42 protein-coding genes and 1 tRNA gene (2 of these 43 cut by a window edge) are annotated in these 57,671 nt (G+C 42.6%); 25 read left to right on the top strand and 18 right to left on the bottom strand.

From position 1 onward, the window contains the following. Both DW173_RS10990 and DW173_RS10995 read right to left on the bottom strand, forming a co-directional pair. On the bottom strand, nt 1-451 hold the 5' portion of the coding sequence (locus tag DW173_RS10990; protein ID WP_004312117.1) for an RNA polymerase sigma-70 factor. Its footprint begins 74 nt before the window's first position; the window shows 451 of its 525 coding nt (coding positions 1-451); its start codon is at nt 449-451; its stop codon lies beyond the left edge, outside the window. A gap of 192 nt (nt 452-643) precedes the next feature. After that, nucleotides 644-2,248 (bottom strand): DUF6377 domain-containing protein, encoded by a 1,605-nt coding sequence (locus tag DW173_RS10995; protein ID WP_032851024.1) that lies wholly within the window; start codon nt 2,246-2,248, stop codon nt 644-646. 260 nt (nt 2,249-2,508) lie between these two features. Between DW173_RS10995 and DW173_RS11000 the strand changes: the two genes are divergently transcribed. The 11 genes from DW173_RS11000 (at nt 2,509) to DW173_RS11050 (ending at nt 13,026) form a co-directional block, all read left to right on the top strand. Further along, the gene (locus DW173_RS11000; protein WP_004312115.1) at nt 2,509-2,886 is read left to right on the top strand and encodes a hypothetical protein; all 378 of its coding nucleotides are present in this window, start codon (nt 2,509-2,511) and stop codon (nt 2,884-2,886) included. Nucleotides 2,887-3,004: 118 nt separating this feature from the next. Next, nucleotides 3,005-3,355 (top strand): NADH-quinone oxidoreductase subunit A, encoded by a 351-nt coding sequence (locus tag DW173_RS11005; protein ID WP_004312114.1) that lies wholly within the window; start codon nt 3,005-3,007, stop codon nt 3,353-3,355. After that, entirely contained in the window at nt 3,346-3,948 is a 603-nt protein-coding gene (locus tag DW173_RS11010) for an NADH-quinone oxidoreductase subunit B (protein WP_004312113.1), read from the top strand. Before DW173_RS11005 ends, DW173_RS11010 begins: the two co-directional genes overlap by 10 nt. Nucleotides 3,949-4,030: 82 nt before the next feature. Continuing rightward, on the top strand, nt 4,031-5,623 hold the full coding sequence (locus DW173_RS11015; RefSeq protein WP_004312112.1) for an NADH-quinone oxidoreductase subunit D: 1,593 nt from the start codon (nt 4,031-4,033) through the stop codon (nt 5,621-5,623). A 20-nt stretch (nt 5,624-5,643) separates the two neighbouring features. Beyond that, complete coding sequence (gene nuoH / locus DW173_RS11020; protein WP_008020691.1) at nt 5,644-6,720, top strand: NADH-quinone oxidoreductase subunit NuoH; 1,077 nt, start codon at nt 5,644-5,646, stop codon at nt 6,718-6,720. 12 nt (nt 6,721-6,732) lie between these two features. Continuing rightward, nucleotides 6,733-7,221 carry a 4Fe-4S binding protein gene (locus DW173_RS11025; protein ID WP_120144448.1) on the top strand — a complete coding sequence of 163 codons (489 nt, stop codon included), beginning with the start codon at nt 6,733-6,735 and terminating at the stop codon, nt 7,219-7,221. Between the two features lie 2 nt (nt 7,222-7,223). After that, nucleotides 7,224-7,736, top strand: coding sequence for an NADH-quinone oxidoreductase subunit J (locus DW173_RS11030; protein ID WP_004312110.1), 513 nt, complete (start codon nt 7,224-7,226; stop codon nt 7,734-7,736). A gap of 37 nt (nt 7,737-7,773) precedes the next feature. Further along, complete coding sequence (gene nuoK / locus DW173_RS11035) at nt 7,774-8,082, top strand: NADH-quinone oxidoreductase subunit NuoK (RefSeq protein ID WP_004312109.1); 309 nt, start codon at nt 7,774-7,776, stop codon at nt 8,080-8,082. Between the two features lie 54 nt (nt 8,083-8,136). After that, a complete protein-coding gene (gene nuoL / locus DW173_RS11040) occupies nt 8,137-10,026 on the top strand; it encodes an NADH-quinone oxidoreductase subunit L (RefSeq protein ID WP_120144449.1) in 1,890 nt (629 codons plus the stop codon). Between the two features lie 38 nt (nt 10,027-10,064). After that, nucleotides 10,065-11,549, top strand: a complete 1,485-nt coding sequence (locus DW173_RS11045) for a NuoM family protein (RefSeq protein ID WP_004312107.1) — start codon at nt 10,065-10,067, stop codon at nt 11,547-11,549. A 37-nt stretch (nt 11,550-11,586) separates the two neighbouring features. Beyond that, the gene (locus DW173_RS11050; protein WP_008020687.1) at nt 11,587-13,026 is read left to right on the top strand and encodes an NADH-quinone oxidoreductase subunit N; all 1,440 of its coding nucleotides are present in this window, start codon (nt 11,587-11,589) and stop codon (nt 13,024-13,026) included. Nucleotides 13,027-13,128: 102 nt separating this feature from the next. On the opposite strand, the gene DW173_RS11055 is transcribed toward DW173_RS11050, so the two are convergent. The 3 genes from DW173_RS11055 to DW173_RS11065 all read right to left on the bottom strand — a co-directional run bounded on the left by DW173_RS11055 (nt 13,129) and on the right by DW173_RS11065 (nt 20,098). Further along, on the bottom strand, nt 13,129-15,939 hold the full coding sequence (locus DW173_RS11055; RefSeq protein ID WP_120144450.1) for an ATP-binding protein: 2,811 nt from the start codon (nt 15,937-15,939) through the stop codon (nt 13,129-13,131). A gap of 192 nt (nt 15,940-16,131) precedes the next feature. Beyond that, complete coding sequence (locus DW173_RS11060; protein WP_120144451.1) at nt 16,132-17,340, bottom strand: hypothetical protein; 1,209 nt, start codon at nt 17,338-17,340, stop codon at nt 16,132-16,134. 43 nt (nt 17,341-17,383) lie between these two features. Next, nucleotides 17,384-20,098 (bottom strand): TonB-dependent receptor, encoded by a 2,715-nt coding sequence (locus DW173_RS11065; RefSeq protein WP_087321447.1) that lies wholly within the window; start codon nt 20,096-20,098, stop codon nt 17,384-17,386. 456 nt (nt 20,099-20,554) lie between these two features. On the opposite strand from DW173_RS11065, the gene DW173_RS11070 reads away from it, so the two are divergent. Further along, on the top strand, nt 20,555-22,120 hold the full coding sequence (locus DW173_RS11070; protein ID WP_120144452.1) for an ATP-binding protein: 1,566 nt from the start codon (nt 20,555-20,557) through the stop codon (nt 22,118-22,120). Nucleotides 22,121-22,146: 26 nt separating this feature from the next. Here DW173_RS11070 and DW173_RS11075 read toward each other — a convergent pair whose 3' ends face one another. Genes DW173_RS11075 through DW173_RS11090 form a run of 4 tightly spaced genes read right to left on the bottom strand, consistent with a single transcriptional unit; the run spans nt 22,147 to nt 26,370 of the window. Then, entirely contained in the window at nt 22,147-23,043 is an 897-nt protein-coding gene (locus DW173_RS11075; protein WP_004315639.1) for an AraC family transcriptional regulator, read from the bottom strand. A 34-nt stretch (nt 23,044-23,077) separates the two neighbouring features. After that, entirely contained in the window at nt 23,078-24,418 is a 1,341-nt protein-coding gene (locus tag DW173_RS11080) for a mechanosensitive ion channel family protein (protein ID WP_004315638.1), read from the bottom strand. A gap of 37 nt (nt 24,419-24,455) precedes the next feature. Continuing rightward, nucleotides 24,456-25,484 (bottom strand): DUF4435 domain-containing protein, encoded by a 1,029-nt coding sequence (locus DW173_RS11085; protein ID WP_120144453.1) that lies wholly within the window; start codon nt 25,482-25,484, stop codon nt 24,456-24,458. A gap of 22 nt (nt 25,485-25,506) precedes the next feature. Next, nucleotides 25,507-26,370 (bottom strand): AAA family ATPase, encoded by an 864-nt coding sequence (locus DW173_RS11090; protein WP_004312099.1) that lies wholly within the window; start codon nt 26,368-26,370, stop codon nt 25,507-25,509. A 122-nt stretch (nt 26,371-26,492) separates the two neighbouring features. Between DW173_RS11090 and DW173_RS11095 the strand changes: the two genes are divergently transcribed. Then, nucleotides 26,493-27,425 (top strand): DMT family transporter, encoded by a 933-nt coding sequence (locus tag DW173_RS11095; RefSeq protein ID WP_120144454.1) that lies wholly within the window; start codon nt 26,493-26,495, stop codon nt 27,423-27,425. Here DW173_RS11095 and meaB read toward each other — a convergent pair. The 3 genes from meaB to DW173_RS11110 form a co-directional block, all read right to left on the bottom strand. Further along, on the bottom strand, nt 27,404-28,495 hold the full coding sequence (gene meaB / locus DW173_RS11100) for a methylmalonyl Co-A mutase-associated GTPase MeaB (protein WP_004320987.1): 1,092 nt from the start codon (nt 28,493-28,495) through the stop codon (nt 27,404-27,406). The genes DW173_RS11095 and meaB overlap by 22 nt on opposite strands. Before the next feature lie 11 nt (nt 28,496-28,506). After that, nucleotides 28,507-29,574 (bottom strand): DUF1573 domain-containing protein, encoded by a 1,068-nt coding sequence (locus DW173_RS11105; protein WP_004301426.1) that lies wholly within the window; start codon nt 29,572-29,574, stop codon nt 28,507-28,509. A 225-nt stretch (nt 29,575-29,799) separates the two neighbouring features. Next, on the bottom strand, nt 29,800-35,544 hold the full coding sequence (locus DW173_RS11110) for an alpha-2-macroglobulin family protein (protein ID WP_199722835.1): 5,745 nt from the start codon (nt 35,542-35,544) through the stop codon (nt 29,800-29,802). Nucleotides 35,545-36,004: 460 nt separating this feature from the next. Here DW173_RS11110 and DW173_RS11115 point away from each other — a divergent pair, with 460 nt between their 5' ends. Continuing rightward, nucleotides 36,005-37,672: an ISL3 family transposase gene (locus DW173_RS11115; RefSeq protein WP_087321590.1), complete on the top strand. Its 1,668-nt coding sequence runs from the start codon at nt 36,005-36,007 to the stop codon at nt 37,670-37,672. Between the two features lie 766 nt (nt 37,673-38,438). Here the strand turns inward: DW173_RS11115 and DW173_RS11120 are convergent. Continuing rightward, the gene (locus DW173_RS11120) at nt 38,439-39,896 is read right to left on the bottom strand and encodes an aminoacyl-histidine dipeptidase (RefSeq protein WP_120144455.1); all 1,458 of its coding nucleotides are present in this window, start codon (nt 39,894-39,896) and stop codon (nt 38,439-38,441) included. A gap of 121 nt (nt 39,897-40,017) precedes the next feature. Further along, complete coding sequence (locus DW173_RS11125) at nt 40,018-41,004, bottom strand: lysylphosphatidylglycerol synthase transmembrane domain-containing protein (protein WP_004315816.1); 987 nt, start codon at nt 41,002-41,004, stop codon at nt 40,018-40,020. Between the two features lie 116 nt (nt 41,005-41,120). On the opposite strand from DW173_RS11125, the gene rsmA reads away from it, so the two are divergent. The 3 genes from rsmA to DW173_RS11140 all read left to right on the top strand — a co-directional run bounded on the left by rsmA (nt 41,121) and on the right by DW173_RS11140 (nt 45,262). After that, a complete protein-coding gene (rsmA, locus tag DW173_RS11130; protein WP_004312093.1) occupies nt 41,121-41,921 on the top strand; it encodes a 16S rRNA (adenine(1518)-N(6)/adenine(1519)-N(6))-dimethyltransferase RsmA in 801 nt (266 codons plus the stop codon). A gap of 61 nt (nt 41,922-41,982) precedes the next feature. Continuing rightward, nucleotides 41,983-43,323 (top strand): magnesium transporter, encoded by a 1,341-nt coding sequence (mgtE, locus tag DW173_RS11135; RefSeq protein WP_004312092.1) that lies wholly within the window; start codon nt 41,983-41,985, stop codon nt 43,321-43,323. 85 nt (nt 43,324-43,408) lie between these two features. Further along, nucleotides 43,409-45,262, top strand: coding sequence for a DUF349 domain-containing protein (locus tag DW173_RS11140; protein WP_120144456.1), 1,854 nt, complete (start codon nt 43,409-43,411; stop codon nt 45,260-45,262). 339 nt (nt 45,263-45,601) lie between these two features. Here DW173_RS11140 and DW173_RS11145 read toward each other — a convergent pair. Continuing rightward, nucleotides 45,602-45,672, bottom strand: a tRNA-Gln gene (locus DW173_RS11145). A gap of 264 nt (nt 45,673-45,936) precedes the next feature. Here DW173_RS11145 and rsfS point away from each other — a divergent pair. Genes rsfS through DW173_RS11160 form a run of 3 tightly spaced genes read left to right on the top strand, consistent with a single transcriptional unit; the run spans nt 45,937 to nt 49,324 of the window. Next, nucleotides 45,937-46,296: a ribosome silencing factor gene (gene rsfS / locus DW173_RS11150; RefSeq protein ID WP_004310984.1), complete on the top strand. Its 360-nt coding sequence runs from the start codon at nt 45,937-45,939 to the stop codon at nt 46,294-46,296. A gap of 9 nt (nt 46,297-46,305) precedes the next feature. Then, nucleotides 46,306-48,459: an ATP-dependent zinc metalloprotease FtsH gene (gene ftsH, locus DW173_RS11155; protein WP_120144465.1), complete on the top strand. Its 2,154-nt coding sequence runs from the start codon at nt 46,306-46,308 to the stop codon at nt 48,457-48,459. A 16-nt stretch (nt 48,460-48,475) separates the two neighbouring features. Continuing rightward, entirely contained in the window at nt 48,476-49,324 is an 849-nt protein-coding gene (locus tag DW173_RS11160) for a phosphatidate cytidylyltransferase (protein WP_008020633.1), read from the top strand. Between the two features lie 106 nt (nt 49,325-49,430). Here the strand turns inward: DW173_RS11160 and DW173_RS11165 are convergent, their stop codons facing one another. The 3 genes from DW173_RS11165 to surE all read right to left on the bottom strand — a co-directional run bounded on the left by DW173_RS11165 (nt 49,431) and on the right by surE (nt 52,313). Then, nucleotides 49,431-50,222, bottom strand: a complete 792-nt coding sequence (locus DW173_RS11165; RefSeq protein ID WP_120144457.1) for a NigD-like protein — start codon at nt 50,220-50,222, stop codon at nt 49,431-49,433. Between the two features lie 94 nt (nt 50,223-50,316). Further along, a complete protein-coding gene (lpxB, locus tag DW173_RS11170) occupies nt 50,317-51,453 on the bottom strand; it encodes a lipid-A-disaccharide synthase (RefSeq protein WP_120144458.1) in 1,137 nt (378 codons plus the stop codon). A 92-nt stretch (nt 51,454-51,545) separates the two neighbouring features. Beyond that, on the bottom strand, nt 51,546-52,313 hold the full coding sequence (surE, locus tag DW173_RS11175) for a 5'/3'-nucleotidase SurE (protein ID WP_120144459.1): 768 nt from the start codon (nt 52,311-52,313) through the stop codon (nt 51,546-51,548). A 353-nt stretch (nt 52,314-52,666) separates the two neighbouring features. On the opposite strand from surE, the gene DW173_RS11180 reads away from it, so the two are divergent. From DW173_RS11180 to DW173_RS11200, 5 genes are all read left to right on the top strand, one after another. Next, complete coding sequence (locus DW173_RS11180) at nt 52,667-53,431, top strand: ParA family protein (protein WP_004301394.1); 765 nt, start codon at nt 52,667-52,669, stop codon at nt 53,429-53,431. 15 nt (nt 53,432-53,446) lie between these two features. Beyond that, on the top strand, nt 53,447-54,337 hold the full coding sequence (locus DW173_RS11185; RefSeq protein WP_120144460.1) for a ParB/RepB/Spo0J family partition protein: 891 nt from the start codon (nt 53,447-53,449) through the stop codon (nt 54,335-54,337). Further along, nucleotides 54,338-55,225, top strand: coding sequence for a DUF5683 domain-containing protein (locus tag DW173_RS11190; RefSeq protein WP_004315141.1), 888 nt, complete (start codon nt 54,338-54,340; stop codon nt 55,223-55,225). It abuts the gene before it with no gap. A 33-nt stretch (nt 55,226-55,258) separates the two neighbouring features. Next, nucleotides 55,259-56,554, top strand: a complete 1,296-nt coding sequence (locus DW173_RS11195) for a lytic transglycosylase domain-containing protein (protein ID WP_004315140.1) — start codon at nt 55,259-55,261, stop codon at nt 56,552-56,554. 72 nt (nt 56,555-56,626) lie between these two features. Then, nucleotides 56,627-57,671: the beginning of a RelA/SpoT family protein gene (locus DW173_RS11200; protein ID WP_015532345.1), read on the top strand. It continues 1,196 nt past the right edge of the window; 1,045 of the gene's 2,241 nt are visible here — the first part of the coding sequence; its start codon is at nt 56,627-56,629; its stop codon lies off the right edge, out of view.

Raw genomic sequence — 57,671 nt, forward strand, 5'->3', positions numbered from 1 at the left:
TTACCGAAATGCCCAAACGTTCGGATATTTCCCTATACTTCAATCCTTCCATGCGACTTAACAAAAATATGTCACGGCATCTTTTAGGCAAACTATTGATAGCATCCCGTATCAGGTTCTCCATCTGATTTCTTTCTGATATATCATATACATCAAAACGATCCAAAGATTGTAATTTCAGATTCAACTCAATCTCAAAAGAAGCCTTCACATTCTCGACATACTTTTGCTCGAATACTTTATGCTTTAAATAATCCAAACATTTGTTTCTCACAAGTCTGAAAAGATAAGCATTCATATTCTCAATATGATTCATTGACTCTCTCTTTTCCCATAAGTCTGTAAACACATCTTGCGTTATGTTCTCAGCATCCTCTTCCGACATCACAAATTCTTTTGCAAACCGAACTAGTTTGGGATAATAAATAAGATACAATTCTGAAAAACTCATAGTTGTGTGTTTCTTTAGATTAGTATTCAGTTATCAAAAATCTTGTGATGCAAATATAGAGATGAAAAAAGCCTACTTCTTAGTGGAAGTAGGCGGGAAAGTAAACGTTTTATAAGTCAATTATTGCATATACGTTTAATAATCAACAATTTACAATAAGACCATTTTTTAGTTTTGGTAAACCGGATAGAATCATTTTTGAGACAAAGAACCAAGCTTTTTTACCTCCTCCTCAAAGATATTACTATCAAGAGTGGACATTCTCTTCACTTTACTTTTATAATTATAGATTGTCTGCACAGAATAATGCAAAAATACAGCAATCTGTCCAACATCGGTAATTCCTAACCGTATCAATGCAAATATGCGTAATTCTGTATTCAGTTGGTCCTTTTCCAGTTTATAACGCTCCTCCGGTTTCAACAAAGAATTGAACTTTTCCACAAAGTTAGGATACAATTTAAGGAACGCTTTATCAAAGTTATGATATAGTTCTTCAAGTTCCTTTTCAAAAGGTCGGGAGGATGACTTATATAAATCATCAATCTGTCCGGTCTTGATTTTCCTGTTCACATTCTTCCTGTACTCATCGAGTTTATTAATATAAACGGCACATTGATTCATAAAATACCCCACATATTTTTCCTTAATCAGATTAGCTTCGTCGAGATTCTTATTCAGCCCGACCAGTTCCTCATTCATAGCTTTAAGATGCCGTTTAGCCCGGGATACAATTTTTGTTTGTTTATATGTAAAATACAGGGTGATAGCAAGAGCTACCACAAACAAGCTAGTCAGAAATATATAGAAACGAAGGTTCTGCTTTTGTTTTTCCAACCGGATCAAGTATGTATTTTCAATAATCGGATGGATACGGGCAATTACCGTATTCTTAAAACGGGAATTATAAAAGATGGCATCATCCAACGCTACTTTAATATAATTATAAGCCCTGTCTATATCTCCTTTATGATACAAATTAACTGCCAATGTCAATAATGCCTCATTCTCTTTGACAGCCAGTTTTGTATCTGTCATAGCAGCCAGCATTAGAAACTTTTCTTCCAGTGCATAATTCCCAATCAACCGATAAGCTCTGGCAAGCCCCATAGCCATCATAGCATATCCATGAGATGCCGGCTCTTGTTTATCATATATCTCTGTCAAAATCAGAAGAGCCTCTTTGGTACTTCCCTTATCTTGAAGCTTCACAGCTTTTTCTTTTCTATATTCATCCGACTGGTCAAATAAGATGCTCATCACAGTATCCCGATAAGCTTCTTTTTCCGATATATACTCGTTTGAAAACCGTACATCGTCCGTGTATTTAATGAGATTTTCATAATAACGTATACGATTCCAGCAATACAAAGCTTTCAAATGATCGGGTAAATCCGCACATTTTATCGACTTAAAAATATCATTTGCTTGAATAAACAAACCGGATAAAGAATAGACAAAAGCCAACCGGAGCTGCTCTTCCAAAAGATATTCTTTATTACCGATCGTTTTTGCTATATCAATATTTTCATGAATGTATTGTTCTGCCGAGTCACAGACAAAAGTCTCATATTGATGGATAATCTCTTTATTTAAATTATATATATCCTCCAACGAATTAAGGCCAACCTTCTTTTTCTTTAATTCTTTTATGGTAGCTTCTTTTTTCTGGGTATATATCAAACGTTCAGAAATCACTTTGTCTAACACCTTCAACAAAGAATCATTCTCACTATCTGCATAGAGGTAAAACAAGGAGTTTAGAAGGAAAAATATAAACCAAAGTGTGCGTTTCATAATCATGTATTCTTTCTTAATCTGCAAAAAAATGTATTTTCTTTGTGTAATTCGCAAAAAAGAGCGTAAATCATTCTTTTTATTGCATCTTTTAACAAATGAAGATGGAGAAATTACCCCATTCTAAATGATATTTGTGAAACCATACTGATTAAAAAATGAATCTAAAAGATATGGAGTTAAAAAAAGCTTTTTTGCCATACGGACTTTGCAAAAAGTATAAATATTAGTTCTATATTTGCAGCCGTTAAAGGAGAAAGATGAAACAAAGCTTAAAATTCGGACTACTTTTAGTGTTGGCTTTGCTCATCCATTGCGCAACTAACGGAGCAATGGAAGATATGTGCAAAGTTTCCTCCCCGACTTATCGGCAGGAGAAATGCTATGTATCACAAGATCGTCCGATTCAGGATGCTTTGGAACGTCTTTATAATCTTTATACGACTCAAACCTGTGATATGAGTCATACAGACGTCGCACATGTTCCGACAGATAAAAGCATGTTTTTGTTAATCGCTTATTTCTGTGACCATTACAAACATCAAAGTCCACCTTACCCTGTCTCATCCCATTCTCCTACATACTATTACGATCCTATCTCCTATTATATATATGGGTTGAGAAAGATTGTCATTTAGCCTACAGTACAGTAGACTCTTTTGCTCGTCATTTATTACAGTTGGTTTTATTCTCCATAGGGCGAATAGACTAATTGCTTATTTCTATATAATATTCAATCTAAACAGCTATTGAATTATGAATTTTACATTTTTAGTTGTTGTTTTACTGACAGCGCTTGCTTTTGTCGGTGTAGTAATAGCCCTCTCGCGTGCTATCTCTCCCCGTTCATACAACCTGCAAAAGTTTGAGGCTTATGAATGTGGTATACCGACACGTGGTAAATCATGGATGCAGTTCCGTGTAGGCTACTACTTGTTTGCCATCCTATTCCTTATGTTCGATGTCGAAACAGCTTTTCTGTTTCCGTGGGCGGTAGTTATGCGTGACATGGGACCACAGGGACTTATTAGTGTTCTCTTCTTCTTTATCATTTTAGTTCTAGGTCTTGCTTATGCCTGGAGGAAAGGAGCTTTGGAATGGAAATAACCAAAAAGCCAAAAATAAAATCTATTCCGTATGATGAGTTTATTGACAATGAATCATTGGAAAAGTTGGTCAAGGAACTTAATGCAGGAGGAGCCAATGTTGCCCTCGGAGTACTTGACGACTTTATCAACTGGGGGCGCAGCAATTCACTGTGGCCGCTTACCTTTGCAACCAGTTGTTGTGGTATCGAATTTATGGCACTGGGTGCCGCGCGTTATGACATGGCCCGCTTTGGGTTTGAAGTAGCACGTGCCAGCCCGCGTCAGGCTGATATGATTATGGTATGCGGAACAATCACCAATAAAATGGCTCCGGTACTGAAACGACTTTACGACCAGATGCCCGATCCGAAGTATGTGGTTGCCGTAGGCGGATGCGCTGTCAGCGGAGGTCCTTTCAAGAAGTCCTATCACGTAGTGAACGGAGTGGACAAGATTCTTCCGGTAGATGTATATATTCCCGGATGCCCGCCACGTCCTGAAGCATTCTATTATGGCATGATGCAATTGCAACGCAAAGTGAAAATAGAAAAGTTCTTTGGTGGAGTAAACAGAAAAGAGAAGAAACCGGATTATTTAAGAAATGAAGAATGATGAATGATGAATGAAGAATTCGCATGCAACATCCCGGCAGATTTTTCATTCTTAATTTTTCATTCTTAATTTAATTTGATTTATGCAAGAAATACAATTTATAGCTCCTGCAGCGTTACACGACGAGATGCTGCGCTTGCGAAATGAAAAACAGATGGACTTTCTCGAAAGCCTCACCGGTATGGACTGGGGAGTAGCCGATGAGAAAGACGCTCCGGAAAAACTCCGCGGTTTAGGCGTAGTCTACCATCTGGAATCTACCATTACAGGCGAACGGATAGCACTAAAAACAGCGACAACCAACCGCGAGCTACCGGAAATTCCGTCTGTCAGCGACATCTGGAAGATAGCCGACTTCTACGAACGTGAAGTTTTTGATTTTTATGGCATCACCTTTGTCGGTCATCCTGATATGCGCCGGCTCTACCTGCGCAACGATTGGATCGGTTATCCAATGCGTAAAGATAACGACCCGGAAAAGGATAACCCACTGTGCATGACCAATGAAGAGACGTTTGATACGACTCAAGAAATAGAACTGAACCCGGACGGAACCATCAAGAACAAAGAGACGAAACTGTTCGGCGAAGAAGAATATGTAGTCAACATCGGTCCGCAACACCCTGCTACCCATGGTGTAATGCGCTTCCGTGTTTCTCTGGAAGGTGAAATCATTCGTAAGATTGATGCGAACTGCGGGTATATCCACCGAGGCATCGAGAAAATGAATGAAAGCCTCACTTACCCTCAAACATTGGCTTTGACAGACCGTCTGGACTATTTGGGCGCGCATCAGAACCGCCATGCATTGTGTATGTGCATTGAAAAAGCCATGGGCATTGAGGTCAGTGAACGCGTACAGTACATCCGTACCATAATGGACGAGTTGCAACGTATCGATTCTCACTTGCTGTTTTACTCTTGTCTTGCTATGGACTTAGGAGCGTTGACAGCATTTTTTTATGGATTCCGTGACCGCGAGAAGATTCTCGATATTTTTGAAGAAACTTGCGGCGGACGTCTGATTATGAACTACAATACGATTGGCGGTGTACAGGCTGATCTTCATCCTAATTTCGTCAAACGAGTAAAAGAGTTCATTCCATATATGAGAGGAATTATCCACGAATATCACGATATATTCACGGGTAACATCATTGCACAAAGCCGTATGAAAGGCGTCGGTGTGTTAAGCCGTGAAGATGCCATCTCTTTCGGTTGTACCGGAGGTACAGGCCGTGCATCAGGATGGGCGTGTGACGTACGTAAACGAATGCCATACGGTGTATATGACAAAGTCGATTTCAAAGAAATCGTTTATACGGAAGGCGACTGCTTTGCCCGTTACCTGGTGCGTATGGATGAGATCATGGAAAGTCTGAACATCATTGAGCAATTAATAGACAATATTCCCGAGGGACCTTATCAGGAGAAGATGAAACCTATCATCCGTGTTCCGGAAGGCAGTTACTATGCAGCAGTAGAAGGAAGTCGTGGTGAATTTGGTGTCTTCCTGGAAAGTCAGGGTGACAAAACGCCTTACCGCCTGCACTACCGTGCTACGGGATTGCCGCTTGTTGCTGCAATTGACACCATTTGCCGGGGAACAAAGATTGCCGACTTAATTGCTATTGGCGGAACAATAGATTATGTCGTTCCGGATATTGACAGATAATACTTAATTATTAAAAATATATGTTCGACTTTAGTATAGTAACAAACTGGATACATGAGCTACTGCTCTCCATTATGCCGGAGGGATTAGCCATCTTTATAGAATGTGTAGCTGTCGGCGTGTGCCTCGTAGCACTGTATGCCATCCTAGCTATCATATTGATCTACATGGAGCGTAAGGTCTGCGGTTTTTTCCAGTGTCGTCTTGGACCGAACCGTGTTGGTAAATGGGGTTCTATCCAAGTGGTCTGCGACGTGCTCAAAATGCTGACCAAAGAAATCTTCATGCCGAAGGGTGCCGACCATTTCCTTTACAATCTTGCTCCATTCATGGTGATTATCGCTTCATTCCTGACTTTCGCTTGTATTCCTTTTAATAAAGGTGCGGCGATTCTGGACTTTAATGTGGGCGTGTTCTTCCTGTTGGCAGCTTCCAGCATTGGAGTTGTCGGTATCTTGCTGGCCGGTTGGGGTAGTAACAACAAATTCTCTTTGATCGGTGCCATGCGAAGCGGTGCACAGATTATCAGTTATGAACTTTCTGTTGGTATGAGTATCATGACAATGGTAGTGCTGACGGGAACCATGCAATTTTCTGAAATCGTAGAAGGACAAGCTAATGGTTGGTTCATCTTCAAGGGACATATTCCTGCGGTCATTGCTTTCATCATCTATCTGATTGCCGGAAATGCAGAATGTAACCGTGGCCCGTTCGACCTTCCCGAAGCGGAAAGTGAGCTGACAGCCGGATATCATACTGAATACTCCGGTATGGGTTTCGGTTTCTTCTATCTGGCAGAATACTTGAATCTGTTTATCGTAGCCAGTGTTGCCGCCACTATCTTCCTGGGAGGATGGATGCCGCTGCACATTGTTGGTTTGGATGGATTTAACACTGTAATGGATTATATTCCGGGCTTTATCTGGTTCTTCGCCAAAGCATTCTTTGTGGTATTCCTTCTGATGTGGATCAAATGGACTTTCCCACGCTTGCGTATCGACCAGATCTTGAATCTGGAATGGAAATACCTGGTTCCAATTTCTATGGTAAATCTATTATTAATGGCATGCTGCGTAGCTTTCGGCTTCCACTTTTGATAAATGTAAATTATGGAATATAAAGATAAAAAATATACGTACTTAGGTGGTCTGGTGCATGGCATCAGTACACTGGCAACGGGTATGAAAACCAGCATCAAGGTATACTTCCGTAAGAAAGTGACCGAGCAATACCCCGAAAACCGGAAAGAGCTGAAAATGTTCGACCGTTTCCGTGGTACGCTGAATATGCCCCACAATGAGAATAATGAACATCGCTGTGTAGCTTGCGGACTGTGCCAAATGGCTTGTCCGAACGATACAATCAAAGTGACCAGCGAAACCGTCAAAACAGAAGATGGAAAAAAGAAGAAAATCCTGGCAACCTATGAATATGATTTGGGTGCCTGTATGTTCTGCCAGCTCTGTGTCAATGCTTGTCCGCACGATGCCATCACGTTCGATCAGAACTTCGAACATGCAGTCTTCGACCGGGCGAAACTTGTCCTGAAGTTGAACCACGACGGTAGTAAAGTAATAGAAAAGAAAAAAGAAGTTTAGATATGGGATCAACACTTGAAACAGTAGTATTCTACTTTTTGGCAGCATTTATTATTGCTATGTCCATCATGACGGTGACTACCCAACGTATCGTACGCTCGGCCACCTACCTGCTCTTCGTGCTCTTCGGCACGGCCGGCATCTATTTTTTGCTGGGTTACACCTTTCTGGGTTCCGTTCAGATTATGGTTTATGCCGGTGGTATCGTCGTTCTTTATGTATTCTCCATCCTGCTGACCAGCGGAGAAGGCGACCGGGCCGAGAAAGCAAAACGAAGTAAAGTCTTAGCCGGACTCTTCACTATGATTGCCGGTTTGGCCATTATCCTGTTTATCACACTGAAGCACGATTTCATGCAGACTGCTAATTTGGCCCCGCAAGAAATTAGCATTCATGCTATCGGGAACGCTTTATTAAGTAGTGACAAATACGGTTATGTATTGCCTTTCGAAGCTGTCAGCATATTATTGCTGGCGTGTATCATCGGTGGCATCATGATTGCACGTAAGAGATAGGAATTTTAAGTATTAACTATCAAAATAGAGTTCGAATATGATACACATGGAATATTACCTGGTAGTTTCTACCATCATGATGTTTGCAGGAATCTATGGATTCTTTACCCGCCGAAACACACTGGCTATCCTGATTTCTGTAGAGTTAATGCTGAATGCTACGGACATCAACTTCGCCGTGTTCAATCGATTCCTTTTTCCGGGGGGAATGGAGGGTTATTTCTTTGCACTCTTTTCCATCGCCATCTCGGCTGCGGAAACTGCAATAGCTATCGCCATCATGATTAACATTTATCGTAATCTTCGAAGCATTCAGGTGCGCAATCTGGACGAGTTGAAGTGGTGATTTGTTTCTCACCAAGAATTAATAATAATAACTCAAGTAATTAAATAAAACTGTATGGAACTAACAATTCTAATACTCCTTCTTCCTTTCTTCTCCTTTCTCATATTGGGAATCGGAGGTAAATGGATGTCCCACCGGACAGCGGGTACAATCGGTACGCTGATACTGGGAGCAGTAGCAGTACTATCCTACGTTACAGCTTTCCAATATTTCTCCGCTCCACGACTGGAAGACGGAACATTCGCCACACTGATGCCTTACAACTTCACGTGGCTTCCTTTTACAGAGACTTTACACTTCGATTTGGGCATCTTGCTCGATCCTATATCGGTAATGATGTTGATCGTCATCTCTACAGTGTCACTGATGGTACATATCTACTCTTTCGGTTACATGAAAGGAGAAGTCGGTTTTCAACGCTATTACGCTTTCCTATCCCTGTTTACCATGTCTATGCTGGGATTGGTCGTTGCAACCAACATCTTCCAGATGTACCTTTTTTGGGAGCTGGTGGGTGTAAGTTCTTACCTGCTAATCGGTTTTTATTATACAAAACCGGCTGCCATCGCTGCTTCCAAGAAGGCGTTTATTGTTACTCGCTTTGCTGACTTGGGCTTCCTGATCGGTATCTTGATTTACGGATATTACGGTGGTACATTCGGATTCACTCCGGATACAGTATCCTTGATAAGCGGTGGAGCTTCTATGCTTCCGTTGGCTCTCGGACTGATGTTTGTCGGTGGTGCCGGTAAAAGTGCCATGTTCCCGTTGCATATCTGGTTGCCGGATGCAATGGAAGGTCCTACTCCGGTCAGCGCATTGATTCATGCGGCTACCATGGTAGTTGCCGGTGTATATCTGGTGGCACGTATGTTCCCGCTTTTCATTGCATACGCACCGAATACGCTGCACATGGTTGCCTGGGTAGGTGCATTTACAGCATTCTACGCGGCAAGTGTGGCTTGCGTACAATCAGACATCAAACGTGTACTGGCTTTCTCTACCATTTCACAGATTGGCTTCATGATGGTAGCTCTGGGTGTTTGTACTTCCATGAATCCGCACGAAGGAGGTTTGGGCTACATGGCTTCCATGTTCCACCTTTTCACACATGCCATGTTTAAAGCATTGCTCTTCCTCGGTGCAGGTAGCATTATCCATGCCGTACATTCTAATGAAATGTCCGCTATGGGAGGTTTACGCAAATATATGCCGATCACTCACTGGACCTTCCTGATTGCTTGTCTGGCTATTGCCGGTATTCCTCCGTTCTCGGGCTTCTTCTCGAAAGATGAAATTCTGGCTGCTTGTTTCCAATACAGCCCTGTAATGGGATGGGTGATGACAGTCATCGCTGCAATGACAGCTTTCTATATGTTCCGCCTCTACTACGGTATTTTTTGGGGCAAGGAAAACAAAGAACTTCATGCACATCACACACCACACGAGAGTCCGTTGGCTATGACTTTCCCGTTGATGTTTCTGGCAGTTGTAACTTGTGGAGCAGGATTTATTCCTTTCGGACACTTCATCAGTTCGAATGGTGAATCTTATTCTATCCATCTCGATCCGTCAGTGGCTATTACGAGCGTTGTTATTGCGATTATTTCGATTGCAATCGCTACATGGATGTACAAGAATGCCAAACAGCCTGTTGCTGATTCGTTGGCAAAACGATTCAAAGGTCTGCACAAGGCAGCCTATAATCGCTTCTATATTGATGATATCTACCAGTTTATTACGCATAAGATTATCTTCCGCTGTATCTCTACTCCTATCGCATGGTTCGACCGTCATGTAGTGGATGGATTCTTTGACTTCCTGGCATGGGCTACCAACACAACAAGCGACGAGATTCGTGGTTTGCAGAGCGGTCAGGTACAACAATATGCGTATGTGTTCCTTTGCGGTGCATTGGCACTTATCCTACTGCTGATTCTCTAAATAGTAAATAGTAAATCTTTAAATAGTAAATCATAAAGATGAATTTCTTATCCATATTCGTACTTATCCCCTTATTGATGCTGGCCGGACTTTGGGCAGCACGAGGAATCAAAGCCATCCGGGGGGTTATGGTTACTGGCGCATCGGCACTTCTGATTGCCTCCGTCGTACTTACATTCCTGTATCTGGGAGAGCGTAGCGCCGGAAACACGGCAGAAATGCTTTTCCGTGCAGATACGCTTTGGTATGCCCCGCTTCACATATCTTATTCAGTAGGTGTTGACGGAATTTCGGTAGCCATGTTGTTATTGTCTGCTGTCATCGTATTCACCGGTACATTCGCTTCCTGGCGCCTGCAACCGCTGACGAAAGAATATTTCCTCTGGTTCACCCTGTTGTCTATGGGAGTATTCGGATTCTTTATATCCGTCGATTTGTTCACCATGTTCATGTTCTACGAAATTGCGTTGATACCGATGTACTTGCTGATTGGTGTATGGGGATCAGGACGTAAAGAATATGCAGCCATGAAACTGACTCTTATGTTGATGGGCGGTTCCGCTTTCCTATTGATTGGTATTCTCGGAATCTATTTCGGTTCGGGAGCAACCACCATGAACCTTCTCGAAATTGCACAGTTGCACAACATACCTTTTGCACAGCAATGCATCTGGTTCCCGCTGACTTTCCTCGGCTTCGGTGTATTGGGCGCCCTTTTCCCGTTCCACACATGGAGTCCTGACGGTCACGCCTCCGCCCCGACTGCCGTATCCATGCTTCATGCCGGAGTATTGATGAAACTGGGAGGTTACGGATGTTTCCGTATCGCCATGTATCTGATGCCGGAAGCAGCCAACGAACTTTCCTGGATATTCCTGATACTGACAGGTATCTCTGTAGTCTACGGAGCCTTCTCCGCTTGTGTACAGACCGACTTGAAATATATCAATGCTTATTCATCCGTATCTCACTGCGGATTGGTTCTTTTCGCCATTCTGATGCTAAACCAGACAGCAGCAACAGGAGCAATCCTTCAGATGCTTTCACACGGATTAATGACAGCCTTGTTCTTTGCTCTGATCGGTATGATATATGGACGTACACACACACGTGACGTCCGCGAACTTGCCGGTTTAATGAAAATTATGCCGTTCCTTAGTGTATGTTATGTGATTGCCGGTCTTGCCAACCTCGGTCTGCCGGGATTAAGCGGTTTCATTGCTGAAATGACCATCTTCGTCGGCTCTTTCCAGAACAACGACGTATTTCACCGTACACTGACCATCATCGCCTGCTCTTCGATTGTGATTACCGCAGTCTACATCCTGCGCCTGGTAGGTAAGATCCTGTACGGAACCTGCACCAACAAACATCACCTCGAACTGACCGACGCAACGTGGGACGAACGTGTAGCCGTTATCTGCCTCATCGTTTGCGTTGCCGGACTAGGTATGGCTCCTTTCTGGGTTAGCCACATGATTGGTGAAAGCGTATTACCGGTTGTCTCACAACTAATCCCCTAACTCATAAATCATAATTCTTAATTCATAAATAAACAAGATGGATTATTCACAATTTCTAAATATGCGAGAAGAGCTGTCGCTCATAGCTGTCTTACTGCTGCTATTTCTAGCTGACCTCTTCATGAGTCCGGATGCACACAAAAATAGTGGGAAAGCACGCCTGAACACCATGTTGCCCGTTATTCTGATGGCTATCCATACGGCTATCAACCTGATTCCGGGAACTGCTGCCGATGCATTCGGTGGTATGTATCACTATGTACCGATGCACACAGTTGTTAAATCGATCCTGAATGTCGGTACACTGATTGTTTTCCTGATGGCGCACGAGTGGATGAAAAGAGAAGACACTTCATTCAAACAAGGAGAATTCTATGTGCTTACACTCTCTACCTTGTTTGGTATGTATCTCATGATTTCCGCCGGACATTTCCTGATGTTCTTCATCGGGCTCGAAACAGCTTCTATTCCGATGGCAGCATTGATTGCCTTCGATAAATACCGTCATAACTCTGCCGAAGCAGGTGCCAAATACATTCTGACAGCTCTTTTCTCCAGTGCATTGCTGTTGTTTGGTCTGTCCATGATCTATGGTTCTGCCGGGACTCTTTATTTCGATGACCTCCCTGCCCATATCGACGGAAATCCGTTACAGATCATGGCATTTATATTCTTCTTCACAGGAATGGCATTCAAGTTGTCACTGGTTCCGTTCCACTTATGGACAGCAGACGTTTACGAAGGCGCTCCGAGTACAGTTACCGCTTATTTGAGTGTTATATCAAAAGGATCGGCAGCATTTGTATTATTGGCCGTCCTTATCAAAGTATTCGCTCCAATGATTAATGACTGGCAGGAAGTACTTTATTGGGTAACCATCGCTTCTATCACTATTGCCAATATATTTGCTGTCCGTCAGCAAAACCTGAAACGTTTGATGGCGTTCTCCAGTATTTCGCAAGCGGGATATATTATGTTAGGCGTTATCGGAGGCACAGCACAAGGCATGACGGCATTGGTATATTATGTATTAGTGTACGCTGCCGCCAACCTCGGAGTATTTGCCGTTATCACTATCGTGGCATTACGCAGTCAGAAATTCACGCTCGAAGATTACGCAGGACTTTATAAAACGAATCCCAAAATCGCTCTCTTGATGACTCTGTCTCTGTTCTCATTGGCAGGTATCCCTCCGTTTGCCGGATTCTTCTCTAAGTTCTTTATCTTCATGGCTGCGTTCGATGCAGGTTTCCACTTGCTGGTATTCATCGCATTGGTAAATACAGTGATTTCATTATACTACTATCTATTGATTGTAAAAGCAATGTACATCACTCCTTCCGACAACCCGATTCCTACTTTCCGCAGCGACCGTTGCACAAAATGGGGACTAGCACTTTGCACATTGGGTATCATCGGACTGGGTATTGCAAGTATCGTATATCAATCCATCGATAAACTGTCGTTCGGAATTTAAACGGACTACACCTTTTCACCAAAGAAACGGTCTTGGTTTCATGTCAGTATCAATCGACATCAAAACCAAGACCGTTTCTTCTATATAAAAGCCGCTTTTACTCTACCGGGCACAGCCCACCTCTTCCGTCACGATCACTCCGGGAATAGTAAACCAAAACCTTGATCCTTTTCCTTTTTCAGAATCAACGCCAATCCGCCCACCTAATTGTTCAACGATGCTCTGACAGATAGAAAGTCCCAATCCTGTACCGTGTACAAAAGAATTAAGCTTCACAAAACGCTCAAAGATATGTGGCAATTGCTCTTTCTCAATACCGATGCCTGTATCTTCAACATAGAATTCCAATTCGCCATCTTTTAGTTTATATCCCACATGAATACTACCTTCAGAGGTAAACTTCATTGCATTGTTAACAAAGTTAGAGATCACCTGATGTATACGGTTACGGTCACTAATGACATGACAAACCGGAAGATGATCATCAAACACCAGTTCCACCTCTTCTTTCGCTTTCATCCCCATAGAGCGGACAATATCCTCACATAACAGATTTACATCTACATCTCCGTTAGTAAACTCAAATGTACCCGCTTCAATCTTTGACAAATCGAGTATATCTGAAATTAATTGCAACAAAAGTTCATTATTCTCACGTACAATCTTAATATACTCCTGACGTTCTGCCAGCTCTTCAGTTTCTACCAGCAAATCGGAGAAACCGACAATGGCATTCAGCGGCGTACGGATTTCATGACTCATATTGGCAAGGAAAGCACTTTTCAAACGATCCATCATCTCTGCTTTATCACGTGCCTGAATCAATTCGGCTTCAGTCTCCTTCAATTCTGTAATGTCATAATTGATACCGATGATTTCTATTTCATTTTCTTCCGGTTTATAATTGGTGACCATTACATTACTGCTGACCCAATTCCATTCGTTCTTCGTTCCGGGACGACGAATACGCATCTCCCCTTGGAAATGCCTCCTTTTTCCGTCTCTGACTCCATCATAAAAATCGAGGAAACGCTTGCGGTCTTCGGGATGCATTTGGCTATAAACTGCTACCACCTCACTCAAAGGAATATCTTCCTCCTCACCTAAATTCTTATACCACTGTTTTATAGCATAACCTTTGCGGTTCAAGAGATTCAATTTGGCATATCCTACTTTTGCATAATCGGATATCATCAAGAAGAAATTCTCAAAATCACGAATACGGTTCATTGCATCAATACGCTCCGTATTGTCAATGCTTATTAAAATATATCCGCTGAAGTTGCCCTCATTATCATATAGTTTACTAACCTTCGAATATAGTTCTATCACATTAGAACGGCTTGTCTCATAATATCCTCCTGCTTGCTCAAAAGAATAATTAAGTCTGAAATCCACCAGATCTTCATTCCGCACACGATCACGAATCCCCTGCGGCACATTCGGATTCTCAAAGAAATTAACCCCTATCACATCCGATTTATTCACTACACCGAATATTTCTAAATCCTTATTATTCAAATCTATCAAATAGCCGTCCTTATCGTAGATCTCTACTCCTGCCGGAATATTAGCAAAGATATTCTTAAAGAGTTTTTCACTACGATCCAATGCTCGGTTAGCTTGTACCGATCCCGTAGAATCGAGGAATAAACCGACTATTTCATCTTTTCCGGGAGAATAAATAACCCAATGCGTATACCGTTCCGTTCTTGGAAAATATTCATCTTTCTCCCTATAAGAATTACTATCCAGTATTTCTTCCAGAAAATTAAGTTTTTGGAGATAGTCAGGATGCTTTTCAGATGCCAAAGAACCAATATACGACTCCAAAGGAAGCCCGAAGAAGGTTGAACTGACCTCATTCGCATCCGTCACCCGATAATCGCAAGGTTTATTATTCTCGTCACGGATAATGGACATACGTATATATCCCATCGGCATAAAATGAAACAGATTATTTAGGAAAGTCTGTTCACGGATTACCTTGTCCTTAGTTTTACGCAACTCGATACAGATATTTATAATATTTCCCAATGAGGAGAACCATTGAAAATCTTCATTACTCCAGTCATGGTAAGTCTCAACCAAATCAATCCCCATATATCCCCAAACGCGGTCGCCTGTCATCAAAGGAGTCACCATTAACGATTTGATTCCCTGAACTACAAGAATCTGATATTCATCAGGAGCCTCTTCTAATAACTGCTCCAGTGTATTTAAAATAATCGGCTTGCCCGATAATATCTGTTCACTCCACCATTTTGACTCACTGGCAGGCATGTCCTGCAGATTGTCTATCTCTGCCGACACTCCTTCAGAAACAACTTCGTAGATACAACTATGATGGGCATAAATTTCGTCGTATTCAAAAATATAAACACGCCCTTTTCCATTATAAAGATTCAGAATATCTCTCAAAATATCTGCGATACAAGATTCTACTGCCTCATCACGTAGGAAACGAAGCAACGATTGCGAAACAAAATTCTGACGACAAAGCAAATCATTCACACGCCTTAATGCATCCCTTTGATCTTCTTCCTTGGGAGCCTCAACGCGCTGGATTATTCCGAAAGACTTATCACCTCCATCAACACCTGTACCCTTCTCACGAAAAGCCAGACGGGTATGCAACCAGATCTCACCATATTTTGAATGAATAGGGAAAGTTTGTTCATAAAAGTCCTTATGGATAGAAGAATTTGCCCGGAACTCCTGGGCAATCTGCTTGCGATAATCTTCACGTATCAGGTTCAGAAAATCCGAAGTAGAGATGGTGTCGCCGTCCAATCCCAAAAGATCAGAAAGATAATCGGAACATAAATAATATCCTGCCGTTAAATCTACTTCCCACCACCCGATTTGTGCAAGAGAAGCCATTTTTTTGTATCGCTCGTTGTCGGTTTGCATATTTTGTATCATTGTAAAACAATAGGTTGACAAATATACAAAAAAGGTAATCACTGATACCATAAAGGAGCAAATAAAAAAGCTAAAAGAAGATTACGAAAATAAATAAATAAAATATGGGAGAATCTGTTTGTTACAAATTCTCCCACACCTCCTATTGAAAAATATACACTTTGCTACTCTATATCCTATTTATAAGGAAGAGAAATTATATCCGCTCCAAGTGAACAGGGATGCATCTGCACCTGTATTCGTAGTCGGCTCGGTAAATGTGTTCAATGTACCGTTCAGCTTATTCTTAAAGTTCAATGTATGAGTGATGCTGATGCTGGAAGCTGCACTTCCTGCCCCTTTACTGTCATTCATATCAATCAAATCGATTGTACCGCCGGAACCTTTGACAAGAGCATTGGTGATCGTAGCTTTTGCTCCACGACGGATTTTAATCACGTCTTGCATACGGTCTACATTATCCATTGTATTGGCAGCATTATTTACGATTGTCATATTTTCAACCGTAAAATCCGACTGACGTAAATGATCCGAATAGTCACCATCCAAGTTACCATCTGCTTCAATGCCGCGCGGATCTGCTTCCGTACTGGTATAACCGCTTTCCCAAACACCATAGCAGTTTTTCAATTTACCGGAATATCCTTGAGTGAAGTCGAACATATCATCATCCGGGTTCACAGCCAACAGGTTGGTTACATTCACCGTACCGCCAAAGAATTCGATGGCATCATCCGCGCTCTCAAGAATGTAGATATTCTCGATCTTGGTACCGTTTCCAACACCGTTCAGTGTCAATCCGTTGTGCTCGATATCGGCAGTAGAGCGGGCACCGGCATAGCAGATTTTCACATAAGTCAGTGAACCGGAATTGTCATTATCGACATTACCACCGTATTTATAGTTGTTGTCGATTTCCGTCAGACCTGTATCACTCTTATTGGCGTTCGAACCGGAAATCGGAGCTTTACCATTGATAATGATTCCTCCCCAATAGCCGGATGTAGGGGTTGTTGAATTGGCAGTGAAAACAATCGGTTTATCAGCTGTACCGTCAGCATAAAGTTTACCGCCTTGTGCTACCAGCAGATAACTGCTGAAACCTTCGCGAGCCTTAATCGTTGTTCCGGCAGGGATATTCAGACGGCCTCCATTTTCAATAACTACCGTTCCGTTCAGAATATATTCCTTAGCTTCCAGTGTCTGTTCTCCGGTCAGCGTGCCGGACAGGATATTTTCGCCCACAACAATAGAGCTACCGGTCCCACCGTTGTTTCCACCATCTCCGTTACCATCACCGTCTCCGTCACTATCACTGCTACATGCAGTCAATGTAAGTGCTGTTGCCATAACGGCAAACGTCATAAAGTTCACAAACAATCTTTTCATTTTGCTTTCATTATTAGTTAATAATCTTATTTCATCACCCGGCTTAGAATGTACACGACACTCCCAGGCTTATATTTATTCCTTTCTTATAATCATTCAATATCACCTTTTCCCCGTTTTCGTTCGCTTTGCGGCTTAACTTATAAGAGGGATTCAGCAGGTTGCGGGCTTTCAGGTTAAGGGAAAGATGCTTGTTCAGTTTGGCTTGGGACACAAAATCCAGTGTCAGTACTCCCTGCTCCATCATATCCTGATACCCCTGCGTGCCAATGGTATATATCTTATCACTCACATAATTAAGTACCAATGTATTGACAAAACTGCGTTCTCCCTTCGTGAAGTTATGCGAGAGGTCGAAATTGACAATCCACGGTGCAGCTCCTTCCAGTTGCGAGCCGGTGGTAACCGTTGCCAAAGGCATTTTTGCATTCGTATAGATATAAGAGCCATTCAATCCCAAAGAGAGTTTATTCATTCCGTGCGCAGCATTACTCACCGGACGGACAAACAGATTCTTACGTATTTCTATCTCCACTCCCGCCACGGTTGCCTTATCCGCTATATTCTCATAAGAAAGATAACCTCCGGCGCTTGCCACTTCGATGCGGGATATCGGATTCTTAATCAATTTATAGAAAGCTGTGAGAGAAATCAACTCGGTCAGAGTGAGATTAAAGTCCCACTTCAGATCAAGGTTATAATTATCCGAAGGTTTCAGATTGGGATTACCCTGACTGTTGAAGTTCACGCCGACATAACGGTAAGGAGATATTTCCTTTGCCTGCGGAAGCGTATATGTTTTACTAGCTCCCAGACGAAGCGAGTTTTTCTCATTCAGATTGTATTTGAGATTCAAGCTGGGCAGGAAATAATCTTTTTGAATGGTATTGTTTCCTTTAGATCCTCCACGATTCACATTATAATCCACTTCAATATCTACCTTATCGTATTTCATTCCCAGATTCACAATCCAACGAGGAGTAAACTGGTAGGTAGCCTCGGCATAAGCAGAATGGATATTCTTTTTTACGGTATATTCATCTAAGTTCTTTTGTATCTTGAACCAGTCGGAAGCAAAGTTTTCCTGATTATAATAATCGTCAAGCGAGAAGTCATCCAAAGAAGGGATGGTAGCAACATGTCCTACGGTCAAGTTATACTCCGTAGCTTTGAAGTTATCATCTACGAATCGACCTGTATATCCGAAACGGACATTCGAAATCTCTTCTATATTATCTTTCAGACGATAGACCAAGCCTGCTTTTACATTCAAGTCGTCTTCATCTAAAGTTGAGAAGTAGCGCTGTTGTGAGTTGCCCCTTAGCAGCGTATAGCCGTCTTCCGCTTTAGTCAGGTTATTGATACGACGATCCGGTTCGTACCCTTTCACCATATTATAGGAAGCACCTGCATCGAGACTTAATGATTTGGTCAATCCCCAGTTAGTCATCAGTTGGTTAACGATCAGCATATTATCATTCGTTTGTTGGCGACGGGTGAATCCGAGGTTTTCATAGTCGTCACTAAAAATCGAGTTCTTACCGTTGTAATCGCCCACCGACTGGGTATTGGCATGAATCATCATCAAATTATAACTGATGTGATGACGGTTCTGCATATCGAAATCCACATTGGCAAGTGCCAGCTGACTGATATTCTCCGCATACTTCTTTCCATTCATATCTTTGTAGACCGTACCACCGGTAGTGGTATTACGTATGATTTCATCCGTATACTGATAGTCCGTCGTATGTCCGGCAGTCAGGAAGAAAGAAAGCGGATTTTTGTCTTTTCCGACATAGAATCGTTTACCTCCGGAAATACTGTAACTCCGGTTGATTTGCAAATGTTGAGCGGAAGGGTCTAACTTATTTCTGAAGTTCCATGAGTTTTCATCGGCAGGTTCGGTGCGATTGGCAAAGCCCATGAAGTTCACTCCATCCTGTTTCAGAAAATCGGCTGCTACCGTTTGTGTATTCAAGCCACCGGAAATGCCGAATCCCAGATGACCGCTACCAATTAGTTCTTTGGATACAATATCAATGGTTGCCCCTCCGACATCGCTGCTGCCTCCCGCGTTGAATGCTTTATTTACACCTACGGACTGAATAATGTCCGTACCGAAGAAATCAAGAGAGATATTCTTATATTCCGGGTCTTCGGAAGGAAGAGCAAATCCATTAAAAGTAGTTGCATTGTACCGGTCACCCAATCCACGGACAAAGACATTTTTCACTCCGTCTTGTTTAGACACTCCGGCAACTTTCGTCACAGCACCTTCTGCATCCGAAACACCCTTGCGGGAAAGCTCCCTGACACCAACAGATTGTACGGCAATGACTGCTTTTTGCTGTTCGAGCAACAGCATATTCTCATTTTCCCTATTCTTCTTAGCTACAACCACCACATCGGCAAGTTCCTGTGCATCGGTTTCCAACTCCAGATTCAGTATCACCAGTTTTCCATTCTCCACACGCACTTTACGGCGTACTTCCGTTTTGTAACCTACATATTTAATCTCAATATCATACATACCCTCCAACACGCCCATGCTGTTCAATTCGAAATTACCCTCCATATCGGTCACTGCTCCGGCTTGAGTTCCGAGCAAACGTATCGTAGCTCCTATCAAAGGCTCTTTGGATAGTTTGTCTTTCACAGCTCCTTTAATCTTGATATTGGCAGCCAATGCAGGAAGTACACACAACAGGCAAAAGAAGGCCGCCACTGAAAATCGGATAAGAAATAGTTTTTTCATCTAACTTTGCTCTACGTTTTAATTACGCCGGCAAAGATAGAGGGTGAGCATTACAACTATAAGACGAAATAAATACAATCTCTTGAAAGAGACGTTGCAAGATGATGACAAGATGTTACAAACGTATTATCAATCAGTTACGCTATTAGTTTAACTTGTTTATAAGCAAATTTAAGACCGGAACTTCACTCTTTTATCTCTCATTATGCATGAAATTAATCGTCTGACAGTTGTGAGAAGGTGAAAATTTTGGCTGATAGTGTATTTCCACCCGCTTGTCGTCAAAGATATGTTTCATCGCTTTTCAATGCATTACGCAAAGAAACACCGATAGCTCCTTTCCCACTAAGTATATATCCAACGTTGGACTTTCTTAAAAAAAGAACAGGCATAATTGACTTGAAACTAAATATCATTATCTTTGTGTATGTTTCACGCTAAAAACAAATATGCGTCATGGAAGAGAATTTCAGAAGATATCCGATAGGAATACAGAACTTTGAAGATTTACGCAATAATGATTGTGTCTATGTTGATAAAACGGAATTGATTTATCGTTTGACTCATACAAATAAAGTCTATTTTCTAAGTCGTCCCCGACGCTTTGGGAAAAGTTTGCTGGTTTCTACACTAGAGGCTTATTTCCTGGGAAAAAAAGAACTGTTTCAGGGCTTGGCTATGGAGACTCTGGAAAAGGATTGGACGGTTTATCCGGTATTACACTTTGATTTTAGTGTGAGTAAATATATAACCGCTGATATGCTGTCAGCCGTTATTAACCGCCAATTGCTTTTATGGGAGAAAATTTATCAACGGGAAGAAGGAGAAACGACTTTCAGTTTACGTTTTGAAGGAATTATTCGTCGTGCTTACAAACAGACGGGTAAACAGGTGGTGGTATTAATAGATGAGTATGACTCACCAATGCTGGACAGCAATCATAATGATGAAGTTCAAAAGGAAATACGTAATATCATGCGGGATTTCTTTAGTCCACTGAAAGCCCAGGGACAGTATCTTCGCTTCTTATTATTGACAGGTATCAGCAAATTCAGCCAAATGAGTATCTTCAGTGAATTGAACAACTTGCAGAATATCAGCATGAGGGATGATTACAGTGCTATCTGTGGCATCACCGAACAAGAACTGCGCACGCAATTGCAAATTGATATTGAACAAATGGCCCAAGCCAACAAGGAAACATACGAGGAAGCCTGTGTACATTTGAAACAACAATATGACGGCTATCATTTCAGTGAGAACAGTGAAGATATTTATAATCCATTCAGTTTGTTCAATGCATTCGCACAGAAGAAGTATGCCAATTTTTGGTTTTCGACCGGTACTCCCACTTTCCTGATAGATATTCTGCAAGAAAGCGATTTTGATATCCGGGAACTGGATAACACGACCGCCACCGCCGAACAGTTTGATGCGCCCAGCAATAGAATCACCGATCCTCTTCCGGTGCTCTACCAAAGCGGTTATCTCACAATTAAGGGATATGATCCGGATTTCCAACTGTATACACTGGCTTATCCCAACAAGGAAGTAAGAAAAGGATTTATCGAATCGCTGATGCCCGCTTATGTGCATCTGCCTGCACGAGAGAATACATTTTATGTAGTGTCCTTTATTAAAGACTTGCGTATCGGTCATTTAGAGGAGTGTCTGGAAAGACTGAAATCTTTCTTTGTGTCTATCCCGAATAAACTGAACAACAAGGAGGAGAAACATTATCAAACTATCTTTTATCTGTTTTTCCGGCTGATGGGACAGTATATAGATGTGGAAGTGGATACAGCCATTGGAAGAGCAGATGCGGTTGTGAAACTTCAAGATACCATCTATGTTTTTGAATTTAAAGTAGATGGTACACCTGAAGAAGCATTAACGCAGATTAACAGCAAAAAGTATGCTATTCCGTATCAGGCGGATCACAGGAAAATAGTTAAAGTAGGTGTAAACTTTGACAGTGCCACACGAACGATTGGTGAATGGAAGATAGAACTCGGGAGTTAATCACCGAGTTCATAAAAGAGAATGCGCTAAATCAATTTCTTTTTCTTCCGGTAGTTCTCACGAAACTCTTTAGGCGAACAACTCTTTTTCTTCTTGAAGATCCGGTTGAAATTGGAAAGGTTATTAAAACCGCACTCATAACAAATCTCAGCGATAGACATCGTAGAATCTACCAGCAACCGGGAAGCAAAGCCCAGCCGAATATCAATGATATAATCGGAAAGATTCTTGCCTGTACGCAGTTTGAAGAAGCGGCTGAATGACACATCCGTCATCCCCACCATATCGGCCAACTGCCCCAGACGTATTTCTTCCTGATAATGTGTATTGATGTACTCCTGCACTTTCTGCACACGCCGGCTGTCCGAATGAATATCTATCTTGGCAAAAGACGAACTGGACAAGGTACGCGCTTCTTCTTCAAAGAGAGAAAGTTCATACAGGATTGTCATAAACTTAATGACCGCATAAAATCCTTGCTTCTCGGAAGCAAGCGTATCCAGCAACGGATATATTTTGAGTATGGCAGACATCGGGAAACAAAGCCCTTTTTGTGCTTTATCCAGCATCCGGCGGATAGAGTCGAACTGATTCTTATTGATAAAGCTCTTGAAGAAAAGATCGGAAGAAAACTGAATCGTAATCTCCCGTATCTCTTTCGAATGGCAGTCGTTCTGTTCCCAGACGTGTTCCAAATCTTTTCCTGTTATCAATACCAAATCATAATCACCTATCACTTCGGAAGAGTCTCCTACAATCCGCCTTACTCCGGCTGCCTTTTCGGTGAAGTTCAATTCAAACTCGGAGTGGTTGTGTATAGGATAAGTGAATTCCGTTTTATAACGTTCCGCAATGTAAAAGCAATCCTTATCTGACAAAGGAGTGATTTCACGGATAATCTGGTTGGATAACGGTGTAGTCATAGTAATTACAATTTATAAGCGTTTTATCGTTTGATTAGTTTTCTATCTTTACCCCTATCTGATGCAGGTCTGCCCCCGACGGGTTTTGGAAGACACGCAAGTCGAATTCGGGAATAATGGCAAGCACATGATCGAAAACATCTGCCTGTATGCCTTCGTAGGCAACCCATACTTTATTGGCAGAAAAGAAATAAAGTTCCAACGGGATACCGGTTTCGGTAGGCTGAAGCTGACGTACCATGCAGGTCAGGTCTTGGTTGACAGTAGGCAGATTCTTCAGATAGTTAGTCAGATAGGCACGGAAAACTCCCAGGTTTGTTTGCCGGCGTCCATTCACTAACACAGAGTTGTCGATATGATGTTCCTTATTATATTCTTCCACTACCTTTTCCGTTTCATCCACATAGTCTTTCAACAGTTGTATCTTCCGGTATTTTGCCAACATCTCCGGTGTACAGAAATGCACACTGGTCATGTCTATATTGATGGAACGTTTCACACGACGTCCGCCGGATTCCTGCATTCCCTGCCAGTTTTGGAAAGAATCACTAATCAATAGATAAGGAGGAATGGTGGTGATGGTATTATCGAAGTTACGTATTTTTACGGTATTCAATGTTACTTCTATCACCGTACCGTCCGCACCGTATTTCGGCATCGTGATCCAATCGCCCACCTTCAGCATATTATTGGCGGAAAGCTGGATGCCGGAGACAAATCCCATGATACTGTCCTTGAAAACCAACATCAGAACCGCAGCGGAAGCTCCCAATCCGGTCAGCAACACCACCGGACTTTGCTTTATCAAAATACTGATAATGATGATAGCTCCTATAAAGAAGAGAATGACTTGCGCTGTCTGCAAAAGCCCCTTCAAAGGTTTGTCTTTATATTGTTCACGCGCGCTATATACCAGATACACAGCCGTAAACAAAGCACTGACGAAGCGAAGAAAGACTGCAAGGATATAAATCATGCAAAGTCTTCGAAGAAAATCAAGCAAAGCAGAGTCTGCATGTTCGGGGAAGGCAATAGGAATAGATATATAAATCAATATAGGCGCCACCATCCTGCTGATGTTCACCATTACTTTATCATTAAATACAATATCATCCCAAGTAGCTTTTGTCTGTCTCACCAATTTAGCCACGGTACGCAGAATAATCTTGCGGCAAATCAGATTAGCCAATAATGCTATTCCAATAATAAACAATAAAATGATAAAGTTATCAATCTTATCAGCCATAGCTTCATCCACTCCCATCGAGAGCAAAGCATGATTCACCTCTTGCATCACTACATTACCTGCTTCTTCCGGTTGCCCGTTTGCTAATGCCACACTCACTGTATCAACCACTTCTTTTACTTCTTTCATAAGCAATCGTCTCTCTCTTTTTTAGTTTTTCTTTTATTTATGATCTCTGTTTCTTTTCTTCTTTATTCTTTCCTTCTTCCAAATATTCACTGATATCCTGCCGTAGCCAATCATAATGGAAGAGTCTTTTGTAGGCTACATTCTTCTTGAGCATGATTTCTACGTTCACCTGGCTGTTCTGATAACAAGTCAGTTCGTTTCTGAACTGTTCATTGTGTTCGGCCAGTCGCTTGATTTCCTGCTCCCGTTCACGACGCAATACGGTGCAGACCGGAATCAGTAGTTTCATTACCACATTATCCATCACATGGTGTCCCTGCATATACAAGTAAGTAGTTTCCGGCACCAAGCCCAGCTCTTTAAATTCAGTCCGCAATCCATTCACCTGATTAATGTTATGGGGGAATTTCTTTTTCAACTCTGCCAACTTCTGACTAACCCGTTGTTGAAGGGATTCCAAGCTCTTTTCCGGATGCCGGAGATTAATCTCGCGCAAAGAAGTATAAGTATGGAAATCGTACATGGGGAAGGTGTAAGTATCCCGTTGGCGGTAGAACCATACGTTCCAGAGGAAAAGCGGATATACTATTTCAGAGTACTTCTTCAGGTAGAAGTTGAAATCTAAAATGGAACGGTCATTCAACGTAGCCTGCACACATACTTCGTGAAGGCTTTCGGCAAAACAATGATAGTTTTCAATAGCATAGGTATAAGTCTGAAAAATATACCTGTTCCGGTTGATTTTACGGGAAGTATTGGTAGCTCCCTGCAACAGGAAATCATAGTCACTGTCCACACAGGCAATCAGACTTCTCCCCAACTCGGCTGTATTCAGTGTGTTCATGAGTACCATCTTTTTTCCTTTTGCCAGGGAAGTGGCCGAAGGAAGCATCACTTGGAAATAGTGTTCGTCGTCTTCAAACTCTTCAAGCAATGTGCGCCAGAAAGCGATGTCGTCATAGCTTTCTACGTAAGCGATGATACGTCGGCGGGCTTTCTTCGGATAAAGCTTATGGGCGGCATTGAAATAAGAAGAAGTCAGATTATCTCGTAGTGAAGTTGCCATTTGTTCTATTACAGGTTACGAATTACAAATTACAGTTGGGAGAATCCTTGTCGAGCTTGTGCCCTACGGTGGTAGATATATCACTTACTTCTGTCACGGCATCCAGCCAGCCTTCCATAATGACGGCAGGCGAATGGGTAGTCAGGATAATCTGCACATTCGGATTCAGTTCACGTATCATAGCAATCAGTTTCTGCTGCCATTCTATATGAAGGGAGGCTTCCGGCTCATCCATAAACAATACACAATGGCTGTTGTCCTGCACGAGTACGGTCAGCAGGATAACCAGCATTTGCTTTTCACCGGACGACAGTTTATAAGGGAATAATAGTTCGCCATCCTGATAGAAAGCGATATCGTTCCGTTTCCGGTCTATCTTTTTGCGTGTATAGCTGAACAGTTCGTCAATCATATCCTGAAAACGACGTTTGGCTACAGATAATGTAGCTGCTTTACGACGCTCTTCTTCATCAATGCTGGAAAGCATTTCAATCATCTTATTACCAATGTTGACCTGATAATCGAGGTAACGGCGTTGCAAAAGATAGAGTTGCCAGTCCAGTTCAGACTTTACATTCTTGTCGGCCATGCGGGCTGTGAAGTCACCCATAATCAGGGGACGGTCGTAGCTCCGGATGACGTCATAAGGAATATAGGTTGCCTGGGGATTGTCGAAAAAGAGACGCACACCGTTCTTCTCGTCACTTTTCATTTCACCGGAAAGTTCTTCGAGGTATCCCACCGAACGGTTCAGAATGGTAGTCTTCCCCACTCCGTTGATGCCGGAGAGGATGTTCACATCGGGACGCAAATCCCATCCTATATTAAAGCGTTCCCATAGTCCGTGTATCTCGATACGACGGATATAATTGGCTTGTTGTTCCATAATATTCAAGTTTAATCAAGGCAAATATAAACAAATCATACGATAAAAGACTACCTTTGCAACCGTTTTCTCTATTTGATTGTTAATGATATCAGAGATATGGTAAAATAAATAGTATCAACATGGACAAAAGTAAGAACCTGTATGGTCATTTGTTTGCGCTTACAGCAAACGTTATGTGGGGATTAATGTCTCCCATCGGTAAGTCGGCTCTTCAAGAGTTTTCCCCGATTTCTGTTACTACATTCCGCATGGTGGGGGCAGCAGCCGCTTTCTGGATCCTTTCCATGTTTTGCAAACAGGAACATGTGAATCATCAAGATATGCTGAAAATCTTCTTTGCTTCACTGTTTGCGCTAGTATTCAATCAAGGAGTGTTCATCTTCGGGCTTTCTATGACTTCTCCTATTGACGCTTCTATCGTAACTACCACTCTACCGATTGTAACAATGGTTGTAGCGGCCATTTACTTAAAAGAACCTATTACCAATAAGAAAGTACTGGGGATTTTTATAGGTGCGATGGGAGCGCTCATTCTCATTATGAGTAGCCAGGCAGGAAGCAACGGAAATGGAAGCCTGATTGGTGACTTGCTTTGTCTCGTTGCACAAATCAGTTTCTCCATATACCTGACTGTATTCAAAGGATTGTCTCAACGATATTCGGCAGTAACGATTAATAAATGGATGTTCATATATGCTTCAATGTGTTACATTCCGTTCTCCTATTATGATATTTCTACGATTCAATGGACTTCTGTTTCCACTGTCGCCATTCTACAGGTACTTTATGTCGTATTAGGAGGTAGTTTCCTCGCGTATCTCTGCATTATGACTGCCCAGAGGCTGCTCCGTCCTACGGTAGTCAGTATGTACAATTATATGCAACCGATCGTGGCTACGATTGCAGCAATCGCGATGGGTATCGGAAGTTTCGGCTGGGAGAAAGGGATCGCTATCGCACTTGTATTCCTGGGAGTATATATTGTGACTCAAAGTAAATCGAGAGCTGATCTTGAAAAAGCAGAAAAGCCTCATTTCAAATCCTCAAAATAAGTATCGAGCAGACTTCTTGCAGCTATAAACGAAGTCAGGTTGCCTTTCAATACCTGCTGTTCTTTTTCTAAGAGCATCGCTTCAATCTTCGGATTATGATAAAAGCTGTCACGAAGTTGTTCATTGATGCTTTCATACATCCAGTATTTACTTTGTTCGTTGCGGCGATATTCAAAATAGCCGTTTTCTTTCACGAAGTCAATGTATTCGTAAATCATATCCCAGACCTCCTTCACTCCCAGGTTATAAAAACCGGAGTAAGTCAATACTTTGGGAATCCATCCGGATTCAGGCGCAGGAAACAGATGTAATGCATTACGGAATTGAGTGGCAGCCAACTTGGCACGTTCCAGATTATCTCCATCGGCCTTATTGATAACGATACCATCCGCCATCTCCATAATACCACGCTTAATCCCTTGCAGTTCATCGCCCGTACCGGACAACTGAATCAACAGGAAGAAATCAACCATCGAGTGAACAGCCGTTTCGCTCTGTCCCACTCCTACGGTCTCCACAAAAATCTTATCGAATCCGGCAGCTTCACAAAGAATAATCGTCTCACGTGTTTTGCGTGCCACTCCTCCCAAAGAACCGGCTGACGGGCTAGGGCGGATGAACGATTTAGGATGTACGGAAAGCTGCTCCATACGGGTTTTATCTCCCAAGATACTGCCTTTACTACGCTCACTGCTAGGGTCGATGGCCAATACCGCCAGTTTACCCCCCTTTTCGAGCACGTGCAGACCGAATACATCTATGGATGTACTCTTTCCCGCACCGGGAACGCCGCTGATACCAATCCGTATCGAATTACCGGAAAATGGCAGACACTTCTCAATGATTTCCTGTGAGACAGCCTGATGTTCAGGCTTTACGCTTTCCACCAATGTCACAGCCTGACTCAATATGGTGACATCACCTTTTACAATACCTTCTACAAACTCTGCTACTGAAAGTTGGCGTTTCTTAGGTTTCCGCTTTAAGTAGGGATTCACAGATGAGGGTTGCTCAATGCCTTTATTGACAACAAGCCCCTTATATTCTTCACTATTTTCAGGATGTTCCATAATCATAGGATTTAGCGTTTGATATTGATTTCGACTTTCGGGCGTAACGGATCATTTGTTATCATCAGGATACGTAAATGATGCTTCTTATTACCTACGTCACGCTTACGAATAGTTACTTTGAGCTTCGTCATTCCATCCGGAGGAAGGACTGTCTTTTTCAGGCTCACTCCTACCGACGAATTGAATACCTGCAACTTACTGATGACTAACGGAGTCTTTCCGGAATTGGCTATCAATATATCATGGCTTACCTTATTCTTCTTTATCAACGGGATACTAAGATCAATATCCGTTTCCGAAATGTGCATGGCAGGAGCGTTCAAAGAATCTTTTTCCGTCATACGAGAGAAGTCGGGAAGAAGAATGGCCGAAACCGGTATTTCATTATCTTCGCTCACCTTATCACCGGAGAAACGGGAAAGGTAGACAGAAGTCTGTGTCAATCCGTAATCTTTTAGCTGGCTCGCATCCAGCGTCAGTTTGATAGTTCCCTTCTTGCCTTTCAACAAGACTTTGGGTTCCGCTTCCATTTTCAGATAAGGAGGCAGATGCATCAATACCGGTTCGTAAGGACGATCAGAAAGATTGGCGATATCAAAGGTCAATGAAGGCTGCTGTCCGCGATAGACATCGGGGAAAGCAAACTCATCACGATCTAAACGAATATTTCCAATTGTATAAGGAAGTAGCTTTGTATAATCTTTTATTTCCTGCACTACTTCACCGGTAAACTTCAGATAGACCAAGCTCGGACTGGCATTACTATATATTCCTATCGACTTCTCAAAATGTCCTAACGCTTTTGCGTCAAAAGAAGCTTTTACTACTCCTTTTCCTCCCGGGGCAATCGGTTCTTTGGTCCAGTCGGCCACGGCACAGGCACAAGAGGTTGTGACGTTGGTCAGTACCAATGGCTGGTTTCCCGTGTTAGTGATGGTATATTCCACTGTCACCGGACGTTTCCACTCAATTTGTCCGAAGTTATGTGTCTCTTTATTTGAAGAGATACGAGGTTGGGCAACGGCTGCCAAAGCGACAGTAAGTAAAGATAATATAGATAGTAAACTACGTTTCATGCGATATTTTTTATTTTGGTGCACAAATGTAGGGGTTTTAGATGAGTTTTTCACCACAGATTACACAGATTAACACAGATTGACGAAAGAGGATAATTCTCTCCATCAAGAGGTATCAAATAGATTCAGGCACGGATTACGCCTATTTTATGGTTTCAGTTTATCTAATGAACCGTAAAATAGGCATAATGCGTGCCTGAATATTTCTCTTACAAATGTCCTGCGTTACTCTTTAACAGCTACCGTCATCGAAGCAGAATGTGAAGCATATTCTGGTGCGTATGCACATTGCATGGTTGCCAGACCTGTTTCGTAAGTTCCTGCACGGCTGACACGGTAACTATATTCCAATACATATACTCCTTTTCCTAAATGATCGAAGAAGAAATTGGTCGATGCATCTTTGATGTCTACGTAATAGCCCAGTCCGTTGTTCCAACGATAGCCGGAAATGCTGCCGATCGGTTCGAAGCAAGCTCCCCGCTGATCTTTCAACTGCACAAAATCCATCGGACGGTCTACACGGATGCTCAAACGGGAAACGACTTTATCACCTACCTGAAGAACTGTTTTCGCTGTTATAGGCTGCAATTGAGGGACATTATTTACCATACGTTCCACATACAATTGTTTCTCTACATTCAACTCACCACCCTGTTGTTTCACATCACTGATGGGGGATTCAAATTCTGCATATACAGCTCCCCAGGCGATACCCGGATTTCTCTTTTCCACTTCAATCTTACGGGCATCCACCACGCTCTTCTGTGTGAAAGAACGTTTGATATATCCCAATCCGGGAACAGTTGTTTTACTCGGAGCAACCGTTTCCAGCACTTCATTAGCAATTACAATCCGTACATCTCCCTGATTGTCGAGCAAGTTAACACCTTTCATCAGCAACGCAAATACCGCGTCGGCAGTAGCTACCGGAGAGTTCCATTGTTGTGTTTGCTTTTGCTTCAACAGCCAAAGTTTCATTTCTTCCACGGTATCGCTGTTACCGCCTATCGCCTCCAATGCTTCCATTACATCTACGTGAGCCTGCATCTGCATTCCGCCCCATGTATACGGATTCTCGTTGAAAGCAAAGAACATTCCCTGTTCATCCGTCTTGGTCAGGAATTCTTTCAAAGAAGCGACAAATTCCTGTGCTTCTTTCTTGCGTCCGGCTTTATCCAGTACAATAGCGGCAACCGCTTTCGTATCCATCGAAGGAGAAGTAAGCAATTCTCCTACCTTAGAAAGATAATAGGTATAAGCAGCTTTATTGGTCGCAGGCACCTGCTCTCCAGAAATAGCGATGAGATACAAATATTGCAGAATACTGCCCGAAACACCGGTAAATTTCACTCCTTCTTTCTGTGCTTTCAGGATTTCCTTATATTCGTCTAAAGCTGATTGATGAAGGTAAGTGAAAGCATTTTGTTGCAAGGAGAGAGCTGTACCTGTTAATTTCTCACCTGTCAACATAGTCAGACGGGCATTCAGTTCGGCGATATAGGCAGTAACATATCGGCTGCCGGTCATTCCTTTATACCAAGACCATGCACCACTTGCATTCTGCAACTCCTGCAATCGGGTCAAAGCCGCTATATTATTGCTACGGATATTATTCAAATCAAACAAAGTGGCGATACGTTCTTTCTGTTGCTCTTCCGTTTGCGCTTCGAGCACCCAGGGAGATTCGGACAGAATGATGTTCTTCACTTCCTGATTCTTTTGCAGATTGCTCAAGAAGGTTTCTTTCGTACCTCCCTGCAATCTCCAACTTTCAAACACTGCTTTGATCTTCGGCTGACTGTTCATAATGAACGAAGCCAAGGTATTTACATAATATGCCGTAGCCCAGGAGATCGCATTATTGCTTGTAGGAAGACTCAAAGAAGGCAATGCCTGAATAGCATACCAGGCCGGATTTCCTGTAAACTCGACAGTCAGTTTACGGTCGGTTGCCGTTCTACTTTGTTGGTTGAACAGGTGGTCGAGTGAGAAAGTACGGGTTTCTTCTCCACGTACAGGCATTGGAAGTGTCTCTACCAAATGTTCTTTATTGCTAAGCACCGGAAGCAACTGTTGTTCTCCATCGCTGAAAGTACCGCTGTCGGCTATCATCCGGCATCCCAATATTTCGTATTTATCACTGACGGTAAACTGGAAGCTCACGCCAATCGTCTTTCCGGCAACAAGGCTGAATTTCTGTTTTTGTGTACTGATTACTTTCTCCGTCATCGGATCAAAAAGAATCAGAGTTACTGTTCCGGCTTGCGGCTTACCAGTCATATTAGAGATAGAAGCTGTAAGAGAAGTCTTATCTCCCACACGTACAAAGCGGGGAAGATTAGGAGTCAGCATAAATTCCTTACTCGTGGTAGCTTCACCGTCCAATGTTCCCATCAGCATCCCTTTCGTATGAGAATATCCACGGAAGTTCCAACGTGTCAGACTTTCAGGCATCGTGAAAGAGAACGAGATTTCTCCCTGTTCATTGGTACGAAGTTGCGGATAGAAGAAGGCCGTTTCTGCAAGATTTGTACGCAGGTCGGCAGGAGCTTCAGGGAGTGTTTCGTTTCCGGACGTTTCATCAAGTTTACCAAGTGTTCCCGTTTGGCCCCATCCTGACTCAAATTCCACATCTTCAGAAGCATCGGAGACTAAAGCCGGTACATATTTCACTTCCACCGCATTGCTCCAGCTTGTAACACTTCCTGTCATCGACACCTTTCTCTGAACCGCCAGACCTCTAACCACCACTCCATCAGCCAAAGACTCCGACAATGCATATACATTTCCTACACCGGAAGACATCACGAAATAATCATACGCCAATCCCGGCACTTTAAGGCTTTTCGTATTCCACCAGTAATTAAATGAATTATTGCCGGAATATCCGCTCATCCAATTAGAATACGGAACAATCTGACTATAGAAGATTTGGAAATTCTGCTGACGGTTCCATATCTTATCCAGTGAAGCATCATACATCGTTGCCAGCATCTCCGCATTAGCGGCTTGTCCTTGCGGCGTTTTAATCGTCAGTTTCCATTCTTCCTTCTGTCCGGGACGCAACTTATCGCGGAATACTTCCCACTTCATAGTCAATGTCTTATCCGGCACACGTCTGGTCAGCCGGGCATGTTCCTGATAAACCTGTCCATCTCTTACCATACAGAAATTCACAAACACACCGTCACCATAACTCTCCTGATATGGATATTCGAAGCGAACAATCGTATCAGACAAGTTCAACGTCTTACTTTCCAGCAGTTTATCACCGGAGAATACATTCATCATCACATAAGTATCCTTTTTCGACGTACCGAAGCAGAATACAGCCGGATGAGTCGCATCAAATTCCATATTTTCTCCATAGAACCAAACCGTCGTTTCAACAGGCGGACGTTTGTCCTCAATGGAGAAAAGAATCGTGTTAGTATCAGTAGTCACTTCCTTGCCCTGATTATCTTTCACCGATGCTTTCAGTACATAAGGGCCCGAAGGAAGATTCTTCCAATCGAGCGTTATTTCTTCGTTAGAAGTAAAAGTTCCCGTTAAAACCGGTTTCTCTTCCAGTTGTTTGAAATCCTGGTCTTTGGCAGGATATAAGTAATAATTTCCTTTCACTTCCACAGGTTGTCCATTCAGGTTTTGCACGTTAAACATCGTGTCGAATGGTTTATCCTTACAAGTCTTATCATGCAATTCCACCTGCAAAACCAACGAACGATTTCCGGCCGAAATGACATCCGTAGAAGATTGTGTTTCACCCGCCACATTGGTAACAGTAGCTTCAATGGAATAGCGATAATATACTTTATCATCATTCTTATAAGAATCACTTTCCTGCAGGCGGACCGGTATCGTAAATTCTCCGTTCTCATTGGCCGTCACTTCACCGGAAGCAATCTGTACCGATTCCGCAAAGCGCCAAAGGCTGTATGTAGAACGCATCACCTTATATTTTACCGGAAGATCCTGAAGCAATACACCGCTATAAGATGCTATCTTGCCTTTCACCTGCACTTCATCTCCCAACTTGTAACTTCCCTGTTGCTTTTCAAAAGTGATGTCAAATGTCGGACGTTTATAATCTTCCACGCGGATACTTGTACGACCTCTTCCTGCCTTCAACGAGAACATTCCGTTCAGGCAAGCTGAAGGCAACGCGAAATCAGTGGCAAACGAGCCGAACTCATTGGTGCGTACCGACTTCTGCCCTACTTCCTGATTATTTGCATCCAATAAAGTAACCATATATTCCTTGTTCGGAAGCACATCCGCCGTATCTGATTCTTGAGAATAGGCAATTCCTTTCACATACACCGTCTGTCCGGGACGATACAAAGAACGGTCAGTCAATAAAGTCATATTTTCCGCTACCTTATCTTCGTCACCGTAATATCCGTAACTTCCTGCATAGATACCTTGCTTCGGTATCGCTGTATCCGTGCCCTTGGAAGCTTTCAGATAACGATATTCAGATTTCCAGGGAAATACTACCTTACCATCTTTGTCCGTCGTAAACTCTTGCAAAACTTTTTCATCGTTACTATACATCGTAACTTTCGCATTCGAAATAGGATGTCCCGTCTGTCCGTCCAACGTCACCACTTGATATTGTTTTTCCGGCAGACGACAAGTCAACACCTTGAAACGTGTTACGTCAAATTTGCTTTCACTGTCTCTCTTTGCACGAATATCCGGTATGATACGCATTACGTAAGCTCCAAGTTCGGGAGCTTTGAATGTAAACACCGTGTCCTGTGTCCGGTAATCTTCCGGACGAATTACAGAGTAATGTTGTTCTTTTATCAGTTTCTTCGCCTGATAAATCCGGACGGTAAAACCATCCAGATTCTTATGTGAGGCTCTTAGTTCTATCTCTTCGTTCGGGAAAGCCTGATCTGCTGCATAGACATTCAAATAAGGAGCCAATATTTCTTCCCGAAGATTTTTCAGAGCATTGATTCTGTCATACCCCGGATAAAGACGAATCGCCTCATCACAAAGTTGCAATGCATTAACCTGCTGTTGCTTTTCAATAGCATAACGGGCTTGTGCCAGGTACACTTCAGCACATATCGGCTCCGAAGCATATTTACTTTTCAATGTATTCAATGCTTTCAGGTAAGTGTCATCCGTCAATACTGAAGCCTCTCCCTTTACTTGGAGAGGTCGGATATACCGTTCCGCTCCCCGTCTCCATTCCAAATAGTTAAGTGCGGTCAACACATAACCTTCTTTCAATCCGGCTGCTTTATAAGCAGAAAGCATATTTCCGTAAATAGCTATTATATCCTGCTTCACCGGATTTACGGCGTTCGTTTCAGTGTACCCGCCACCTAGTTTTTCCACTTGCAACAGAGCATCAATGCCACGGGAAGCCAATAAATGATAAAGGTCATGGTGATAATATTCACTCGTTTTCCCCAATTCTACGAAAGGGATATAGTCGCGTGAAGAAGTTTTGAGCAGTAACACAGAGTCAGCCAAGGCTTCTTTCACATTTGTCCGCACTTTCTCTACAAACATATTGGCGGTCCACTCGCGTATATCCGCGGAAGGCGTTTGGCCTACGATTTCCGTCCGTTGGCGAAGTTGCCACTGGTTGTTGGCAGCATAATTTGCATAAATTCCGGCTATCAGAGAATGCAAAATAGCACGGTCCATTGGTTGGTCGGTTTGTTTCACCCACTGTTCCAGTCCTTTCAGACCGGCATAAAGACTATCCGGATTCAACATTTCCCGGTATTTCATCCGCCACGCGTATGCTTTGAGCATCTGCGGAGAGTTTTTCTCTTTTTCCCCTTTCTGATAAATCTCATCAGTCAGTTTTATCACTGTCTTAGGCAAGCTCTTTTTCTCTGCTTGCTCCACTTCTTTCCATAATTTGTCGAAAGTCTGTGCCTGCACCGCCGGAATCACTCCCAACCATAGTAGCACCATCATACAAATCTGCTTTACTTTCATAATCTTTCTAGTTTAAGTTCGCTATAAGTCTCACTCTATAAATAACAAAGTAAAGAAATAAAGTTTAAAGATTTGTACTTTTTAGCTTAAAAAAAACTTTTATCAAGCTACCAACCTTATACTGTATCGTATAGACGTTAGCTCATTACCAGATTCACTTTAGAATAAAAAAATATTATTCGGTTTGTTATTTAATTGAATAGTTCATTTTTGCACTGTTTTCACCACAGAGGACACGGAGGGCACAGAGGTGAATTTGGTTTATGATTACGGTTGTGACCCTAATTTTGATGCGTAATCCTTCCTCTATAAAGTTGAAAAAACGGTTCTTCGTCAAATTTGGTGGTAATCTCTTTTTTATTTCGATGGTTTTCCTCTTCTTCTTTCTTAATCCTATAAAAAGTTGTAGATATGTTTGCTTTTTAGTAACTTTAAAGACACCACATCATTAAGAGTTACAATGCAACAAGCCATATCTACAACGTACAAATATACATCAAAAAAAGAAAATCCTCCTACAAATAGGGGATTATTCCATGATTTCAGATTCAGTCCTGGCTACGATAATCTGCAACAAGATGGTATCTCTGAAGCTGTTGGTTCATTGACGGTCTTTTTACATACGGCTGGCAAGGGGGCTTCCTGTCCTTATTGCGGACATTTCAGTCACCGATTACACAGTTATTACTCCCGTCATATTCAGGATCTTGAAGTTTACGGTCATACTTTGGAGTTAGTCATAAAGGTTGGCAAATATTATTGCGAAAATGTTTCTTGTCCGCGAAAAATATTCTGCGAACCGTTGTCTTTTCTGGCTCGTCGGTATGGTAGACGGAGCTATCTTGTTGAGGAACGCATCAGATCGATAAGCTTGGAACTTACTTCCCGAAAGGCCTCTTCTCTTTTGCAGCTGTTCCATATAACGGCCAGTAGCTCTTCCTGCTTACGCATCCTACAACAGTGCGGGCAACATAATCCTATGCATAATAAAAGTATTTATGTAGGTATTGATGATTTTGCCTATAAAAAAGGTAAGGATTATATGAGTGTGGTCGTAGACCAGATGACACACATGCCTATTGCTTTGTTAGAGGATAGAAACGGAGAAGCGCTTGATAACTGGCTCACCCGGAATCCTCAAATACAATATATAACGAGAGACCGTGGAAGATGTTTCACAGAGGCTATAAACAGAATAATCCCTGGTGTTACACAAATCTGCGACCGGTTCCATCTAACCAAGAATATGACGGACACGATGATACCGGAAATAGAGAAAATGATTCGTCAGACCAAGCAAAAGCTCAAATACGAATATCCTGACAGAGACACGGCTTCTTCGTTAATTCTTCAGGACATATTTAACATGGGAGATGTCCGACACAGAGAAAAATTGAAGATATACAGGGAAAGCCTGAACTTAAAAATGCAGGGGATGACCATTGAGCAGACAGCCGCGCATTTGGGCAAGAAAAGTCGCTACATTTATAAGCTCATTCACAACAGGAGAATAGGGGCATACTTGAATGAGCAACAGAAGACAGCTCTTAAATATGTATCCGAACTGGCTACAATCATTAGTGCGGGCTGTATTACCCGAAAAATATTGGCACAAAAAATGGGGAGTAAAATCAGTGGCGCACTTATTGGAAGGATAACATCCAGCTTGCGAAAAATGTATCAACAAAAGAGGAAGGAAGTCAAGGAGCATAATGAGAGCATTGAAAACGGAAGTAAAACACAGAGAGTTTCACAGAATCAGATACGCAAATACATTCTAAAGGGAGAATCGGATAATCCTAAACTAGCGGAACTATATAAGTCCTCACCACAGATTAAAGAACTCTTAAGCGTGTGTCAGAATTTCAGAGATATGATTAATGGGAACACTTATGATAAGGATATTAGAAAGTGGATTGAAAAAGCGAAGGCAACACGGAATATGGCACTGACGAACTTTGCATATGGTATTGAAAAAGACTGGGAGGCAGTACAGGCAGCTATTGATATCCCCTTCAGTAACGGATTACTGGAGGGGACAGTGAATAAAATTAAAGCGGTAAAAAGGCAGATGTACAATAGGGCAGGAAGCAAACTACTGAGAGCCAAGATTCTTTATTCACAATAGAAGAAGTACCACCAAATTTGACGAAGAACCTTTTTCAACTTTATAGTATGAGGATTACACGTCAAAATTATGCCCACAACCGTAAGTCATAAACCCAATTCACCTCTGTGCCCTCCGTGTCCTCTGTGGTGAAAAGAATCAAAACTGCACCGACATGAGTTAAATGCTCCTTCATTTTATTCCCCTCCTCACCCTATATCTCTTTTTATATAAAAAAGTGGGGATATCGTCTTTAATAACGTATCCCCACTCTAAACCTAGTTAATGTACTCTTTCTCATTTCTCAATTCTGTACCCCCATGAAAGCATTTCATTACGACCTACTTCACTAAGGATTTTTCTAACTAAAGAACTCATTTTCTTTGCCATAATCTTTAAAACTTTAAATTACTAATTCCTGAAAACTAAAAAATAAAACTTACTTGTTTGGTTTAGCATTAATTGTTGAATATCCCCAAACATGTACATCGGCTTCGCCGATCTTTCTAAACAATCTTTTTAAACTTTTCATTTTGTTATCCTCTTAATTACATGTTTTATAACACAAAAATACGGCCTTTGTTTATACATTGATCTAAAAAAGAGCGAAATTTATGTTTTATAGCATATTTCTTGATTTGCATCAATTAATTTATTTGTTATGAAATAAAATTGTAATATAGCCTGCAACAAATATGACAAAAAGGCACGGATGAAATCTCATCCGTGCCTTCGCTATAAATACCTATTATATAATAGGAGAATATTTACATAATAAAGAATACGCTTATTTCAGTGGAGTTTGTTCTAAAGTAGCCACCAGGAAGTCGTAGAACTTCCGTACAGTAGGAATCAATGCTCTTTCGTCCGGTGAGTGCGGTGAACGCAAAGTCGGGCCAAAAGAAATCATATCCAATCCCGGAATAATAGCACCGATAATACCACATTCCAAGCCTGCGTGGATTACTTTCACTGCAGGTTCTACACCGAACTGCTGCTTATAAGAGGCCTTCATCGCATGCAAAATCGGAGAATTAACATCAGGCTGCCAACCGGAATATCCACCAGTCATTTCCACCTTCATACCTGCCATAGAGAAACAAGACTCCAAGCTGGTAGTCAGATATTCCTTCATACTATCACTCGAGCTGCGAGCCAGAATCTTAATGGCTGCTTTTCCTCCACCAATCGTAATAATAGCAAGATTGGAAGAAGTCTCTACCGTATCCGGAACAGTAGGAATCATACGGGTCACACCGTTCTGACAAGCAAAGATTGCATCAATCAGATTGTCCTGAATCTCTTCAGGCACTTGACCCGCAGGAAGTTCCACACGTTCAGCCGTAAAGCTGATCGGTGTTTCAATTGCCGAATATTCTTCATTGAACAGGTCTTCGCAGTATTTCACCAAGCCCAATAGTTCTTCTTCATTTTCAGCCGGAATGGTAATAACCACATGTGCTTCACGTGGGATAGCATTACGCATATTACCACCTTCCCAGCTAGCCAAACGGGCTTCATAGCTGGCAACCGCTTCACGAACGAAACGAACCAGCAACTTATTAGCATTGGCACGTCCTTCATTGATTTCCAATCCCGAATGTCCGCCGCGTAATCCTTTCAATGTAACTTTCACTGCCACATCTCCTTCTTCGGGAGCTACTTCTTTATATTCCAAAGTTGCAGTTACATCCATACCTCCGGCACAACCAATATACAATTCGCCTTCATCTTCCGAGTCCAGATTCAAAAGAATCTCTCCGTTCAGTGTACCCGGCTTCAAGCCAAATGCACCATACATGCCGGTTTCTTCATCTTTCGTGATAAGAGCTTCCAAAGGACCGTGTTTCAGGTCTTTTGCTTCCAACACAGCCATAATAGCAGCTACACCCAGTCCGTTGTCTGCACCCAGAGTAGTGCCTTTTGCTTTTACCCAGTCACCGTCTATATAAGTTTCAATCGGATCTTTTTCAAAATCGTGTACAGTATCGTTGTTCTTCTGCGGAACCATATCCATGTGCGCCTGAAGAATCACACCTTTCCGGTTTTCCATACCCGGAGTGGCGGGTTTACGGATAATCACATTACCTGCTTCGTCTACAAAAGACTCCAGCCCCAGCTCTTTTCCGAAACCTAAAAGAAATGCTGTAATCTTTTCCATGTGCCCTGACGGACGGGGAATCTGTGTCAACGAATAAAAATGCTTCCACACGTTCTGTGGAGCTAAAGAAAGAATGGTACTCATAATAAATATTTTAAAACTATTTTAAATCTGATAATTAAACAGTGCCAAGTTATGGAAAAGTTTTCAGATGACAAAGGAGGTTGGCAAAAACATGTAAGAATATACACTTTTAGCTAAAAATTTACGCCCGATGTCTATTGGTGAACGGCAGAGCAGCCAAGCCGTACACACCCAATAAAACAACCAAAAAGGTTTGAATACCGTGTACAATCAGGGCAAATATTCCGGCATCCGTCACGTTTACTCCATAAAGCATCATCATAGAAATGATGGCAAAATGCCAGGGTCCCGCTCCGTTAGGGGTAGGCACAATTACGGCAAACGTACCGCCGACAAACATGACCAATGCCGCAAGGATACCCAAATGTGCCGTAAAGGCAAAGCAATAGAATGTAAAATAGAAATGGAGAAAGTAACAAGCCCAAATAGCCAGTGTATAAAAAATAAAGAGAGGAATGTTACGCACGCCTTTTAAAGACATAATTCCTTCCCATATATTCAATACAAATCCTTTCACCCGTTCATAGAAGAACAACGTTTTTCTTAAATAATAAAGAAGTATCACCACACCAATAAAACAAAACAGAATGATATAAAACCATACCGAAGTCAAAAGGTGGACTAATGAAGGGATTTTCGTTCCGGTCTGCTGAAGGAAAGTGACGAATATCGGTAATTGGAGCAATACAGTGATGCCTGTGATGAGGAGAATAGTCAACGTATCGACCAACCGTTCCGTAACGACTGTTCCCAACGACTTGGCAAACGAGACATTATCATATTTCGCCAACACTCCGCAACGACTCACCTCCCCGATCCGGGGAACCACCAGACTGGCAGCGTATGAAATGAAGATAGCATTCACGCAATCGCTCTTTTTCGGGAAAGCGTCCAACGGTTCCAATGTCTGTCTCCACCGCCAACCACGAAAGACTTGTGCAAACACTCCGAACAATAACGAGAAGAGCATCCACCACCAATTTGTACCGTGTAACAACACATCGCCCGCTTTTGTAAAATCAAAGTCGCGATATACCCAGAATAAGATAAAGCCGCCTAAAACAACCGGTAATATCAGTTTCAGCGTCTTTTTTAATAGTTTCTTCATCCTTAATTCTTCATTAGCTTCGCTGACACATCATTTATTTTTTAATAAATAGTGGTACGTTCTTCATTTAAAAGAATTACCTTTGTCAGCTGCAAAAGTAATTATTTAGTTGGTAAATGAAATTAGTAAAGCCTAAAAAGTTTCTCGGACAACACTTTCTGAAAGATCTGAAAGTTGCGCAAGATATTGCCGATACAGTCGACACCTTCCCCGAACTGCCTATTTTAGAGGTGGGGCCGGGTATGGGAGTATTGACCCAGTTTCTAGTAAAGAAAGACCGATTGGTAAAGGTCGTAGAAGTTGACTATGAGTCGGTTGCTTATCTTCGCGAAGCCTATCCGTCACTGGAAGACCACATCATCGAAGATGACTTCTTGAAAATGAATCTTCACCGGTTGTTCGACGGGAAGCCTTTCGTACTGACTGGTAATTACCCGTATAATATTTCCAGCCAAATCTTTTTCAAGATGCTGGACAACAAAGATATCGTCCCCTGTTGCACGGGAATGATTCAAAAAGAGGTAGCCGAACGTATTGCAGCCGGACCGGGCAGCAAGACATACGGTATCCTTAGCGTATTGATACAGGCATGGTATAAAGTGGAATATTTGTTCACTGTCAGCGAACACGTGTTCAATCCGCCTCCCAAAGTGAAAAGTGCTGTTATCCGTATGACACGCAACGAGACTAAAGAGTTGGGATGCGACGAAAAACTGTTCAAGCAAGTAGTGAAAACGACCTTCAACCAGCGACGGAAAACATTGCGCAACTCCATCAAACCTATTTTAGGCAAAGATTGTCCGCTCACGGAGGACATCTTATTTAATAAACGCCCGGAACAACTATCGGTAGCCGAATTTATCGATCTGACCAATAAAGTGGAAGAAGCACTAAAGACAGCCGGCAACGCCCAATAATTGGCGGGTAACAGTGAGCAGAGAACTGGATTTTGTAATTCGTAATTTGTAATTGACAACGATGAACGAGGAATACATTGACAACGTTAAACACCTTATTGAGCAAAAAGACGCCGACAAGGTAAAAGGTCTTCTCATCGACCTCCATCCGGCCGACATCGCCGAATTGTGCAATGACCTGAATGCGGAAGAGGCTAAGTTCGTCTATCGCCTGCTCGATAACGAAATTGCTGCCGACGTGCTTGTCGAAATGGACGAAGATGCTCGTAAAGAGCTGCTCGAAATGCTTCCTTCGGAGACAATCGCCAAACGTTTCGTTGACTACATGGACACGGATGATGCCGTAGACCTGATGCGTGAACTCGATGAAGACAAGCAGGAAGAGGTTCTTTCGCACATCGAAGACATCGAACAGGCAGGAGACATCGTCGACTTGTTGAAATACGACGAAAATACCGCCGGTGGTTTGATGGGTACGGAAATGGTACTCGTCAACGAAAACTGGAGTATGCCCGAATGTCTGAAAGAGATGCGGCAACAGGCGGAAGAGCTGGACGAAATCTATTACGTATATGTCATTGACGATGACGAACGTCTGCGAGGTATCTTCCCGCTCAAAAAGATGATTACTTCCCCTTCTGTATCCAAAGTGAAACACGTGATGCAGAAAGATCCGATTTCGGTACACGTAGATACTCCCATTGACGAGGTAGTACAGGCGATTGAGAAGTATGACTTGGTGGCTATCCCCGTTGTCGACAGTATCGGTCGGCTTGTGGGACAAATCACCGTCGACGACGTCATGGATGAAGTCCGTGAGCAGTCGGAACGTGACTACCAGTTGGCATCCGGTCTTTCGCAGGACGTAGAAACGGACGATAATGTATTGAGACAGACCACTGCCCGCCTCCCCTGGTTATTAATCGGTATGATCGGCGGAATCGGCAACTCTATGATATTGGGTAATTTCGACTCCACCTTTGCTGCCCATCCCGAAATGGCACTATACATCCCGCTAATCGGTGGTACAGGAGGAAATGTTGGAACACAATCTTCGGCAATCATCGTACAGGGTTTGGCAAACAGCTCGCTGGACGCTAAAAATACCTTCAAGCAGATTACCAAGGAATCGGTAGTAGCTTTAATTAATGCCACTATTATCTCCTTATTAGTATACACCTACAACTTTATCAGGTTCGGCGCAACGGCTACGGTCACCTATTCCGTATCCATCAGCCTGTTTGCCGTGGTAATGTTCGCTTCTATTTTCGGGACACTGGTACCGATGACATTGGAGAAGTTCAAAATCGATCCAGCCATTGCAACAGGTCCGTTTATAGCCATTACAAATGACATCATCGGAATGATGTTGTACATGGGAATAACCGTTTTATTGTCATAAAAACACGATAAACAAAAAAAAATAAGCAAAATAGTATGAAGTAATCGTTTTATTTCATTAATTTGTGACCCAAAACTAATATACAATGATGGACGCTCATGACACTAATCAACCCTTGAACCAAGGGGAATTAGAAGAAGAAAAGAAAACAGTCGAGGTTTCTGAAGCTATTACAGAGACTCCGGCTGAAGATGTTACTGCCGAAGTTCAACCTGAAGCAGCTCCTAAACCTGCCACTAAGGAAGATGTACTAAACCAGCTAAAAGAGCTTGCGCAAGATGCTGAAAATGCGAACAAGCAGGATATTGACAATCTGAAACAATTATTCTACAAGTTACATAATGCCGAGTTGGAAGCTGCTAAGGTACAGTTTACAGACAACGGTGGAAACATTGAAGATTTTGTTGCCGAAGAGGACCCGACGGAAGAAGAATTCAAACGCCTGATGGGGGTTATCAAGGAAAAACGCAGTAAACAGGTTGCCGAGCTGGAACGCCAAAAGGAAGAAAACCTGCAAGTGAAACTTTCCATTATTGAAGAACTGAAAGAATTGGTGGAATCCGGAGATGACGCCAACAAATCTTATACGGAGTTCAAGAAGCTGCAACAGCAATGGAATGATACGAAACTGGTGCCGCAAGGTAAAGTGAATGAACTTTGGAAAAACTATCAATTATATGTAGAGAAGTTCTACGATTTATTGAAACTGAACAATGAATTCCGCGAATACGACTTCAAAAAGAATCTGGAAATCAAAACACATCTCTGCGAAGCTGCCGAAAAGTTGGCTGACGAGGAAGATGTTGTTTCCGCTTTCCACCAACTTCAGAAGTTGCATCAGGAGTTCCGCGATACAGGTCCGGTAGCCAAAGAACTGCGTGATGAAATCTGGAACCGGTTTAAAGCAGCTTCTACCGCTGTCAACCGCCGCCATCAGCAGCACTTCGAATCGTTGAAAGAAGCCGAACAGCATAATTTGGATCAAAAAACCGTCATCTGCGAAATCGTTGAAGCGATTGAGTATGATGAACTGAAAACATTCTCTGCTTGGGAAAACAAGACCCAGGAAGTGATTGCCTTGCAAAACAAATGGAAAACCATTGGTTTTGCGCCCCAGAAGATGAATGTGAAGATCTTCGAACGTTTCCGCCATGCCTGCGATGATTTCTTCAAGAAGAAAGGAGAATTCTTCAAGAGCCTGAAAGAAGGAATGAACGAGAATCTGGAAAAGAAAAAAGCGCTCTGCGAAAAAGCGGAAGCCTTGAAAGATAGTACAGACTGGAAAGTAACTGCCGATGCACTGACCAAACTTCAAAAAGAATGGAAGACCATCGGACCTGTTGCCAAGAAACACTCGGATGCTATCTGGAAACGGTTTATCACAGCTTGCGACTACTTCTTCGAACAAAAGAACAAAGCTACTTCTTCACAACGTTCTGTAGAAACAGAGAATATGGAAAAGAAGAAAGCGTTGATCGAGAAGTTATCCGCTATTGATGAAAGCATGGATACCGAAGAAGCAAGTACCTTGGTTCGGGATTTAATGAAAGAGTGGAACTCTATCGGTCATGTGCCGTTCAAAGAAAAAGATAAGTTATACAAGCAGTATCACGGAATCATCGATCAGCTATTCGACCGCTTTAACATCAATGCTTCCAACAAGAAGTTAAGTAACTTCCGTTCGAATATCAGCAATATCCAGGGAAGCGGTACTCAATCTCTGTACAGAGAACGCGAAAAGCTGGTACGTACTTATGAGAATATGAAGAATGAGCTTCAGACTTATGAGAACAATCTGGGCTTCCTGACTTCTACTTCTAAGAAAGGCAGCAGCCTGTTGACTGAATTGAACCGCAAGGTAGATAAGTTGAAAGCAGACTTGGAACTGGTATTACAAAAGATCAAAGTAATCGATGAATCAATAAAAGCAGAAGAATAAGAGTTCTGCCCGATTTAGAAAAATTAGAAACAGGTTTTATACTTACTTGAGCTATAAAACCTGTTTTTCTTTTCTACTAAACAAGACGACAGCCAGTTTAAGGATTTATTCTTTATCAATCAACTTCACGGCTTTTCATAAGATTAGCGTTTTTCGGACTATCAACATGCATTCGTATCACCGAATTTGCCACCGAGGAACTGTTTTTTTAAAACTTCCAGTGACCTATAATGTGACCTCTTGATGGTGAGAAGTTTAGAGACACATACTGTTAAACATGCAAAAAAGCCGTTATTACTAGGTAATAACGGCTTTTAGCTTATTTTGTCTTATAAATTGTTGGGCTACCTGGATTCGAACCAGGAATGACAGGACCAGAATCTGTAGTGTTACCATTACACCATAGCCCAATGATTTTCGTTTGCGGGTGCAAAGATACAAATATTTTGGGAATTCAAAACAAATCCGATATTTTTTTTGCAAAAATGTCCAAATAAGCTTTCCAAACAAAAGTATCTCCACTAAAAAACACAAAAATTGAGGGATAACTTTCTTGTATCCAATAAATCAGCGTATATTTGTCAAAAATATCACGTTTATTATCAGAAACAAAGGGTCACCTTTTTTTGTTATAAACAAATAGAGAACATGAATTATTAATCCCAATTACAGGAATGAACGATACTAAAGTATTAATTGAAAAAATAAAAGAAGGAATTCAAGAGAAAAAAGGTAAAAAGATAGTCGTTGCCGATTTAACCAGCATAGAAGATACCATCTGTAAATATTTCGTTATCTGTCAGGGAAATTCTCCCAGTCAAGTGAGTGCAATAGTAGATTCAATCAAGGAATTTACACGCAAAGGTGCGGACAGCAAGCCTTATGCAATCGACGGACTCCGGAATGCAGAATGGGTAGCTATGGACTATGCCGATGTATTGGTACACGTTTTTTTGCCGGAGACAAGAGCTTTTTATAATCTTGAGCACCTCTGGGCAGATGCTAAACTTACTCAAATCCCCGATCTAGACTAATTAATGATTATGGACAATAATAATAGCAATAATAACAATAGCAATAAACCTAACAATAAGGTTAATATGCCCAAGTTCAACCTGAACTGGATGTATATGATTATTGCCCTTATGCTTCTCGGCCTCTGGTGGGGCAGTGATTCAAAAGGAGCAGGAAGCAAAGCTGTAACTTACAGCGAGTTTCAGGACTATGTTAAAAAGGGTTATGTCAGCAAAGTATTGGGTTATGAAGATAAATCAATCGAAGCTTTCCTCAAACCGACTGCCGTAGGGGCTGTTTTTGGAGCCGACTCTACCAAGGTGGGACGCAACCCTGTCATTACAAGTAGAACCCCGTCTACCGATAAACTGGAAGAGTTTTTGCAGGCAGAAAAGGAAGCCGGTCATTTTGACGGTTCATCCGACTATCCGCCCAAATCGGATATTTTCCCCGCAATTCTGATTCAGGTACTCCCGCTTGTCTTGCTGGTTGCGTTATGGATATTCTTCATGCGCCGTATGAGCGGAGGCGGCAGTGGTGGCCCCGGCGGCGTATTTAATGTAGGAAAATCAAAAGCCCAGCTTTTTGAAAAAGGCGGAGCCATCAAGATTACATTTAAAGATGTAGCGGGGCTGGCTGAAGCAAAACAAGAAGTGGAGGAAATCGTAGAGTTCTTAAAAGAACCGCAGAAATATACGGATTTGGGAGGTAAGATACCCAAGGGAGCATTGCTGGTAGGCCCTCCGGGAACCGGTAAAACATTGCTTGCCAAAGCTGTGGCCGGCGAAGCGAATGTGCCTTTCTTCTCATTGGCAGGTTCCGACTTCGTGGAAATGTTTGTGGGTGTAGGTGCATCCCGTGTTCGCGACTTGTTTAAACAGGCTAAAGAAAAAGCTCCCTGTATCGTCTTTATTGATGAGATTGATGCCGTAGGACGTGCTCGTGGCAAGAACCCTGCAATGGGAGGAAATGACGAACGCGAAAACACATTGAACCAGTTGCTGACAGAAATGGACGGTTTCGGTTCCAATAGCGGTGTGATTATCCTTGCTGCTACCAACCGTGTAGACGTACTCGACAAGGCACTGCTCCGTGCAGGACGTTTTGACCGTCAGATACACGTAGACCTGCCCGACTTAAACGAACGTAAAGAAGTATTTGGCGTGCATTTGCGCCCGATTAAAATAGACGATAGTGTAGATGTGGACTTGCTGGCACGTCAGACACCGGGATTCTCGGGTGCGGATATTGCCAATGTCTGCAATGAGGCTGCACTGATCGCTGCCCGCCACGGGAAGAAATTCGTAAGCAAACAGGATTTCCTGGATGCGGTAGACCGCATCATCGGTGGTCTGGAAAAGAAAACCAAGATTACAACGGAAGCAGAAAGACGCTCCATCGCTTTGCATGAAGCAGGACACGCCTCTATCTCCTGGTTGTTGGAATATGCCAACCCATTGATTAAGGTTACGATTGTTCCTCGCGGACGTGCATTGGGAGCTGCCTGGTATCTGCCGGAAGAACGTCAGATCACTACCAAGGAGCAGATGCTGGACGAAATGTGTGCTACTTTGGGAGGACGCGCCGCTGAAGATTTATTCCTCGGCCGCATCTCAACTGGTGCCATGAACGACCTGGAAAGGGTGACTAAGCAGGCATACGGCATGATTGCCTATTTAGGTATGAGCGACAAGCTGCCGAACTTATGTTATTACAACAACGATGAATATTCTTTCAACCGTCCATACAGCGAAAAGACAGCCGAATTGATTGACGAAGAAGTCAAGAGAATGGTGAACGAGCAGTATGACCGTGCCAAGAAAATTCTGTCCGAGAATAAAGAAGGACACAACGAACTGACGCAATTACTGATTGACAAAGAAGTAATCTTCGCGGAAGACGTTGAACGTATCTTCGGTAAACGCCCCTGGGCTTCCCGTTCGGAAGAAATCATGGCTGCTAAAGAAAGCCAGGATGCCGCAAGAGCTGAAAGAGAACTTGCCCAAAAGCTGAAAGAAGAAGAAAAAGAAATCAAAGAAGAGGAAGCTGAAAATACCGCAAAAGAAAAACAAGCACCCATAGACACCAAAGTTGCCGCAGAAGGTAAAAAGGTTACTGTGGAGGGCAAAGTTACCGTAGAGGGTAAATCCAATGGGGAAGAACAAGCTAACGGGTCCAACTAATTAAAACGAATAGATTTTGATTAATAATTTCATAAAACGAGCTATTACGGGTGTACTCTTCGTTGCCATCTTGGTAGGGTGCATCCTTTATGACGCATTCAGCTTTGGTATTCTGTTCACCGCTATCAGCGCACTGACCATTTATGAGTTCGGACAGCTGGTAAATATGCGCGCAGAAGGAGTGAAGATAAACAAGACCATTAATATGCTCGGCGGGGCTTACCTATTCCTTGCAGTCATGGGATTCTGCATTGATGCGGCCGATTCGAAGATATTCATCCCGTATGTGCTTTTATTGCTTTACATGATGATTAGCGAGTTGTATCTGAAAAAGGAAAACCCGGTACTTAACTGGGCTTATTCTATGCTTAGCCAACTTTATATCGGACTGCCTTTTGCTTTGCTGAATGTATTGGCATTCCATAACGATCCGGGATCAGAATACAGTAGCGTAAGTTACAATCCTATCCTACCGCTATCCATCTTTATTTTTCTCTGGCTGAATGACACGGGAGCCTATTGCATCGGTTCATTGATCGGCAAACACCGGTTGTTTGAACGTATCTCTCCCAAGAAATCATGGGAAGGTTCTATCGGCGGCGGAGTGGTAGCAATCGGAGTATCTTTTATACTCGCTCACTACTTCCCATTTATGTCAATGATTGAATGGGCAGGACTGGCACTGGTGGTTGTTATATTCGGTACATGGGGCGACCTGACGGAGTCGTTATTGAAACGCCAGTTGCACGTTAAGGATTCGGGAACCATTCTTCCGGGACACGGTGGGATGCTCGACCGCTTTGACAGTTCCCTGATGGCTATACCGGCAGCAGTCGTTTATCTATATGCATTAACATGGTTCTAACGGGGGATTCTTTCTCAATCGATTAGAACTGAAACAAAATACAAAAGGTCGGGAACTTCTACGGAAGTATCCCGACCTTTTTCACACACAGTAAATCATAGTTAGGTTATCGGATCGAAGAAGTGGAATGAACATCCTTTGCTGCTTCCGGTACACCGACCGGATGATCCAGATCAAGCACAATCACTCTTCCTTCTCCATGTTCTCTTGAGTTTATTGTCACCTTAAACCCTTTGGGTGCTACCCAGGAATCTTTCGGCGTAGGGAAGAACTTTTCCAGATTATAAGAAACTCGTCCCCATCCCCAATAGTCAGTCACATCCTCATACGTATTATAACGCAGTTCCAAATGTATGTAACCATCTTCATCCACATTCAATGTTCCCGGTTCTGACGGTTCGCCCGGCTCTCCCGGTTCCATCTTATTTTGCACAAGACTGATACGATGTTTCTCCGAACGAGGCAACTCCTGGCGGAAAATTACGTTCAAGAACTTTCCTCCCAACCACATATCACCCTGATAAATCAGAATAGGATCATTTCCGAATTCTTCCGCTTCTTCCTCTGTCGACATATCTTCCACTTCTTTTGTCAACAGTTCCTGTATGCCTTCCATCTTCACTTGAACTCCTTTTCCTCCTTCCATGTCATACAAAGGATTGAAAAAAGCCACAACACGTTCACCGTCCACTGGTTTAAACCAAGGAATAGAAGTAGCAACCGGATCAATCACCCCCCAATTATCACCTTCCAAATAATATCCTCCTCCACCGATTGCACGGACAGTCGCCCAGTCCCAGCTGAAATCTCCAATAGAATAACCATCATCATCACATGATTGCAACATTGGCACTAATGCCAATAATAAGATTCCTAAAAGCCACTTAAATTTTTTCATATCTTTTTCCTTTCTTTATTTTAGTCTTCTGCTTTATAAATAAAAAAGCCGTGCATTTACTGCATCGGCTTTACGTTTATTCAGAAAAAGAAAGTTATTTTTTCAACAAACGCAGCATTTCACGAGCTGCATGACGAGGAGCACCGGCAGGTCCTAACCGTTCGGCTACATATTCATATCCCGAAAGCATCTCATTTCTATACGCTTCATTTTCAATGATATTTCTCAATTCGCTCTGCATATTCTTCACGGTCATCGTATCTGCCACCAGTTCCTTTACCACTTCACGGTCAGCAATCAAATTAACCAACGAAATAAATCTCACAGTTAAGATATGACGCCGCAAAAAAGAAACCACTTTCCCGATCGGAGTGTAATAACAAACCACTTGAGGAACACGAAACAATGCCGTCTCAAGCGTAGCTGTACCCGAAGTAACTAAAGCTACATCTGCATGTTGCAACAGGCTATAAGTCTGATCGAAAATGATTTTCACCTTCGCCTCTCCTACATATTGTTTATAATACTCGGGAGCAATGGCAAGTGCACCGGCCAAGACAAGCTGATAATCAGGAAAAGCGGAAGCAGCCTTCAACATATCCGGCAGATTATCTTTGATTTCCTGTTTCCGGCTACCGGCAAGAAGAGCGATAATCGGCTTATCCTCCAATTGGTTCTCCGCAATAAAGTGCTCCTTATTTTTCGGATGAGCAGCCTGATAGGCTGCCACCTCATCCACGGTAGGGTTTCCTACATAGTGAATGGGGTATTGATGCTTTCCTTCGAAGAATTCCACTTCAAAAGGAAGAATGGAGAAAAGCTCATCTACATCTCGTTTTATATTCTTGATACGGTATTCTTTCCACGCCCATATCTTCGGAGAAATATAATAGTAAACCGGTATCTGTGTCTTTGCATGGACAAACTTGGCAATATCAAGATTGAATCCCGGATAATCTACCAGAATAACAACGTCCGGTTCCCAGGAAACAATGTCTTCTTTGCAACGCTTCATATTTGCAAAGATAGTGCGCAGATGGAGTAATACAGGGATAAATCCCATGTATGCCAACTCCTTATAATGCTTCACCATTGTTCCTCCGACAGCCGCCATCAAGTCACCTCCGAAAAAACGGAAATCAGCCTGCGGGTCTTCTGCCTTTAAGGCAGCCATCAGATGAGAGGCGTGCAAATCGCCGGAAGCTTCACCGACAATCAGATAATACTTCATTGAGTTGAGAGTTGAGAGTTGAGAGTTGAGAGTTGGTAGGGATAGATGACTAACAGGGCGTCATGCTTTCTTTTTCAACTTTCAAATTTCAACTAATTAAACCATTTATTAAGTTCGTCCATAAAGTGATAAGCCGTCACGTCAACCGTAGTTGGGGTGATAGCAACATAACCATTTGCCAAAGCCCAATGATCGTTCTTCTCGTTTTCAGGTTCATGATCGGCAAATTCACCGGCCAGCCAAAAGTAGTTCGGATCATTCAAACGGGGACAGGCAGTCCATTCATTCGTCCAATGTCCTTTCGCCTGCTCACAGATTTTCACTCCTTTTATATTGGCTGTATCGGGAAAGTTTACATTCAGACAAGTTAAAGGAGGAAGTCCTTTTTCCAAGATCATAGAAGCGATATTGCGGATATAAGGTCCGGCAGCTTCAAAATCAGCATCAGGTGCATGATTGCACAAGGAGAAGCCAATAGAAGGGATTCCATTCAAACAGCCCTCAAACACCACTCCCATCGTACCGGAATAATGCACGTTAGTGGCAGAGTTATCTCCATGATTGATACCGCTGACTATCAGATCCGGAGTCCGGTCGAGCACTGTGTTTCGTGCCAATTTGATGCAATCGGTCGGTGTTCCCGAACATTTATAAACAGTCAAGCCCACTTCTTTCTTTACTAACTGGTAATGAACCGGCTGCGTCACCGTCAGCGCACACCCACTACCGGAACGCGGAGCATCAGGTGCCATCACTATAATCTCACCCAAAGGGCGAAGAAACTTCACCAGTTCATTAATACCTTTAGCCATCACGCCATCGTCATTCGAAACAAGTATCAACGGCTTCTCTTTTTCCATATATTCAATCCTTTCCTTTTTTATATTCGCACAAAAGTAACAAAAAGAAGCCGTACCACCAAACACCTCCCCGCATCAGATCGAAAAGTCTCTTCCCCCCACTCCTACCCGTTTACAAATCTTAATCTTCTGCAAGCGAGCAAAAAAAGAAATAAATATCCAATATAAATATGTATATTTGCAAGCTCATAAAGAGAAAGGTAGATGATGAACCTGTCGAAGTTTGGTAACCGTTTCGTCCGACAGTTATTAACAAAACAGGCGACTTATCAACAGAAATTGCAAAGTTTCTCTTTTTTCGTAGGCGCTCTAAGGATTTATCACTTATTTCGCTGCCAATAAATTTAGAGAATATGGGAAAAATTATTGCTTTGGCCAATCAAAAAGGCGGTGTAGGAAAGACAACGACTACGATTAATCTCGCAGCTTCACTTGCTACACTGGAAAAAAAGGTACTCGTAGTAGATGCCGACCCGCAAGCTAATGCCTCTTCCGGTCTGGGAGTAGACATCAAGCAGTCGGAATGCACTATCTATGAATGTATTATTGACAGAGCCAACGTACAGGACGCTATCCTTGACACGGAGATTGATTCTTTGAAAGTAATCTCTTCGCACATCAATCTTGTAGGAGCAGAGATTGAAATGCTGAACCTCCCAAACCGAGAAAAGATACTAAAAGAAGTACTCACGCCTTTGAAGAAAGAATATGACTATATCCTGATAGACTGTTCGCCTTCATTAGGACTGATCACGATCAATGCCCTGACGGCAGCCGACTCCGTGATTATCCCCGTTCAAGCTGAATATTTTGCTCTTGAAGGTATCAGCAAATTGTTGAATACCATCAAAATCATCAAGTCGAAACTGAATCCGGCTTTAGAAATCGAAGGTTTCTTACTGACAATGTATGACTCTCGTCTGCGTCAGGCTAATCAGATTTACGACGAAGTGAAACGTCATTTCCAGGAACTGGTGTTCAACACCGTTATTCAACGAAATGTGAAATTGAGCGAAGCTCCCAGCTACGGTGTCCCGACCATCCTTTACGATGCGGAATCTACCGGCGCCAAAAACCACCTGGCTCTTGCTAAAGAGATTATCAACCGAAATAAATAAAAGAAAGAAGAAGATATGGCAACACAAAAAAGAAATGCATTAGGACGTGGTCTCGACGCCTTGCTCTCAATGGATGATGTGAAAACCGAAGGGTCTTCTTCCATTAATGAAATAGAGCTGGCAAAGATTACTGTCAATCCCAACCAGCCCCGCCGTGAGTTTGACGAAACAGCATTGCAGGAACTGGCTGATTCCATTGCGGAAATCGGTATCATCCAACCTATTACCTTACGCAAACTCTCGGACGATGAGTATCAGATCATCGCGGGAGAACGTCGTTATCGTGCGTCACAAAAAGCAGGACTGAAAACAATCCCTGCCTATATACGCACTGCCGACGACGAAAACATGATGGAAATGGCGCTGATTGAAAATATCCAGCGTGAAGACCTGAATGCCGTAGAAATCGCACTTGCCTACCAGCATCTGCTCGATCAGTACGAACTGACACAGGAACGTCTTAGCGAACGTATCGGAAAGAAACGAACGACGATCGCCAACTACCTGCGCTTACTGAAATTGCCGGCTCCGATACAGATGGCCCTGCAAAACAAGCAGTTGGACATGGGACATGCCCGTGCACTGATTTCATTAGGCGACCCTAAACTACAAGTTAAAATATTCGAAGAAATACAAGAACACGGATATTCAGTCCGCAAAGTAGAAGAAATTGTTAAATCATTAAGCGAAGGAGAAGCTGTGAAAAGCGGCACACGGAAAATAACACCCAAACGTGGCAAACTTCCTGAAGAATTCAACTTATTGAAGCAACAACTCTCCGGCTTTTTCAACACCAAGGTACAACTCACCTGCTCTGAAAAGGGAAAAGGCAAGATCAGTATTCCTTTCGGGAACGAGGAGGAACTGGAACGTATCATGGAAATCTTCGATACGCTAAAGAAGTAAATGACAAGAAAAAGTAAGAAATATCAGTTACTAGTCAGCGCCCTGCTTCTCTGTTTTTTACAGGTGGCAGGGATTGATGTGTATGCACAATCCACTGTTACTCCGGCACGGAAAGATACAACAATCATACAGCGCGAAGCGCCGAAAGCCCGTGCACGAAGGCATCGTGATCCGATTATACAGGACTCGGTGAAGAAGGATTCTATCCAAATCATACCATCCAAAGAACTTCCGGCCATCGACAGTTTGTCAGCTGCTAAAATACAGATAGCGGACAGCTTGGATGCAGCCAACAAGAAAGAGCTGAAAAAGATAGAGCAGCCTGCCTCCATTGTTGTAAAGACCGACACTGTGCCGCCACCTGCTCAAGATATTAACAAGAAAATATTTATACCGAATCCGACCAAAGCAACATGGCTGGCAGTCGTATTCCCCGGTGGAGGACAGATTTACAACCGTAAATACTGGAAATTACCTATTATATATGGAGGATTTGCTGGTTGTGCTTACGCCTTAAGTTGGAACGGTAAGATGTACAAAGACTATTCGCAAGCCTATCTGGACATTATGGACAGCAACCCGAATACGAAAAGTTACGAAGACTTGTTGCCCCCGAACTCCACTTATAATGAGGAGCAGCTAAAAAACACACTAAAACGAAGAAAAGATATGTTCCGTCGTTATCGGGACCTTAGTATATTTGCTTTTATCGGAGTTTACCTGATCTCTATCATCGACGCTTATGTAGATGCAGAGTTGTCTAACTTCGATATAACCCCCGACTTGAGTATGAAAGTAGAACCGGCTGTTATCGACAATAACAACCAGTTCCGCTCCAGCAGTTTAAAAAGCAAGTCGGTTGGTCTGCAATGCGTATTACGATTTTAAAAACACAATTTAGATTGATCTTATTATTGAAGCATGAAGAAATTAGTTAACTATTGTTCGATTATTTTTCTTTTACTGGTGGCAACGTCGCAGGTAAAAGCGCAAAGTGTAGATGTAGTGATTCGTGAAAATGGAACTGAACGCAAAGAAAGCATCGACCTGCCTAAAAGTATGACATATCCACTTGACAGTCTGTTGAACGACTGGAAAGCCAAAAATTATATTGACTTAGGCAAAGATTGCAGTACAGCTGAAATCAACCCTTTATTCAGCGACTCTGTCTATATCGACCGCTTGTCACGCATTCCGGCTATCATGGAAATGCCTTATAATGATATTATCCGCAAATTCATCGATATGTATGCAGGACGCTTGCGTAATCAGGTTTCTTTCATGTTAAGTGCCTGCAACTTCTATATGCCGATTTTTGAAGAAGCATTGGATGCATACGGACTTCCACTGGAACTTAGATATCTCCCGATTATCGAATCTGCATTAAACCCCTCTGCCGTGTCACGCGCAGGCGCTTCCGGTCTGTGGCAATTTATGATTGGTACAGGTAAGATCTATGGCTTGGAATCAAACAGCCTGGTAGATGAACGACGCGACCCGATTAAAGCAACTTGGGCTGCCGCACGTTATCTCAAAGAAATGTACGATATCTATGGAGACTGGAATCTTGTGATTGCTGCTTATAACTGTGGCCCCGGTACTATCAACAAGGCAATCCGCCGTGCCAATGGCGAAACGGATTACTGGAAAATTTATAATTACTTGCCTAAAGAAACACGTGGTTACGTACCTGCCTTTATCGCCGCTAATTATGTGATGACTTACTATTGTGACCATAATATTTGTCCGATGGAAACAAATATCCCGGCAAGTACCGACACAGTACAAGTGAACAAGAACCTGCACTTCGAACAGATTGCTGATCTTTGCAATGTACCTTTGGATCAAATCAAGAGTTTGAATCCGCAATATAAGAAGCAAATGATTCCGGGTGACAGCAAGCCTTATACTTTAAGACTTCCTATCGATGCTATCAGTACCTTTATAGATAAGCAAGACACAATCTATGCACATCGCGCCGACGAATTGTTCCGCAACCGGAAAACCGTTGCTGTTAAGGAGATCACCCCCTCAACCCGCAAAACGACAACAGCCGTTGCCGGTAAAGGCAAACTGACCTACTACACAATAAAAAGTGGAGACACTTTGTCAACCATCGCCGGTAAGTATGGCGTCACGATTAAGGATATACAAAGGTGGAATGGAATGTCCAACACCAAAATTGCAGCAGGAAAACGATTGAAAATATACAAATAAACAGCTTCCTGCTTGCATCGTTCGGAAATTTGCTTATTTTTGCAGAACTAAGCAAGTGAAAGGATAACAATTATGGATAATCTGCCCCCCAAAGAAATAAGTGATGAAGAGATGATCAATCAGGCGTTCCACGAACTACTGAATGATTATCTCAACACTAAACATCGCAAAAAGGTTGAAATCATTACGAAGGCTTTCAACTTCGCCAATCAGGCGCATAAAGGTATCAAACGTCGTTCGGGCGAACCTTATATTATGCACCCGATTGCCGTTGCAAGTATTGTATGTAATGAGATCGGCCTGGGTTCAACTTCTATATGTGCGGCCTTGTTGCATGATGTAGTAGAAGACACTGATTACACAGTAGAAGACATTGAAAATATCTTTGGCCCGAAGATTGCCCAAATTGTGGACGGACTGACCAAGATATCCGGCGGAATTTTCGGTGACCGTGCTTCAGCACAAGCAGAGAACTTCAAGAAGTTACTGCTCACTATGTCGAACGATATCCGGGTAATTCTTATCAAGATAGCCGACCGTTTGCACAACATGCGTACCCTCGGTTCCATGTTGCCCAACAAGCAATATAAGATTGCAGGCGAAACGCTTTACATCTATGCGCCACTCGCCAACCGCCTGGGTCTCTATAAAATAAAAACAGAGCTTGAGAATCTAAGCTTCAAATATGAACATCCCGAAGAATATGCGGAAATAGAAGAGAAGTTGAATGCCACAGCTGCCGAACGCGACAAAGTTTTCAACGACTTCACTGCTCCTATCCGTACACAGTTGGATAAGATGGGATTAAAATACCGGATACTTGCCCGCGTAAAATCAATCTATTCTATCTGGAACAAAATGCAGACCAAGCATGTTCCTTTTGAAGAAATATTTGATCTACTAGCTGTCCGTATCATCTTCGAGCCACGTAACATAGAAGAAGAACTCAACGACTGTTTCGACATTTACGTTTCCATCTCCAAGATATACAAGCCTCATCCGGACCGTCTGCGCGACTGGGTGAGCCATCCTAAAGCAAATGGTTATCAGGCATTGCATGTCACCCTGATGGGTAATAACGGACAATGGATTGAAGTCCAGATTCGTAGTGAACGAA

Origin of the sequence: Bacteroides sp. AM16-13, from assembly GCF_003602705.1 — a bacterium.
GTDB lineage: Bacteria > Bacteroidota > Bacteroidia > Bacteroidales > Bacteroidaceae > Bacteroides > Bacteroides xylanisolvens.

Coding starts and splice junctions, on each gene's coding strand:
- lpxB (WP_120144458.1), bottom strand. CDS start 51,453: ATGAAGTATTATCTGATTGTCGGTGAAGCTTCCGGCGATTTGCACGCC.
- DW173_RS11165 (WP_120144457.1), bottom strand. CDS start 50,222: ATGAAAAAATTTAAGTGGCTTTTAGGAATCTTATTATTGGCATTAGTG.
- nuoH (WP_008020691.1), top strand. CDS start 5,644: ATGTTCGACTTTAGTATAGTAACAAACTGGATACATGAGCTACTGCTC.
- DW173_RS11065 (WP_087321447.1), bottom strand. CDS start 20,098: ATGAAAAAACTATTTCTTATCCGATTTTCAGTGGCGGCCTTCTTTTGC.
- DW173_RS11070 (WP_120144452.1), top strand. CDS start 20,555: ATGGAAGAGAATTTCAGAAGATATCCGATAGGAATACAGAACTTTGAA.
- meaB (WP_004320987.1), bottom strand. CDS start 28,495: ATGGAACATCCTGAAAATAGTGAAGAATATAAGGGGCTTGTTGTCAAT.
- surE (WP_120144459.1), bottom strand. CDS start 52,313: ATGGAAAAAGAGAAGCCGTTGATACTTGTTTCGAATGACGATGGCGTG.
- DW173_RS11045 (WP_004312107.1), top strand. CDS start 10,065: ATGAATTTCTTATCCATATTCGTACTTATCCCCTTATTGATGCTGGCC.
- DW173_RS11090 (WP_004312099.1), bottom strand. CDS start 26,370: ATGGAACAACAAGCCAATTATATCCGTCGTATCGAGATACACGGACTA.
- DW173_RS10995 (WP_032851024.1), bottom strand. CDS start 2,248: ATGAAACGCACACTTTGGTTTATATTTTTCCTTCTAAACTCCTTGTTT.
- rsmA (WP_004312093.1), top strand. CDS start 41,121: ATGAAATTAGTAAAGCCTAAAAAGTTTCTCGGACAACACTTTCTGAAA.
- mgtE (WP_004312092.1), top strand. CDS start 41,983: ATGAACGAGGAATACATTGACAACGTTAAACACCTTATTGAGCAAAAA.
- DW173_RS11015 (WP_004312112.1), top strand. CDS start 4,031: ATGCAAGAAATACAATTTATAGCTCCTGCAGCGTTACACGACGAGATG.
- nuoL (WP_120144449.1), top strand. CDS start 8,137: ATGGAACTAACAATTCTAATACTCCTTCTTCCTTTCTTCTCCTTTCTC.
- DW173_RS11110 (WP_199722835.1), bottom strand. CDS start 35,544: ATGAAAGTAAAGCAGATTTGTATGATGGTGCTACTATGGTTGGGAGTG.
- DW173_RS11190 (WP_004315141.1), top strand. CDS start 54,338: ATGACAAGAAAAAGTAAGAAATATCAGTTACTAGTCAGCGCCCTGCTT.
- DW173_RS11085 (WP_120144453.1), bottom strand. CDS start 25,484: ATGGCAACTTCACTACGAGATAATCTGACTTCTTCTTATTTCAATGCC.
- DW173_RS11105 (WP_004301426.1), bottom strand. CDS start 29,574: ATGAAACGTAGTTTACTATCTATATTATCTTTACTTACTGTCGCTTTG.
- DW173_RS11195 (WP_004315140.1), top strand. CDS start 55,259: ATGAAGAAATTAGTTAACTATTGTTCGATTATTTTTCTTTTACTGGTG.
- DW173_RS11025 (WP_120144448.1), top strand. CDS start 6,733: ATGGAATATAAAGATAAAAAATATACGTACTTAGGTGGTCTGGTGCAT.
- DW173_RS11005 (WP_004312114.1), top strand. CDS start 3,005: ATGAATTTTACATTTTTAGTTGTTGTTTTACTGACAGCGCTTGCTTTT.
- DW173_RS11030 (WP_004312110.1), top strand. CDS start 7,224: ATGGGATCAACACTTGAAACAGTAGTATTCTACTTTTTGGCAGCATTT.
- nuoK (WP_004312109.1), top strand. CDS start 7,774: ATGATACACATGGAATATTACCTGGTAGTTTCTACCATCATGATGTTT.
- DW173_RS11075 (WP_004315639.1), bottom strand. CDS start 23,043: ATGACTACACCGTTATCCAACCAGATTATCCGTGAAATCACTCCTTTG.
- DW173_RS11080 (WP_004315638.1), bottom strand. CDS start 24,418: ATGAAAGAAGTAAAAGAAGTGGTTGATACAGTGAGTGTGGCATTAGCA.
- DW173_RS11185 (WP_120144460.1), top strand. CDS start 53,447: ATGGCAACACAAAAAAGAAATGCATTAGGACGTGGTCTCGACGCCTTG.
- DW173_RS11010 (WP_004312113.1), top strand. CDS start 3,346: ATGGAAATAACCAAAAAGCCAAAAATAAAATCTATTCCGTATGATGAG.
- DW173_RS11120 (WP_120144455.1), bottom strand. CDS start 39,896: ATGAGTACCATTCTTTCTTTAGCTCCACAGAACGTGTGGAAGCATTTT.
- ftsH (WP_120144465.1), top strand. CDS start 46,306: ATGGACAATAATAATAGCAATAATAACAATAGCAATAAACCTAACAAT.
- DW173_RS11140 (WP_120144456.1), top strand. CDS start 43,409: ATGATGGACGCTCATGACACTAATCAACCCTTGAACCAAGGGGAATTA.
- DW173_RS11095 (WP_120144454.1), top strand. CDS start 26,493: ATGGACAAAAGTAAGAACCTGTATGGTCATTTGTTTGCGCTTACAGCA.
- rsfS (WP_004310984.1), top strand. CDS start 45,937: ATGAACGATACTAAAGTATTAATTGAAAAAATAAAAGAAGGAATTCAA.
- DW173_RS11125 (WP_004315816.1), bottom strand. CDS start 41,004: ATGAAGAAACTATTAAAAAAGACGCTGAAACTGATATTACCGGTTGTT.
- DW173_RS11060 (WP_120144451.1), bottom strand. CDS start 17,340: ATGAAAAGATTGTTTGTGAACTTTATGACGTTTGCCGTTATGGCAACA.
- DW173_RS11180 (WP_004301394.1), top strand. CDS start 52,667: ATGGGAAAAATTATTGCTTTGGCCAATCAAAAAGGCGGTGTAGGAAAG.
- DW173_RS11000 (WP_004312115.1), top strand. CDS start 2,509: ATGAAACAAAGCTTAAAATTCGGACTACTTTTAGTGTTGGCTTTGCTC.
- DW173_RS11055 (WP_120144450.1), bottom strand. CDS start 15,939: ATGCAAACCGACAACGAGCGATACAAAAAAATGGCTTCTCTTGCACAA.
- DW173_RS11115 (WP_087321590.1), top strand. CDS start 36,005: ATGCAACAAGCCATATCTACAACGTACAAATATACATCAAAAAAAGAA.
- DW173_RS11050 (WP_008020687.1), top strand. CDS start 11,587: ATGGATTATTCACAATTTCTAAATATGCGAGAAGAGCTGTCGCTCATA.